Raw genomic sequence first — 55826 nt, forward strand, 5'->3', positions numbered from 1 at the left:
GCCGATCAGGATCGACCCGGTGGCGCCGATCGGGTGGCCGAGCGCCATCGCGCCGCCGTTGATATTGACCTTTTCGCGGTCGAGATCGAGGTCGCGGATGAACTTCTCGGCGACGACGGCAAAGGCCTCGTTGATTTCCCAGACGTCGATATCGTTCTTCGTCAGTCCGGCCTTTTCGAGCACCTTTTTCGCCGCCGGAACCGGCGCGTTGAGCATCAGCGTCGGATCGTCGCCGACATTGGCATAGGCGACGACGCGGGCGCGTGGTTTCAGCCCGTGCCTGTCGGCATAGTCTTTCGACGTCAGCAGGATCGCCGCGGCCCCGTCGACGACCCCCGAGCTGTTGCCTGCATGATGGATGCCTTCCCATTCGAGGCCCGGATAGACGCGCTGGATCTGCTTGGCGAACGTCACGCCACCGCCAAGGTCGAAATCCTTGAGCGCGCCGAAGCTCGCCTTGAGCCCCGCGAGCCCTTCGGCGGTCGTTTCGGGGCGCGGGAATTCCTCGCGGTCGAGCGCAACGCTGCCGTCGGGATTGAGGACGGGCACCACCGATCTGTCGAAGCGGCCTTCGGCAATCGCGGCGGCGGCGCGCTTCTGGCTTTCGAGCGCCAGGGCATCGACAGCCTCGCGGCTGATGCCCTCGCGAGCGGCGATCGCGTCGGCGCAGACGCCCTGGTGCGACTGGGGATGGATCGCATCGAGCGCGGCATGGCCCGATCCCATGCCGAGCGGCTTGATCCCGGCATTGGCCTCCTCGGCGGCGAGGGTTGCGGTATAGCTCATCATCTCGGTACCGCCGGCGATGACGCAATCTTCCATGCCCGACATGACGGTCGCTGCGGCGAAGTTCACCGAGCTGATGCCGCCGCCGCAGAAGCGGTCGAGCGTCGTTCCCGATGCCTTGGTGTCATAGCCGGCCGAAAGCGCCGCCATGCGGCCGAGATCGCCCCCCTGCTTGCCCTTCTGGGTCGAGGTCGACCAGATGATGTCGTCGACCGTTGCGGTATCGAGATTGTTGCGGTCGCGGATCGCGGCGAGAACGGTTGCCGCGAGATGCTGGGGATGCAGATGCGACAAGGCGCCCTTGCCGGGCTTGCCGATCCCGCGCGGGGTACGGACGGCGTCAATGATATAGGCTTCGGTCATGGCGTGAATCCTTGTGGTCAGGCGGGGATCTGGTTGAAGGGGACGCCCTTGTCGGGGCGATGGTCCTGAGGCAGGCCGAGGATCTTCTCGGCGATGGTGTTCAGCAGCATCTCGTCGGCGCCACCCGCGATGCGGCCTGTGGGGGCATTGATCCAGCTAGAGGTCCAATCCTCCTTTTGCGAGGCATGGTCGTCGAAGGCGAAGCCGTCGCTGCCCCGAAGGTCGATCGCGAGTTCGGAGAGCTTCTGGCGCGACCGCACCGACACCAGCTTGTTGAGCGAGCCCTCGGGGCCAGGGACCATACCCGCCTGCATCATCGCCATCGCGCGCGCGGTGATCGAATTGAGACCGTTCCGCATCGCATAATTGCGCGCGATCTGCTGCCGGATGCGGCCGTCGGCGATCGCGGGTTTGCCGTTGACCAGGATAGCCTTCGCCAGTTCCACGAACAGGTCGAGATGCGGGCCGAAGCCGCCGCTGTCGGTCGCGACATAGCGTTCGATCATCAGCGTCGCCATTGCGACGGCAAAGCCGCCGCCAACGGGCGACATGCGCTGATCGTCGTCGACCTTCACATCGTCGAAGAACACCTCGTTGACGTGGCTGTCGCCACCCGCAAGCCTGATCGGACGCACGGTGACGCCGGGCGCTTTCATGTCGACCCAAAAATAGGTGAGACCCTTGTGTTTTGGTACGTTCGGGTCGGTGCGGACGACGATGACGCCATAATCGCTATACTGTGCCCAACTCGTCCAGACTTTTTGCCCGTTGATTTTCCATCCGTTGCCGTCGGGTTCGGCCTTGGTCCGCAGTCCGGCGAGGTCGGATCCGCCCGCGGGTTCCGAGAAGAGCTGGCACCAGATTTCCTCGCCGCGCAGCGCCTTCAGCACGCGCTCCTTCACAAAGGCCTTGTCTTCGCCGAACTGCATCAGGATCGGCACCGGCATACCGAGCGAGATGCCGAAATAGGCGTTGGGGAAGCCGTGCTTCATTTCCTCGCTGTCGAAGGTCACCTTCTCGAGATGCCCGAGCCCCTGACCGCCATATTCGACCGGCCAGTTGATGCCTGCGTAGCCCGATTCGAACTTTGCAGCCTGATAGCGGCGGGCGAGGGCAAGGTCGTCGGCTTCGGACAGGCCTTTGCGCGCCGCTTTGCCGAACGCCGGCACCATCGATTCGAGCCAGGCGGCAGCCCTGGCGCGATAGGCTTCGAGATTGCTCATGCCGCTTCTCCCGTCAGGCAGTCGACCAATATATCTTCCCAGAACAGCCCGTTGCCCTGCTCGATCGCGAGGCTGCGCGCGCGGCGCATGTGGAGGTGGAGACCCGCCTCCCAGGTTACGCCGATGCCGCCGTGGATCTGGATGCCGTCGCGTGCGGCGGTGTCATAGGCCTCGGTCGCCGACAGGCGCGCCGATGCCGCCGCGACGATGAAATCGGGAGCACCCTCGCGCGATGCGGCATGGATGCAGTTCGCGCGCGCAAGTTCGACCAAACCGTAAAGTTCGGCGATGCGATGCTTGACTGACTGGAAGGCACCGATGACCTGACCGAAGGCGCGGCGCGTGAGCGCATAGTCGCGCGCGATTTCCATCATCGCCTCGGCGCCGCCCGTCTGCTCGTGCGCGGTAATGACCGCTTGGAGCGCGAGGATGTGGAGCGCGGCTTCGCGCGCTGCGCCGTCGATGGCCAGCGGCTGCGCCGGTATATCGGTGAAACCAAGGTGGGCGTAGCAGCGGCTGTTGTCGAAACTGCCGATGGCGCTGCGCTCGACATCGGAAAGTTCGGCCACGACGAGAAGGGGGCCCAGCGCCCCCATGGCGTAGACCACCGCGATGTCGGCGACGAGGCCGCCGGTAACCCCGGCCGCCCGCCCGCTGATCCGGCCATCGGCAAAGCGGATTGCCGGATAGGCGGGCAGCGGATCGGAGCCCGACGCAAAGGCGACGGCGCCGACGATTTCGCCGCTGGCAAGCCCTGGCAGCCAGCGCGCCTTCTGTTCGTCCGACCCGTAAAGCTCGATGGCTTTGGCGCAGCCGAAACCCGAAGTCAGGAAAGGTGCGCCGCTCAGGGTGCGGCCCGCCTGATGCGCGATCAGGCCGAGTTCAACGAGGCCCAGTGCAAGCCCGCCATATTGCTCCGGCAGGGCGAGGGCGGTCCAGCCCTGTTCCTTGGCAGTGTTCCAGAACCCCTCATGATAGCGGCCGGTCATCTCGAGCAGCGGCAACAGCTCGTCCTTGCTCACCCGCGCCTCGAGCACGCGGCGCGATTCGGTTGCGATCGCCTGCTGGCCTTCGTCATACAAAATCGACATGCCCGTCCAATCTTTCGCTTTTTTTCGGTCTATTCCTCGGTCCGACGCGACGCTTCCGCTAGCGGATCGTAAATTTCTTGGCCTTGTCGGCCATCAGCGCCGCGCGGTTCACCTGCGGCACGCCGACCGGATTGCCGATCTGGCAATATTTGAGGCCCTGCTGGAGTGCGACGCTGCGCGGCAGATCGAGCGATTCCCAAATCGCCTTGACCGAACCGGCGGTCGCTGCCGGGGGTTTCGCCGCGATCGCCGTCGCCAGTTCGTGCGCGCGCGGCCACAGCTCGTCCAGCGTCGTGATTTCGCTCACCAGTCCGATGCGAAGCGCGGTCCCGGCGCCGATGCGCTCGTCATTGCCGAGCAATACCATACGCAGCACGTCGTGCAGCGGCATGTGATACGTCATGCCGATCGGTTCGAGCGCGCTCGTCATGCCATAGGTGACGTGCGGGTCGAAGAAGGTCGCTTCCTCGGAACAGATGATGATGTCGCTCTCGTTGAGCCAGTAAAAGGCGCCGCCCGCGGCCATGCCGTGCACCGCGGCGATCACCGGCTTCCAGCAGTTCATCGACTTGGGCCCTAGGTAATTGCCGGGGTCTTCGCAGTGCCAGATGTTGGCGAGGTCGACGACGGTCCCACCGGGCTTTTGCGATTCCTTGACGTCGACCCCGGTGCACCACGCCTTGCCCGGGGCGGCGCGGAGCACGCAGCAATGGACATCGTCCTCGCGCGCGATCCACTTCCACAGATGTTCGAATTCGTCCATCATCTGCTTGGTGAAGCTGTTCATCGCCTCGGGCCGGTTGAGGGTGATCGTAGCGATATGATCGGCGACATCGACCAGAATGGTTTCATACTGCATGGGCGGGGCTTCCTCTCCGACCGTTCCTGTTCGGCGTTCTCATGGTTGACCTAGTTATACAACTCGCTATGACATAGTCCACAACAAGAGGGCAAGGCCTGCGATGAATTTCGACCTTAGCGATGAACAGAAAATGCTTGGCGAGCAAGCGCGGTCGCTTCTGGCCGATATGTCGTCGTTCGACCGTCTGCGAACACTGATCGATTCGGGCGCCGAATGGGACGAGCCGCTGTGGCGCGCGCTCGCCGGCATGGGCTTCCTCGGTGCTGCGATTCCCGAGGAGCATGGCGGGCTCGGCCTTGGCGCGCTCGACCTTGGCGTGATCATGGAAGCGCTCGGCGCCGCGAATGCTTCGGTGCCGTTCATGAGTTCGATCATCCTGGGAGCCGAGGCGATCCGGCTGGCTGGCAGCGAGGCGCAGAAGGCGGCGTGGCTTCCCAAACTGGCGAGTGGCGAGGCGGTCGCGACCTTCGCCTATACCGAAGGTCCGGGGCCGGTGTTCGCGACGGGCGCATCGCTCGCGGGCGGGCGCCTTTCGGGAAGCAAGTCTCCGGTCGCCGACGCCGGCATTGCCGATATCGCGGTCGTTCTCGTCGCGGGAGGCAGTTTTGCGCTGGTCGAATTGGATCAGCCCGGCGTGACGCGGACGAAGCTCGACAGCTTTGACCAGCTCCGCCCGCACTACCGCCTCGATTTTGCCGGTGCCGTGGCGGAGGCAATGCCGGGAGCAGGCAAACTCGACCGGCTGATCGACCATGCGGCGGTGCTTGCGGCGTTCGAAGCCGTGGGGGCGTCCGAAGCCTGCCTTCGCATGGCGCGCGACTATGCGATGGAACGCCAGATGTTCGGACGTCCGCTCGCGGGGTATCAGGCGATCAAACACAAGCTCGCCGATGTCGCGGTGGCGACCGAACTCGCGCGCTCCAATGCCTATTATGGCGGTTGGGCAGCCGAGTCTTCGCCCGACGATCTGCCGGCAGCGGCGGCGGCAGCGCGCCTGTCGGGCATCAAATGCTTTGAACTCGCGGCGCGCGAGAATCTGCAGGTGCACGGCGGCATCGGCTATACGTTCGAGGCGAACTGCCATTTCTATTACCGGCGCGAACGTATGCTCGCCGTGCATCTCGGCAACCGGGGTTTCTGGGCCGACCGGTTGCTGAATGCGCAGCCGGGCAGCCAGGTGAAGGCGGCGTAAGATGGATTTCAACGACAGCTCCGAAGAAGCCGCCTTCCGCTCGCAAGCGCGCGATTGGCTCGCTGCGCATGCCCCAGCGCACGAGCTGACGCCGGGCGAAAAAATATCCGACACCGAAGAGGCCGATCGTAGCCGGGCGTGGATGCGCGCGCTTTACGAGGGCGGCTGGTCGGGGCTGACCTTCCCCAAGGCGCTCGGCGGGCGCGGGCTGTCGGGCGCGGAGGCGGTGATCTTCGCCGAGGAAGAGGGCAAATATCACCTGCCCAAGGGGCCCTTCACTTCGATCGGCACCGGCATGGCGCTGCCCGTGATCGCGAAACACGGCACCGACGCACAGCGCGCACGCTTTATCGAAGCGACGCTGAAGGGCGACCTGACGTGGTGCCAGCTCTTCTCCGAGCCTGCCGCGGGGTCCGACCTCGCGGCGCTGCGCACCAAGGCGGTGCGTGCCGATGACGGCAGCGGCGACTGGATCGTCAACGGCCAGAAAGTCTGGTCGAGCTGGGCGCATTTGACGGACTGGGGTATTCTGGTCGTGCGGACCGACCCAACCTTGCCCAAGCATAAGGGGCTGACCTTCTTCGTCGTCGACATGAAGACGCCGGGAATCGAGACGCGCCCGATCCGCCAGATTTCGGGTGCGAGCGAGTTCAACGAAACCTTTCTCACCGACGTCCGCATTCCCGACGCGAACCGGATCGGGGCAGAGGGCGAGGGCTGGGCCTGCTGCATGACCGTCTTGATGGGAGAACGTCTCGGCTCGGGTGCGCATCGCAGCGGGATCGGGCCTTTGCTCGATTATGCCGCGGCGACCCCCGACGGGCATGGCGGCACCATGCTCGACGACCGTGCGGTGCGCCAGCAACTCGCCGAAGCACTCGCCGAGGAACAGGGCGAACGTTTCTTTCAGGCGCGGCTGCGGACGATGGTCTCCAAAGGTGAAAATCCCGGCGCACTCGCGGGGATGGTCAAGCTTGCCTATGCGGGGCGCTACCAGAAGACCAATGGCCTCGCGCTCGAGCTGCGCGGGCTCGCGGGCATCGCCCCCGAAGCTGGCGACACCGCGACCGGTGACGTTCAGTATGATTATATCTATTCGACCGTGATGCGCATCGCAGGCGGCGCCGACGAGGTGCTGCGCAACCAGATCGCCGAACGCGTTCTGGGGATGCCGGGCGAAGTGCGAATGGACAAGGATGTGCCATTCGAGACGTTGAAGGGGTAATTCGTCTCCCTCTCCTTTAGGGAGAGGACGGGCTAGGCCGCCCGTCGCCGCTCCGCCGCCGCCTTTGCCAGGGGGGCAACCAGATCCTTCTTCAAGATCTTCCCGTTCGGATTGAGCGGCATCATATCCATTACGACAAGCGTGCGCGGAACCTTGTTGTCGCCCAGATGCTCCCTGCAAAAGGCGATGATCTCGTCGCCTGTCGCGGCCTGGCCGGGGCGAAGCGTCACGGCCGCCGCAATATCCTCGCCCAGCACCTCGTGCGGCACGCCAACGACGGCGGCCTGTTGGACCGCCGGGTGCAGATGCAGCACGGTCTCGATCTCGAGCGGCGTGATGTTGTAGCCGCCGCGGATGATCAACTCTTTCGACCGGCCGGCCATGATCAGGTCGCCATCTTCATCCACATAGCCGAGGTCGCCGGTCTTGGTCCAGCCGCCCTTGAAGCTCTCGGCGGTCGCCTCTGCGTCGTTCCAGTAGCGACGCGGGTGCTTCTGCCAGCCGTAGATTTCGCCGACGACATTTGGCTCGGATATGACATTGCCCGCCTCGTCACGAATCTGCATATGCGCCGGCAGCTTGCCGACGCAGCCGGGCTTCAGCACCTGCTCCTGGCTGGTCGTGCCCAGCCCGACCCCGCCTTCGGACATGCCGTAACTGTTGCGGATGCGCAGGTGCGGCCACAGGTCGGCCGCGCGTTTCACCGAATCGTGCGGAAGCGGCGCGGTGCCGGTCATCAGATATTTGACCCCCGCCATATCGTAGTCGGCAACGTCGGGATGATCGAGCACGAGGCGCAGCATCGATGGCACCAAATAGATCAGGTTCGGGCGCTTTTCCTTCGCCAGCTCGAGGAAGCCCTTGGGATCGAACTTCGGCTGGGTGATCGCGGTCGCGCCGCCGCGCGCGGGGAGCATCACGATGCCGATATTGCCGCCGGAGCCGGTGAGCGGCAACGCGTGCAGCGTCGAGCGCGAGCGGTCCTGATTATAGCCGGTGACCCCGGTCATCAGGTCGGGATGCGAGACGACGACGCCCTTGATCTTGCCCGTCGTGCCCGACGTTCCGAGGATTTCGGCATCGGCGTCGGGGTCGAGGCTGGCCTGATCGGGAAGCGCGGACAGGTCGCGCGGCATTGCGTCGACATGCCAGCAGCCGTCGAGTTCCAGATCCTCCACCAACTCGGGGGCGTCGGTCAGACAGAAGCGCGGTTCGCATAGAGCCGCATAGTCGGAAATCTCGCGCGGGTTGAGACGCGTGTTGATCGGGCAGGCGATCCCGCCAGCGCGGAACACCGCAAACACCGCGATCGCCATTTCGACCGCGCGTGCATTGCTGATCGGCAGGAACACGCGGTCGCCGGGAACGAGGCCCGCCGCGGCGAGGCCGCCGCCGATCTCGTCGGCCTCGCGGTCCCATTCGGCGAAGCTGATCTGGCGCCGTGTATCGTCGTGCGCGATCTCGCTCGCCTGATGCTGCGCACGCACCTTCAAAGCATCGCTGATGCGGCGAACTTCCATTACGGCACTATCCCCTTGCTTCGCTATTGGGGATGTATTACCTAGTTATACAACTGGTGACAAGGGAGATATGCGATGGCCGAGGCGAAAAACGACATCAAGGAAAGCGAAGAGTGGCAGAAGGCCGTCGCCTACGAGATTACCGACGCGGACATAGAGCGGCAGCGCAAGCTGCTGGGGTTCGACCAGGCGGCGAAAACGCGCGAATATATCCAGGTCGCGACCGAGGACAATATCCGCAACTTCGCGCACGGTATCGGCGACGACAATCCGCTCTATACCGATCCGCATTATGCGAAGAAGACCCGCTGGGGCAGCGTCATCGCGCCCGGGATGATGGCGGGCGTCATCAACCGGCCGATGCTGGGCGACCCCGTTCCCGACGAGATCAAGGCGCTCCGCAAGAGTCTGTTCAAGGGCATCCACGTCTTCGTGTCGGGCTCGCAATGGGATTTTTACCGCCCGATCTATCCGGGCGATACAATCTACAGCTTCAACGGCGACGAGACCTGCGAGGTCAAGCAGTCCGAATTCGCAGGGCGTTCGGTGATCGGCGTGCGCCGCGACGTGAAAATCAACCAGCGCGGCGAGGTCGTCGCGGTCTATCGCATCCTGCGCGTACTGACCGAGCGCAAGACCGCCGCCAAGAAGGGCAAATATTCGTCGATCGAGCCCGCGACCTACACCGACGAGGAAATGCAGGCGATTGAGGATATTTATGCCGCCGAACGCGTCCAGGGCGCCGAAAAGCGCTGGTTCGAGAGCGTCGAGAAGGGTGACTCGCTGGGGCTGCAGGTCAAGGGGCCGCTGACCGTCACGGACGTGATCTGCTTCCATGCCGGCGGTTACGGCTTTGTGCCCTATGCGCCGACCGCGAACCGCCTCGCGCACAAGAACCGCCAGCGCATCCCGGCCTTCTATGTGAAGAATGAATATGGCATTCCCGACGTCGCGCAGCGGCTGCACTGGGACCCGACCTGGGCGCAGGCGATCGGCAATCCGATGGCCTATGACTATGGAGTGATGCGCGAAAATTACCTGTGGCAATATCTCAGCGACTGGGCCGGCGACGATGCCGTCATCACCCACATTCACGACGAGATCCGCAAGTTCAACTATATGGGCGACGTCCAGCGCGTGACGGGCGAAGTGCTCGCGAAACGGGAGGAGGGCGGCCAGAGCTTCGTCGATGTGGCGGTGAAATTCACCAACCAGCGCGACGAGGAAACCGTGCGCGCGACCGCGACGATCGCATTGCCGAGCAAGTCCCGCCCGCTTCCGCTTTATCCCGCCGTGCCCGACGACCTCGCCGAAAAGGCAGTGCGCATGCTGGCGCGCCACCGCGAACTTGGCGGGGATTGACGACGGCCCCATCCTCCCCACTAGTGGGGAGGTGGCAGCGCGCGGCGCTGACGGAGGGGGTTGGAGTGCGGGAACCGCCGGTCGAATGCCGCCGCCCCCCTCCACCGTTCTGCGAACGGTCCCCCTCCCCGCAAGCGGGGAGGATTTATGAGTGAAGTGCTGATCGACAATGATGCGGGGGTCCGCACCATCACCCTCAACCGGCCCGACCGGCTCAACGCGCTGACAAGCTCGATCATGGCGCCGCTCGCCGACGCCTGCGCCGACGCGGCGCGCGATGCGTCGGTCGGCTGCGTCGTCGTGACCGGCGCGGGCAGGGGGTTCTGCGCCGGTGGCGATCTCAAGGAAGGCGGCGCCGACAAGGCGGTCGTGCCCGCCAATTCCGACGTCGGAAGCCGCAATGAGCAGAGCTTCATACGGCTGCGCGGGTTCATGGAAAGCTCGCGCCTGCTCCACGAAATGCCCAAGCCGACGATCGCGATGGTCAACGGCCCGGTCGCGGGCGCGGGGATCGGCCTCGCCGGGGCGTGCGACCTGCGCTTTGCCGGCAGGAGTGCGAGCTTCCTGACCGCCTTCGACCGCATCGGGGCGGGCGGTGATTTCGGATCGACCTGGTTCTGGACCAAGATTCTCGGCACCGGCGTCGCGCGCGAATTGTTTCTCCTCGGCGAGAAGCTCTCCGCAGAAGAGGCCTTTGCAAAAGGCATCTACACGCGTTTGTTCGACGACGAAGCGCTCCACGACGCGACGATGGCGGCGGCGCGGCGCCTCGTCGACGGTCCGCGCATGGGCTATCGCTATATGAAAGCCAACCTCAACAACGCCGAGGACTGGGCGTTCGAGGCCGCGCTCGATGCCGAAGCGCTGAACATGGGCCTGTCGACCAGCGCGACCGCGATGATCTGGCGCGAGAAGAAGAAGGCCGAGAATCCGGATGGCTGATTTCACGCATATCCGCATCGATCGTCATGAGCAGGGTATTGCGGCGGTGGTCGTCGCGCGGGCCGATATCGGCAACGCGTCGTCGCCCGAAATGCTCGGCGAGATTCGCGATGCCTTTGCCGCGCTATCGGGTGAGCGCGACGTGCGCGCGATCATTTTCGCCGCCGAAGGAAAGCATTTCTCGGTCGGCGCCGATTTCGCGTTTCTGCAACGGCTGAAGGGCATGTCGGCCAGCGAGATCAAGGATACGGTCTACGCGAACTTCCAGGGCGCGGCGCGTGCGATCTATCGCTGTCCCAAACCGACGCTCGCACTGGTGCAGGGGGCTGCGGTGACGGTTGGCTGCGAACTCGCGCTCGCGTGCGATTTCCGTGTCGCTGCCGAAACCGCGATGTTCCAGGAAAGCTGGATCAAGCTCGGCATCATGCCGCCGCTCGGCGGAACCTTTCTGTTGCCCCGCATCGTCGGACTGGGCCGCGCGATGGAGATGTGCCTCCGCGGCAAGCAGGTGCGCGCCGACGAGGCGCTCGCTATGGGACTGGTGAGCGAAGTCGTCGCGCGGGACGATCTGGAAGCGCGCGGCATGGCATTGGCCCGCGAACTCGCGGCTTCGGCGCCGCTCGGCTATGCGACGGTCAAGCAATCGATCCAACGCGCGCTCGAAAGCAGCATGGAAGCCGAGTGGCAGGCGAACCTGCCGAACCAGGCGCTGCTCCTCGGCAGCCAGGACCATCGCGAGGGGTTGGCAGCGGCAACCGAAAAGCGCGCGCCGCAGTTTCGCGGCGAATAGTCTCAATCGCGCGGGCGACCCAGCCCCACGAACACCGTCTGCGTTCCCTTGGCATAGACGCCGCCCTCGTCCGCGAAGATCGTCTGCGCGACGGCGTGGCCGTTGCCCGCACCCTCGGTATGCGCGTCGAGCAGAAACCAGTCGCCGCGCGGCATGCGCAGGAACTGGACCGAAATGTCGAGATTGGCATAGCTCCATTCATGCGCGTGCGTCGCGCTGCCGACGCCATTGCCGAAATCGGCAAAGAGGCATGCCTTCACGAACGGCGACGTCGGAATGCCCGAAACGACCTCGCCATCCATTCGCATCCACGATACGCCGCGGCCGGGTTCACGGACCCGGCCCATGATCGGGCGAGTCTTGATCGCCCCCGCCATGCTGGCGCCAACGAGAAAATTATCCTCGGGCACGTCCGCGGGTGCCGGGTGCGGTTGGGGCGGCGGGAATTCCGGGGTGTCGAGGTGCCGCGCGCGAAGGACATGCGCCTGCGCGACGAGCTTGCCCCCCGCGACAAGTTCGATGCGGTGAAGCTGCGCCTGCCGCCCCTGCCGTACCGGCACGATGCGGGGTACCAGCAGCGTCCGCGGGACAATTCCCAAAATATCGATCGTCAGGCGGCAGATCTCGAAATCGGGATCGAAGCCCGCATCCTCGACGATATGCCCGATCAGCGCCGCGATCGGCCCTCCCGCGACTGCCTCGGCGAACCAGGGATTGCGTGCGAGGCCCGAAGGGTCGAAACCTTCGCCATCGGCGGTGAAATAATGCGGAACGGTAATCGTATCGAGGCTCATCAATCCCTCCTAAACAAGCTCGCGCAAGCATACAACATATTTGACGTAGTTATATAACTCGGGCATAGCATTGGCCAGATTCGAGGGAGAGCGTGCGATGGACCTGAGCTATGGCGAGGCCGCCGAAGCCTTTCGCGCGGAGGTCCGCGCCTTTCTGTCGTCGCACTGGCCGCCCGCCGCGGACTTGCGCGGTGCCGATCTCAAGGCCTTCATCCGCGCCTTCCGTGCCGCCGCAACCGAAGCGGGCTATCTCTATCGGGCGGTTCCGAAGCGTTATGGCGGCTCGGAGCAGCCGGTCGACGTCATCAAGGCGCAGGTGATCCGCGAAGAATTCGCCCGCGCCCGCGCGCCGATGGAGGTCGGCGGCAACGGCATGAACATGACGGTGCCAACGCTGCTCGAAAAGGGAACCGACGAGCAGAAGGAATTATTCATCCGGAGGACGGTCGAAGGCGATTATATCTGGGGTCAGGGATATTCCGAGCCCGGATCGGGGTCCGACCTGGCAAGCGTGCGGACCAAGGGCGAATTGTCCGCCGACGGCAGCAAGTGGATCATCAACGGCCAGAAGATCTGGACGTCGCAGGGGATGCAGTCGACGCACATGTTCATGCTCGTGCGCACCGAGCCCGACGCGCCGAAGCATGACGGCATCACCTATCTGCTGATCGACCTGAACCAGCCCGGCGTCACCCGGCGGCCGATCCGCCAGATGACGGGCGAGCAGGGCGATCACACCTTCTGCGAATTCTTCTTCGACAATGCCGAAACGCCGGTGTCGTGGCAGGTCGGCGAACGCGGGCAGGGCTGGTATGTCAGCCGCACGACGCTGAAGCATGAGCGCGCGAGCATCGGCAGCGCCGACGGGCTCGGGCGCCAGTTCGCCAAGCTGGTCGAACTGGCAAAGGAAGTCGATCGTATCGGCGACCCAGTGATCCGCGACAAGCTCGCGCAGATCGAGGGTTTCGTCCTCTCGCACCGCTACACCAGCTTTCGCCTGTTCAGTTGCGCCGCGGCGGGCGAGGATCCGGGGCCGGTGTCGCTGATGATGAAGCTGCTGCTCACCGAGATCGGGCATGAGATGGCACTCCTCGCGCAGGAACTGATCGGCGAACATGCCTTCACTGAACCCGCAGGCGCGGGCGGACGCGGTAACCGCGGGCCGCGCGGCCCCGAAAAATGGCTCGACCAGATCATGGGCAGCCTCGGCAATTCGATCGCCGGCGGCGCATCGAACATCCAGCGCAACATCATCGGCGAACGCGGCCTCGGCCTGCCGCGCGACCTCGCGATGAGCGGGGAACGCTGACCGATGCATTTTCACCTGACCGAAGAACAGAAGGCGATCCAGGAAGCCGTGCGCGGCACGCTCGCCGACAGCTGGCCGATCGAGCGTATCCATGCCTTCGCCGACGGCGACGCCGATTTCGACCGCGCAAGCTGGGATGCGCTGATGGCGCTCGGCCTTGGCGGCATCTTGTTACCCGACAGCGGTATGGGGTTGCTCGATGCCGCGCTGGCCTGCGAGGTCGCGGGCGAGGCGGCGGCGGCAGGGCCGCTAATCGGCCAGCTCCTCGCCGTCGCGGCGGCTGCGGCGAGCGGCAAAGCCAATCCCGATGCCTTGGCGAGTGGCGAAGCCGTCGCGACGCTGGTGCACGGCGGCAGCGCGTTCGTCCCTTGCGCGCGCGCCGCCGATATCTTCCTGGTCGTCGACCGCGCCGCGGGCGTGCGGCTGGTGCCCGCGGGTGACGGCGTGACGATCGAAGCGGTCAGGGCCTCGGATCGCACCCGGCCGGTGTCGAAGGTCGCATTCGCAGACGGCGCGGGCGAAATGCTGTTCGCCGCGGCGGATCCTGTCACCGCGCGCCTTGCCGATGCGGCACTGGTGCTCTGCGCCGCCGACGCGCTCGGCGGCGCGCAGAAGGTCACCGACATGAGCGTTGCCTATGCCAAGGAGCGCGAGCAGTTCGGGCAGCCGGTCGGGCGCTTTCAGGCGCTCAAGCACCAGCTCGCGCATATGGCGCTCGACGTCGAGCCCGCGCGGGCGCTCGTCTGGTATGCCGCCTATGCGTGGGATGCGGAGCTTCCCGACGCGCCCAGGGCTGCAGCGATGGCGAAAGCGCATCTGTGCGACGTCTATGTCCGCGCGACGCGCGCTGCGGTCGCCGCGCATGGCGGTATCGGCTACACATGGGAATATGGCCTCAATTACTGGTTCCGCCGCGCCTTGTTCGACCGTGCCTGGCTCGGCAGCCCGTCGGAGCATCGCGCGCGGGCGGCCGATCTGGCAAGCTGGTAAGCGGTGAACGCGCCGGACAGCCTGCAATTGGCACCGGGGGTGCGGAGGCTGCGCCCCGACGATCATTTCATGATCCTGTCGGAGACCGACGCCTCGCCGATGCACGTCGGCGCGCTGATCATCCTCGACGTGCCGCTTGACGCGCAGGAAGGGCTGGCCGCTGTGCTCCGCCGCCAGCTTGCCGATCGGCTCCCGGCGACGCCGCTGCTCGTGCGCCTGCACGAAGCGCCCGACGGCTATGACAGCGACGTCTGGGCCGACATCGCGCGCGCCGATCTCGAAACGCTCGTTGCCGCCGAACCGCACGACGGCGCCTGGAACGAGGCCGAGCTATACGACGCGGTCGCGTCGCTCAATATGCGGCGGCTCGACCTGTCGGGGCCGCCCTTCGCGGCGCATGTCTTCGAACAACTTACGGCGGGCGGCAGCGCAATCTATCTCAAGGTTCATCACAGCGTCGCCGATGGGATCGGGTTTCAGGCCATCCTCGGCCTGCTCAGCGACGCGGCGCCGCCAGCAACCGCGCGCTTCGCCGATGCGCGACTGCCCGAGCCCGAAAAATGGTGCCAGCGTGCCGAAGCACGCTTTGCGGCCGAGGCCGATTTGCGCGCCGCGCAAGCCGCGCGCCGCAAGGATGCGCTCGCCGCGCTCGAAGCGTTCAAGGACGATCGCGAACCGACGCCGGAGCTCAAAATGTCGGGGCCAACGTCGGACCGGCGCCGCTATGCGACGATCAGCATGCCGCTCGCGCGGGTGAAAGCGGCAGGCGCCAGACTTGACGCGACCGTCAACGACATTTTCCTGACGCTCGCCAGCACCGCGCTGCGCAATTATCTGATCGAGATCGACGATCTCCCCGCAACCCCGCTGGTGATCAATTCGGCGCGTTCGTACCGCCGCGACACGCACGGGATGTTCGGCAACCGCATTGTCGCCCTGCATCCGCACCTCGCGACGCATCTCCCCGATCCGGTCGAGCGGCTTCGCGCGATCCAGGCGTCGATGGCATCCGAAATGCAGCGCACCGGCCATGACGAGGCGCTTCTTGACGCCGCCGAAAAGCCTTTTGGCGCGCGCGATCGCCGCGTCGCCTTCGCCGAGCACATGGCGGGCGGCAAGCGGCTGCTCCCCGGCAATCTGACGCTGTCGAACGTCCCCGGCCCCGCGGAAGCACGCAGCTATGCCGGCTTTCGCCAACTTCATAATTACCCCGTCCCGATCATCGGCTCGGGCCGCTTTCTCAACATCACGTCGCGGCGCAGCGGCGACAATCTCGACATGGGTGTCATCGCCGATGCCGCGAAGATCGCCGACGTCGGCCGCGTCGCCGCGCTCTTCACCGCCGCTCTCGACGAACTGGAGTTTCTTGCATGACCGACGATCTCGCCTTCAAGCCCGAGGACGACCGCTACCACCAGCTGTCCGACGATCCTTACGAGACCGAAACCAACTGGTGGTCGTTCAGCAGCCCCGAACGCAAGATCGGCTGCTGGATCCACGCGCCCTATTATCCCAACCGCAAGAGCGTCACCTGGCGTATCTTCGCGTGGGACGACGAGGGGTATGATCCGGCGCGCATGGCCTATTACCGCAAGGTCGAGGAAGCACCGATGCCCGACGCGCCCGACCTCACCGATATCGTCTTCCCCGGCGACAAGGCGGGCGGGGGCTATTCGCTGAAGATGCTCGAGCCGGGCATGAAATATCATCTGCAGTACGACGATCCCGCGCGTGGCTTCGCCCTCGATTTCACGCACACCGGACTCCATGAACCGCATCGCTTCCCGCCCGGCAAGCCCCCGTTCATGACAACGCCGCATTACGACCAGCTGGGCCATGTCGAAGGCTGGCTGACCTTGCGCGGCGAGCGTATCCGCATCGACGGGATCGGCGTGCGCGATCGCACCTGGGGTCCTCGCGGCGGGCCTTATGCCGCGAGCCCCAAAGTCTATGCCAGCGACATGGAGCGGGTGAAGCACCCCGGCGGCGCGCGCTGGCGCGAGATCGAGCGCGAACGCGGGCGCGGGCGCATCCAATATATCTTCGGCCATCGCCGCGACGGCACCGGCTTCCTCGGCTTCGTGCGCGTACAGGATGGCGGCGCCGACGGCTGGGCGCCGATGAACGCCGGCTGGATCCGCCGCGACGGCACCTTCGGCAGCCTCGATCCCGCCCGATCGCGGATGCGCACCTTCCGCAGCCCCAAAACCGGCTGGAGCACGCACATGCAGGTCGAGCTCGTCGACGAGCTGGGCCGCGAAATGGTCAGCGAGGGTTTCGTCGTCAGCACGATGAGCGAAGCGGGATATGGGGTGAACCAGCTGATGCGCTGGGACATTGACGGCGGGATCGGCTGGGGCGAAGATCAGGATGTGTGGAATCCGCAGCACTTTATGCGCATGCTCGACGCGTTGAAGGCGACCGCTTGACTGCGATGCTGTCCAATCTTGCGCTGCCGCTGATGTGCGCCCCGATGAGCTTCGCTTCGTCGGTACCGCTCGCGGTGGCCTGTTGCCGTGCCGGGGTGACCGGTGGTTGGCAGGGCGGTACAGTCACGTCCTTTGCCGAGTTCGAGGCATATCTTAAGTCGCTGGCCGCCATCGGCGGTGCGCCGCCGATCGTGAACATGCCCGCCCGCTGGGGCACCGATCCGCAGGCCGCTGACCGGCTCGATCTGCTCGAACGCTACCGCGTGCCCCTCGTGCTATCGAGCCTGGGCGATCCCTCGGCGCTTGTCGCGCGCGTGCACGGTTGGGGCGGGCGTGTCGTCCATGACGTGACGACGATGAAGCATGCTGAAAAGGCGATCGCCGCGGGGGCCGACGGGCTGATGCTGACTTGCGCCGGGGCAGGCGGGCATACCGGCTTTCTGACGCCGATGGCGTTTGTCCCCGCGGTGCGACGGATCTTCGACGGGCTGCTGATCGTCGCGGGCGGCATCGCCGACGCGCATGGCATTGCGGCGTCGCTCGCGCTCGGCGGCGACATCGCCTGCATGGGTACCCGCTTCATCGCAACGCCCGAAAGCGGCGTCGTCGAGGGGCATCGCGCGATGATCCCGACAGTGGGCGCCGACGATATCGTCGCATCGGCAGCGATGAATGGCGTCCCGGCGCACTGGATGCGGCAGTCGATCGAAGCGGTCGGTCTCGACGCCAAGGCGCTGCCCGCCGTGCGTTCGCCGATGCCCGAGGGCGTCATGCCGTGGCGCGACATCTGGAGCGCCGGGCAAAGCGCAGGGCTGATCGACTCAATCGAGCCGGTCGCCGATCTGGTCGCGCGCTTGACGAGGGATTTCGACGCGCTGCCTGCGGTGCCCGACTGGCGCGGACGCCTTTCCCGCCTGACCCACGGCTGGGGCTAATCCATCGTCAGCACGATCCGTCCCGCACTTTTTCCCGCCGCCGCATCCGCCATCGCCGCCTGAAAGTCCGCGAGCGCATAGCTTCGCGCAATAGCAGGCCTCAGCTTGCCTTCCGCTGCCAGCCCGAACACCGTATCGCGATTGGCGGCGCTTTTTTCGGGCTCGAAGATTCCGAACTGGCGAATGTCGACTCCGATCAGGCTCGCGCCTTTGAGCAATGGCAGGTTGGTGCGCAGCGACGCGATCCCAGCTGGGAATCCGATCACCAGATGCCGCCCGTTCCACGCCAGCGACCGAAACGCCGGGTCGGTCGCCTCGCCGCCGACCGGATCGAAGACGACATCGACGCCCTGGCCGCCGTTCGCCGCCTTGACCTGATCGCGCCAGTCGCCGCCGCGCGCATCGATCACCACGTCGGCGCCGCCCGCGGCCGCGAGTGCGCGCTTGTGTTCGCTCGACGCCGATCCGATCACGCGTGCGCCCAGATATTTGCCGATCTGCACCGCGGCATAGCCGGTTGCGCCCCCCGCGCCGAGGACGAGGAGCGTCTCGCCCGCCTGGAGCCGCCCGCGGTCGACCAGTGCGTGCCAAGCCGTCGCGTAGCTCACCGGGAACACGGCAGCCTCCTCGAACGACAGTGCCTGCGGCATCCGGCGTACTGTGCGAGCGGGCAGGTTTACAGCGCTGGCGAACATGCCGCCCCAGCCGCTCGCGACAACCCTGTCGCCCACCGCGAAATCGCGCACCTCGTCGCCGGTCGCGTCGACAACCCCAGCGCATTCGCTGCCGGGGATATATGGGACCGGCGGCTTCACCTGATAACCACCGGCGGCGGTCAGCACATCGACGAAGCTGATCCCCGATGCTTTCACGGAAATGCGGACTTGCGTCGGAGAGGGCGGCCCCGGGTCATGATCGACAAGCCGATAGGCATCGGGCGGTCCCAGTTCGTCCGCCATGACGGCGCGGCGAATGGCTGTCGGCAGGATCGGCATGGGACACCTCTTGTCACGCGAATATAAGAAGTATAACTAGGTTAGATAGGTATGGGAAGGGGTAGGCTGATGGGCTTCAAGACGCGGATCACCGAAATGCTGGGGATCGAACATCCGATTGTCCAGGGCGGGATGCAGGCGGTCGGGACCGCCGAGATGGCGAGCGCGGTTTCGAACGCTGGCGGGCTCGGCATCATCACCGCGCTGACCCAACCGAGTCCCCAAGCGCTGCGCGACGAGATCGAGCGTTGCCGATCGCTTACCGACAAGCCGTTCGGCGTCAACCTGACGGTCTTTCCGACGATTAACTCGCCCGACTACAACGCTTATGCCGATGCGGTGGTCGAGAGCGGCGTCAAGATCATGGAGACGGCGGGCACCCCGGCGGTCCGCGAGATCTGGGCACGGGTAAAGCCGCACGGAGTCACCATTCTCCACAAATGCACCGCGGTGCGCCACGCGCTGTCGGCCGAGAAGGGGGGCTGCGACATCATCTCGATCGACGGCTTTGAATGCGCCGGGCATCCGGGAGAAGACGATGTCCCCGGCCTGATCCTGATTCCGGCGGCGGCCGACAAGGTGAAGATCCCGATGCTTGCATCGGGCGGTTTCGGCGACGGCCGCGGTTTGATCGCCGCGCTCAGTCTCGGCGCCGAGGGCATCAACATGGGCACGCGCTTCTGCGCGACCAAAGAAGCGCCCCTGCATGACAATGTGAAGCAGGCCTATCTCGACAACGACGAGCGCGGCAGCTTCCTGATCTTCCGCAATTTCAAGAATACCGCGCGCGTCGGCAAAAGCGAAGTCAGCGAAGAGGTCGTTCGCCGCCTGTCGCAGCCCGGTGCGAAATTCGGCGATGTCCAGGAACTTGTCGCCGGCACAGCGGGACGCGAGTTGTTGCGGACCGGCGATCTCAGCAAGGGTGTCTTCTGGGCGGGCATGGTCCAGGGACTGATCCATGATATCCCGACCTGTCAGGAGCTGATCGACCGCATAATCGCCGAAGCCGAAGCGATCCTCGATCAGCGGCTTGCGGGCTTCCGGCGCTGATGGCCGCCGCTGAGCTGATCGGCTATCGCCCGCAGCACAGCTGGCGCGACCGCGCGCAGCCCTAACGCTGCCCACCGTCGACGCGCAGCAGCGCGCCCGTGGTGTAGGATGAAGCCGGACTCGCGAGCATCAGCGCGGCAGTGACGATCTCGGGCGGATTGCCCGGACGGCCCAGCGCGACAGGCTGCTTCTCGCGCTTCTTCGCGTCCCAGGCGTCGGCGATATCGGTCAGGAACGGCCCTGCCGAAATGGTGTTCACGCGCACTTTCGGGCCATATTCGCGGCTCAGCGACACCGTCATCGCGTTAAGCGCCGCCTTCGCCGCGCCATAAGGGACTACGCCGGGCAACGCCATCAGCGCGCCCGTCGAGCTGATGTTGATGATCGCCCCGCCATCGCCGTCGGCCATGCGCTTGCCGATCTGGCTGGCGAGGCGGAAGGGGCCCTTGAAATTCAGGTTCATCACGCTGTCGAACAGGCTTTCGGGCATGTCGTGGCTCGGCATTGGCGGCGACATGCCGGCGTTGTTCACCAGCACATCGACGCGGCCGAACTCGGCGTAGGCGGCGTCGATCAGGGCGTCGCACTCGGCCCATTTGCCGACATGCGCGGCAAAGGGCAGCGCGCGGCGCCCGAGCGCACGGCACTCGGCGGCGACCGCCTCGCAATTGTCGAGCTTGCGGCTCGCGACGATGATATCGGCGCCGCGCTCCGCAAAGGCCTTGACCATCTGATAGCCGAGCCCGCGCGAACCGCCAGTGACGAGGATGATTTTCCCCGTGAAATCGAACAGCGGATCGGGGGTCATACCGCGCTCCTTTGCTTCAGCGCGGCGAGCCGCGTCGGGATATGCTCGCTCGGGAACAACCCCGCCGCGGGCCTGGCATTCTTCAGATACGCCTTCGCGACTTGCGCCTTGTGCACTTCGGTCGGACCGTCGGCGAGCGCCAGGCTGGGCAGCCCCATCCACATGTCGGCGAGCGGCGTTTCGAGCGTCACCCCCAGGCTGCCGTGCAGCTGGATCGCGCGCTGGACGATGTCGTGATAGACCTTCGCCATCTGCACCTTGCACATCGCGATATGGGTGCGCGCCGCGCCATGCGGTTCATTGTCGATGATCCATGCGGTCTTGAGCACGAGCAGGCGGAACTGCTCGAGCTCGATGATCGAATCGGCGATCGCCCCCTGCACGAACTGGTGTTCGCTCAATTGCCTACCCTGCGTCCGCCGCGACACTGCGCGTTCGAGCATCATGTCGATCGCTCGCTGGCATTTGCCAACGGTGCGCATCGCATGGTGGACGCGCCCGCCGCCGAGCCGCGCCTGCGCGACCTTGAACCCTTCGCCGGGCCCGCCGAGCATTGCGTCGAGCGGAACGCGGACTTTGTTGTAGCGGATATAGGCGTGGGTTCCGTCGTCCGCGCCCTTGCTGTCGCCCATCGTTTGCGAATGGCGAAGGAATTCGATCCCCGGCGTGTCGGTCGGCACGATCAGCATCGACATCCGGCTATGCGGCGGGTTTTCGGGATTGGTCACCACCATGACGATCAGGAAGGCGGCGTAGCGCGCGTTCGAGGAGAACCATTTCTCGCCCTCGATCACCCATTCTTCGCCGTCCTGATACGCACGACAGGTGAATTCCTTGGGATCGGCGCCAGCTTGCGGCTCGGTCATCGAAAAGGTCGAGACGATCGTGCCCGCCATCAAAGGCTCCAGGAAACGGGCCTTCTGCTCGTCGGTGCCGAACATGGCCAGGATTTCGCTGTTTCCGGTGTCGGGCGCGGCGGTGCCGAATATCGTCGGCGCCCAATAGCTGCGCCCGAGGATTTCGTTCATCAACGCGAGCGTCAACTGGCCATGGCCCGGCCCGCCCAAGTCGGCGCCAAGATGGCAAGCCCACAGACCCTGCGCTTTCACCTGCTCCTGCAGCGGCGCCATATAGGCGCGCGATTCCTTGTTCGCGACGTCATAGGGCGCCCCATGGCCGGGAAATAGGATATCCATCGGCTCGCATTCTTCGCGGACAAAGCGTGCCATCCAGTCGAGCTTCGCCTGCAATTCGGGTTCGATACGGAAATCGATCATGGACTGTCCCCGGTTAGCCGATCAGGCGGATGAGTTTTTCGGCTTCGGCGAAATTGCCGCGCACCAGCCGGTCGAAGAAGCGGCCGGTTTCGGCGCTCAAAATGCCCTTGGCCGCCTGCGCGACCTTATATTCGAGGATGCAGCCGCCCTTGAACATCGCGAGCACGAGATAATAATCGAAGCTGGCCATACTGCGCCCGGTGCCCCCGGCATAATGCGCCATCAATTCCTGCCGCGTCGGCCAGTCGCCGACATTGTAGAGCGCCTTTTCGGGCACATGGCCGGGGAAACGATCGTCGCGAATGCCGTTGCAGAACCAGGCGAGGTCGAGCAGCGGATCGGCGATCGTCGACAGCTCCCAGTCGATCAATGCCGTCAGGCGGCACGGCGGATCGAAGGCGAACAGGGCGTTGGGCGTGCCGACGTCGCCGTGAATGATCCCCGGCCGGAAGTCGTCCGGAACATTGGCGCGCAGCCAGTCTCGGGCGAGCGCATAGCCCGGCAGTTCGCGCCATTCATGGTCGTAGAGCTGTTTGTAGCTCCTGATCTGCCCCTCCCACCGATCGACCTGCCGCTCGAGAAAATTGTCGGGGCGCCCGAAGTCCTCAAGGCCTACCGCCTTGTAATCGACATTGGCGAGCGCAATCAGTCCGTCGACCATCGCGTACGGCACCTCGCGCGCGTGCGGCGGTTTGTCGAAGGGCGGGCGGTCGTGGATTTTCTCGTTGGAGAGGTCGGCGGGCCAGCCCTCGACGAGATCCATGACATAGAAGGGCGCGCCGATCACGCCGGCATCGGCGCAGCTGCCATGGCAATAGGGATGCGGGACATCGGTTCCGCCGAGCGCGGTGAGTACCCGCGCCTCGCGCATCACGCTCTTCTCGCTGCCCGGCGGCGGCACCGCGGGCGGGCGGCGGAGGATCAGCGTATCGCCGCCGCGGTTCAGCGACAGGATGACGTTCGACGTGCCGCCGTGGATTTTCTTTGCCGTCAACGGACCGGTGCCGAGTGACGGAATATGCGCGTCGAGCCACGGCGTCAGCCGTTCGGGATCGGCGAGCGCCGCGATATCGTCCTTCATTCGTCGCGCTCCCGCAAATAGGCTTCGATGCCGACGCGGATCGCGTGCAGCTGGCTCGCCGCCGCCGCGAAGGTCGCGCTGTCGATCCGCGCCAGCAATGCGTTGGTGACGGCCTGCGCACGCTGATGGTCGACCGCCTTGAGCGTGCGGCCGACATCGGTCGCGACGATCAGCGAGGCGCGCTTGTGAACGGGGTTTTCGGCGAAAACGACGAGGCCCAGTTCGGCGAGCCGGTTGGCGGCGCGCTGCACGACCTGCCGCGGGTGGCCGAGGCTGCGGCCGATCTGCGCTACCGTGGGCGCGTCGGCGGCGTTGACCACCGCGGTGAGCACGGTGAGTTCCATTTCGGCAAGTCCGCTTTCGGCGCGGGTATCCGCGTACAGCGCGCGCATCCGGCCGCGCAATCGCGCGACCTCGTCGGCGAATCGTTCGAAATCGGCAAAGCGCTGTGCGGTCATGACACTTTAATGTCGAAATGACACCAAAGTGTCAATATCAATTCAGCGCGTCGTCATCGCCCGGAACAGCGATGTCTCGGCCTGCCAGTCGACCCGGACCCTCCTGTAAGCGAAGCGCCAGCCGCCCTCGGTGCGAACCAGCCGGTCGTCATAGGTGCCGCTGTGGTCGGGCCCGAAGTTGCTGTGCACCGCGAAATAGCTGCGCGCCGTCGCCTGATCGCCGTCGATCGCGATCAGCGGATTGGTGATATGGTGGCGAACGAACGTCAGCCGCGGATCGCGCGTTCCGGACCCGAGCGAGGTAGCGATCGCTTCGGGGCCCGTCGGGCTCGCACCCGGATAGTCCAGCACGCCGTCGTCGGCGAAGCACGCCGCCAGTTCGGCCACGCGCCCGCGGTCGCCGTTATAGGTATAGCGTGCGAGGAGGTCGCGGATCGCGTCGCGGTCGGCGCCAAGATCAGCCATTGTGGTTCAACTTCAGCCCGGGCTCGCCCCAACGCATCTTTGCCAGTCGTCCCGATTTCGACAGGGTGATATAGGCATCGCGCATATCCTCGCCGCCAAAGGCGATATTGGTGACATAGGGTTCGCCCTCGATGGCGAATTTCGAAACCTCGCCGCCGGGCGTGATCGTCGAAATCCCGCCCGCAAACAGCGTCGCCACGCAGACATTGCCCGCCGAGGTGACTGCCAGGCTGTCGAACCCGACCGGCCCCGGCGCGGTTGCAATCCACGTCGGGCGCTGCGCTTCGACCTTGCGATCATAACGCCATAGCCGAGCCTGGTGCGTATCGGCGACATAAACGTGCCTGCCGTCGGGCGAGAGGCCGACGCCGTTATACGACACCGCGTGCCGGTTGATCGCGGCGATCGACGATCCGTCGGGCAGCGCGCTGAACAACCCGCTTGCAGAGCGGATCCCGTCGCGAGTCTTGCCGAGGTCGGTGAACCATATCCGCCCGTCGGCGTCGAAGACGATGTCGTTCGGCGCCTCCAGTGCGATGCCGTCGCAGCTGTCGTAGAGGCGTTCGAACTTGCCGGTCGACAGATTGACGCGCTCCACCCGCCCTTCGTGCCCGGGTCCGCGCGCATTCTGGAATTTGACCGGGTCGAGCCCGCCATTGTTGCAGACATAGAGAGCACCGTCGGGTCCAATCGCCGCGCCGTTCGGTCCGCCGCCGATCTCGCAGACGGCTTCGGTTCGGCCGTCCCAGCAGCGGGTTATGCGTCCGCCCGCCAGTTCGACGACGATCACCGACCCGTCGGTCATGACGACCGGGCCCTCGGGAAAGGCAAGGCCTTCCGCGACGATCTCCATCCGACCCTCTCCTATATAACCTAGTTATGTATGTCTTGACACGTGGCGGGGGAGCGCGCAACCCTCGGCGCCGGGAGAGAGACATTGCCGGTACCGCAGCATCATATCGTGGCGACACCGCCACCGTTCGACCAGCCGCCTTATCCGGCGGACATATTTGCCGGGCAGACCGTGCTCGTCACCGGCGGCGGATCGGGGATGGGGCTCGCCATGGCGAAGGCCTTTGCACAGGGCGGCGCGCAGGTCGCTGTCATGGGGCGCAGCATGGAACGCGCCGAGGAAGGCGCGGCGCAGATCGCGGCGCTGGGCGTTCGGGCCCACGCAATGAGCTGCGATGTCCGCCAGCCCGAGGCGATCGCTGTCGCCTTTGACGAGACCGAGCGCGAATTGGGCCCGATCGGGCTGCTCGCCAATAATGCCGGCGCCAATTTCCCGATCCTTGCCGAGGATATTTCGCCCAACGCATGGAATGCGGTCACGCGGATCGCGATCGACGGCACCTTCCTCTGCTCGGCCGAATTTGCGCGGCGCCGGATCGCCCGCGGCGAGGGCGGGGCGATCGTCAACAACAGCGCGCAATATATCTGGACCGGTTTTCCCGGCGACGCGCACAGCGCGGCAGCGAAGACCGCGCAGGCGACGATGACCAAGAAACTCGCCGCCGACTGGGCGCCCCATGGCATCCGTGTCAACGCGATCGCCGCGGGTTTTTTCCCCCACGACACGTCGACCGCAGGGCGCCGAGAGGGAGGCATCGCACCACTCCAGAACATGATCCCCGCCGGTCGCACCGGCGATATCTGGGAATTCGGGTGGCTGTCGGCGATGACCTGCACCCCGCTGTTCGGCGACATGACCGGGCAGGTGATCGTGCAGGATGGTGGCGAAAGCCTGCGCCGCTCGCTGATCATGCCCGATTTCGTCCCGCCGCGCGAACGCGCCGACGGGCCTTGGGGGTGGCAATGAGCGGCTGGCTGAACGGCAAGCGCGCGCGCATCGAGGGCGAGTGTCCGGCAATCGCGTCGGCATTGGCTGCGCAAGGCGCTTCGCTCGTCGATGTGGGTGACTGCGACATCTGGGTTCACATTGCACCGCCGCCTCCGATCAAGCTTGCGCACGAACTGACGCATGCCGAATGGCGCGCCAGTCTCGACGCCGGGCTCGACCGCCGCTTCCTCGGCGCGAAAGATTTTGCCGGGCAATGCCGCGCGCGCGGTACGGGCGGCGCGATACTTTTCGTCGGCGCCCCCGAACAGGCGCTCGGCGCCGATCAGGCGGCGGCCGTTGGCGCGCTCGGGAACCTGACCAAGACGCTCGGGGTCGAATGGGCGCGCGACGGCATTCGCGTGAACAGCGTCCTGACCCGCGACGCGGGCGACACGCTCGGCAATCTCGCGGCTTATCTGGTCAGCGATTATGCCGCTTATGTCACGGGCGCGGTGATGGGGATCGACCTGGATGACTGATCGCGCGCGCCTCGACGGGCAGGTCGCGTTCGTCACCGGCGGCGGCGGCGGCATCGGGCGCGCCATCGCGCTGCGGCTTGCCGAGGCGGGCGCGGACGTTTCGATTTTCGAGATTTTCCCGGAGCGCGCCGAGGAAGCCGCCGCGCGGGTGCGCGAACAGGGCCGGCAGGCGCTGCCGATTGTCGGCGACGTCATGGACAGCGGCGCGTTGCGCGCCGCGGTCGATGCCGCCGCTGCGGAGTTCGGGCGGCTCGATATTCTGGTCAACAATGCCGGCGGCGTATCGGCGCGCCCGTTCCTCGAGCAGAGCGAGCGCAGCATGCGCAAGCATATCGACATCAATCTGATGTCGATGCTGATCGCGACACAAGCCGCCGCGAAACACATGGTCGACGGCGGGCGTGGCGGCGCGATCATCAATGTCGCGAGTATCGAGGCGAGCCGCGCGGCGCCCAACTTCGCGGTCTATGCGGCGTGCAAGGCCGGGATGCTCAGCTTCACCAAATCGATGGCGGTCGAATTGTCGGGACACGGCATTCGCGTCAACTGCATCGCACCCGACCACACGATCACCCCGGGCAATCAGGGCAATCGCGCCGGGCCCGTCGATCCGGCGACGTGGAAGCGGCGCAGCGACGACGATATCGATGCGATGAACCGGCTGATTCCGTTGGGCCGCGAGGGCGTCGATACGGAATGCGGCGATGCGGCGGTTTTTCTGGCGAGCGCGATGTCGACCTATGTCACCGGCATATTGCTGCCCGTCGATGGCGGCACCTGGGCGTCGTCGGGCTGGGTACGCGGGCGCGACCGCCGGTGGACGTTGAACGAAGGACTGGCTTTTGGCGCTTGAGCGACGGATCGGCGCCCGGCATTGCGAAATTGCGCGGGGCACCATAATGACGCAGCAAGGAAAAACCCCGGTCTGACGGGTTTTGGCAAAGGGGCAGATGCATTGCAGAGCGATAGGGACAACGTGCGAATTCGGGTTCCCAAGACGTCGGAATTGGTAGCGGACCAGATCCGCGCGCAAATCATCCGCGGCGAACTGACCGAAGGCGATTCGCTCCCGCCCGAAGGCGTGCTGATGACGACGCTCGGCGTCTCGCGCCCGACGCTGCGCGAAGCCTTCCGTATCCTCGAAGCCGAAAGCCTGATCAGTGTCGTGCGCGGATCGCGCAGCGGCGCGCGCGTCCATCGCCCCTCGACCGAACTCGTCTCGCGCTACGCCGGCTATGTGCTCGAATCGCAGGGTACGACGATCGCCGACCTTTACGCTGCGCGCCTTGCGATCGAGCCGACGGTCGTTCGATGGCTGGCGACGGCAAAGGGCGAGACGCCAGGCATGCCGAAGCTCAAGACGGTGCTCAAGGAATTGGGCGATATGCTCGCGAACGAACAATATGACGAGTTCATCGATAATATCGCCTATTTCCACCAGGTGCTCGTCGAGGCGACCGGAAACAAGACGCTCAGCTTCATGAATCGCATGCTGCTCAATCTCGCGCGCACCCACCAGAACGACTATCAGCGCCGCCACCCGCGTTCGACCGAGGAACGCATGAAGAGCATCCGCGCCGGTTTCAAATCATACGACAAGCTGATCGGCCTGATCGAAAAGGGCGAGGTCGAGGAAGCGGTCGCGCATTGGCGTCTTCACCTGCGCAACGCCAACGAAACCTGGGCCGTACGCGGCGAGGGCGAGCGGATCGTCGACTCGCTCCACGGATGAGCTTTATCGAGGCGATGACCGCTGCGGCGGCGCGGGCGCCCGATGCGCCGCTCACCGTCGCCTCCGATCTGCGACCCTGCACCACGACATTGGGCGAGGTGGTCGCAGCGGGTCGACGGATGGGCACGCGAATGACGGCAGCGGGCGTCGGCTCCGGCGATATCGTCGCGTGTATGATTCCCAACTGGCGCGAGTGGCTCGTAGTGGCAGTGGCGGCGGCGCAGTCGGGAGCCGTGATGCTGCCGGTCGTCACCATTTATGGTGCCAAAGAGCTTGGCTTCATCCTGCGCCAGTCGGGCGCCAGATGGCTATTTACCCCCGACCGATTCCGCAATGTCGAATATGATCGGCTGGTAGAGGATTGCGGCGACCTTCCTGCGCTCGAACGCCATGTCACCACGGGCCGCGATTTTGACGCGCTTGAGGCTGACGGCCCCATCGGCGGCCCGGTGCCGGTCGACCCCGATGCGCTGGCGCTGCTCGTCTACACGTCGGGTACGACCGCAGATCCGAAGGGCGTGATGCATTCGGCGCGCGGCCTCCTCGCCGAACTGGCGACGATGCAGGCGATGCGCGGCGGCGACGCGAACGATGCCGTGATCTCGCCCTGGCCGCCGGGCCATGTCGCGGGCGCGCTGTCGATGTATCGCTACCTGTGCCAGGGAGCGCCGCTGGTGCTGATGGATCAGTGGGACCCCGCGCTGGCGGCGGAACTGGTCGACCGGCATCGCGTGACCACGTCGTCGGGCACGCCGTTCCACCTGTCGGGCATGATCGCGGCCGCCGATGCCAATGGCAACGACCTGACGTCGCTGCGCCAATATCTCGTTGGCGCCGCGCCGGTGCCGCCATCGCTGATCGAACGATGTCGGGCGCAGGGCCTTGCGGTCTATCATTGTTATGGGTCGAGCGAGCATCCGACCGTCACCTCGGGCGTCATCGACGACCCCCTCGACAAGCAGCTCCACACCGAAGGCCGCGCTATCCCGGGATCGGAGATGCGCTTCGTCAATGACGATGGCGCTGACGTCCCGGCGGGTCAGGATGGCGAAATCTGCACGCGCGGACCTGAATTGTTCATCGGGTATCTCGACCCCAAGCTCAACGACACCGCGTTCCTTCCGGGGGGCTGGTACCGCACGGGCGACATCGGCCGCCTCGACGAGGATGGCTATCTGCTCATCACCGATCGCAAGAAGGATATCATTATCCGGGGGGGCGAGAATATCTCGTCGAAGGAGGTCGAGGCCGTGCTTCTGTCGCACCCGGCGATTGTCGACGCTGCGGCGGTCGCGGCGCCCGATGAGCGGATGGGCGAAGTCGTGCGCGCATGCGTCGTACTCGCCGAGGGCGCGGCGTTGACCTTGGACGATGTACGCAGCCACTTCGCTGGCGCGGGGATTGCCCGTCAGAAGACCCCCGAGCGCCTTACCATCCTGCCTGCGCTTCCGCGAAATGCATCGGGCAAGGTGCTGAAGCACGAACTCCGGCGAAGCGTTTAGTTGCGCATGATGAACCCGCCGTCGACGTTCAGCGCCTGACCCGTAATCCAGTCGCCCGCCGGCGAGCAAAGCAGCAACAGCGCCCCGACCAAGTCCTGCGGCTCGCCGCGCGGCTGCTTGACCACGCGCGCCATCGCCGCTTGCACGAACGGGCTCTCTTCCGGAGTCAGCGCCTTGCCAGCGTCGGACATCGTCATCCCCGGCGCGATCGCGTTGACGTTGACGTTCATCCGGCCCAGCTCGGTGGCGAGCGTCGTCGTCAGCCCGAGCAGCGCGACCTTGCTGATCCCGTAGGTGGTCTGCGCGGGGAATCCCCCTGCCGAAAGCTGATTGACGATCTTGCCGCCTCCGCGCGCCTGGAACAGCGGGACCGCGGCCTTTGAACAGATCAGCGCGCCGGTCAGGTTGACGCGCATCAGCTTCTCGAAATCGGCGATGCTCGTCTGGATAGCAGGGGTCCCGACCGCCTCGACCATCAACGCGGCATTGTTGACGAGAATATCGAGCCCGCCGAACGCCGCCTGCGTCGCCTCCATCATCGCCGCGACTGATGTTTCGTCGGCGATGTCGGCCTGCACCGCGATCGCCTTGCCGCCCGCATCGTTGATCTCGGCGGCCACGCGCTCGGCGCCTTCCTTGTTGAGGTCGGCGACGACGACGCTGGCGCCCGCATTGGCCAAGCCGACTGCATAGGCCCGCCCGATGCTGTTGCCGCGCCCGCCCGCGCCCGTGACGATCGCGACCTTGCCGTCGAGGCGGAACTGGTCGTTGGTGAAATCGGCCACGTTCATGCCTCCTGCTTCGGGAAGATCGGCGCGCCGACGCCGATGGTGACGGTCTTGTAGTGCAGGAACTCGTCGATCCCGGCCTTGCCGCCCTCCTTACCGAACCCCGAAATACCGACGCCGCCGAAGGGGGTGTGCGGATTGATCTGGAACCCGCCATTATTATAGACGCCGCCCGCGTTCAGTCGCTCGGACAGGCGGTGGACGCGCTGCAGGTCGTTTGATTGGATATAGGCCGCGAGCCCATATTCGCTGTTGTTGGCGATCGCGACCGCCTCGTCCTCGTCGTGGAACTTGATCACGACGACGGCGGGCCCGAAGATTTCGACCTGGCTGATTTCATGGTCGGGATCGGCATCGACGATCAGCGTCGGTTCGATGAAATTGCCGCTCGCCAGGTCGCCGCCGCAGCGTCCGCCGCCGAGCAGGAAGGTCGCGGCATTGTCGGCCTTGGCACGGTCGAACATGCCGGTGATGCGGTCGACCGCAGCCTTGTTGATCACGGGCCCGACCGCGACGGTCGGGTCCATGGGATCGCCGACCTTGAACTGGCCGATGATCGCCTTCAACCGCGCTACGAAATCGTCGTAGATGTCGGCGTGGACAAGCTGGCGGGTAGGGAGGGCGCAGCCCTGACCCGACAGGCAGCCAACGGTCCAGAACACGGCGCGTTCGGCTGCCGCCTGAATATCGCAATCGGGGAAGACGAGGCTCGCCGATTTGCCGCCGAGTTCCATCACCGACGGCTTGATCTCTTCGGCGCACGCCGCAAGGATCTTGCGCGCGGTGATCGGCCCGCCGGTGAAGCTGATCTTGCGGATCTTCTTGTGCCGCACGATCGCATCACCCGCTTCGGCGGTGCCGGGCAGAATCGACAGTACGCCGTCGGGCACACCCGCCCTTGCGCACAATTGCGCGAACAGCTCGGGTGCGAAGGGGGTGATTTCGGCGGGCTTGCAGATCACGCAATTGCCCGCGGCGAGCGCGGCGCACACCTTCATGCCCAGCGAGATCAGCGGGCCGTTCCAGGTGATGATGATGCCGACGATGCCGATCGGCTCGGGCACCGTGTAGGACAGCTCGCCGCGCGTATCGAAAGTGCTCAGCAGGTCGCCCGACAATTTGTCGCACCAGCCGGCATAATAGCGCGTCCAGCCCACCGCGGTCTCGACCCCGCGCTCGCCAACCATCAAGGTCGTCCCGCCGTCGAGCGCCGCCGCGCGCGCAAGGTCCGCCTTGTTTTCCTCGAGCAGGTCGGCGAGGCGGTTGAGGATGTTGCGGCGCGTCTCCGGCGGCGTTCGGCGCCATTGCTCGCGCACCGCTTCCGCCTTGGCGACCGCTTCATCGACCTCTTTCGTCCCGGCAAGCGGGATGTCCGCCTGCACCGACTGGGTGACGGGGTGAAGATGCGGATGTGTCCCGCCGCTGCCGCTGCTGCGTTGCTCATGTCCCAAATGCAGGTGAACTGCGGGTGCTGCGCTTGCCATAATGGATCCTCTCTCGTTTCTGTCAGTCGGTTTGGGGCAGGGCGAGCGTCAGGCCGCCGTCGGCGCCCGGTCGCATCGCCGGGCTCCAGACGATTTCCCAGCCATTGCCGTCGGGGTCGGCGAAATAGCCCGAATACAGCCCGCCATCGCGATCGCGGATTGGGCTGGTGATTGTAGCGCCGGCGGCGATAGCCCCGGCAAACTGCGCATCGACGTCGGCCTTCGTCTCGACAAAGATCGCGTTGACCGCGCGCGGCGTCGCCGACAGGTCGATGCCGCTTTCGGCGGCCAGATAATCACGCGGGACGAAGACGATCACCACGGTCCCGGCGCGCAGCATCAAAGACCCCGGCATGTCGGGTCCCCACGTGTGCCAGCCGAGATCGTCGACGTAAAATTTGCGCAGCGCCGCGATGTCGCCCGCGGGCACCATCAGCATATGCAGGGCTTGATCCATCTCTTTAACTCCACGCCAGATGCAGGTGTTCGAGCGCCATCACGCTGCCGCCGCGGCACGTCTCGTCGCCCCTTTCGATCTGCCGGAAATGGCCGATGCGGCAGAACCAGGCGCGATAGAAGACGATCAGCTCCATCCGTGCGAGGTGGAGGCCGAGGCAGGTGTGGATGCCCGATCCGAACGCGGCATGGCGATAGAATTGCCGCTCGACCGATACGGTTTTTGGATCGGGATTGAGCCCTTCATCCCACCCGACGAGCGGTAGCGGGGCGAGGATACAGTCGCCAGCGAAGAGCTTTACGCCCTCCAGCTCGGTATCCGCGACGATGTAGCGCGGCGTCGCGACGAAGGCGTATCGGCGCAGCAATTCCTCTACGAGATCGGGGATCACATCGGGATCGTCGATCGCGCGCTGGCGCAGCGCCTCGTCGTGCGCGAGGTGGCGCATCCCGAAACTCATCGCATTGGTCACGGTGTCGAGCCCCGCGAGAAACATCAGGAAGCCGATCGACATCAGCTCCTCGAACGTCAGCCGGCGCCCATCCACCTCGGCGACGATGATCTTGGAGATCATGTCGTCGCGCGGTTCGGCCAGGCGCTGCTGGATCAGCTCGGCGAGATGGCCGAGGATCGTCTGCGCCAGCGCGTTGCGCTCGTCTGGCGTCGCGCGCGCGTTGAAAAAGCCGACGACCAGATGACGGAACTCGTCGAACTTCTCCATCGGAAAGCCGAACAATTCCATAAACACCGCGACCGGCAGGCGCGACGCGATGCTCGATACGAACTCGCATTCGCCCGTCTCGACGATCTCGCCCAGCAGCTGGTCGGTCCATTCGACCACCCGCGCTTCGAGCGGCGCGATTGCCTTCGATTCAAAAAAGGGCCGCAGCATTTGCCGGTAAGGGCGATGCTCGGGCGGGTCGAGCATCTCGGGGATCATCGTCGGCTGGTTCGGATTGGGCGGGATCGACAGATAGCGGCTCGAATAAATCTCCGGATGCCGGATTACCTGAGACACCGATGACGCGGTGTTGCACATCCAGTGCCCGCCATGCGCATTGGTCCAGAACACCGGCGGCGCGGTCTCCTTCAGTTCCCAATAGCGATCATGGACGTCGGCCAGCAAGCCGGGGTCGGCGATATAGTCGAACTCATAGACCGGCGAACGCGCCGGGGTCTGCGACTCGGTCATGTTCCTCTCCTCTTGCGCTCAAGTAAACGGATGTTTACATCAAGAGTCAACGGGGAGGCAGCATGGCAACGGCAATCAACGAAAAGGCACGCGACGCCGACCGGACGCGACAGGCGATCCTCTATGCTGCGCAGCAAATTTTCGCGGAAAAAGGATTCGCCGAGGCCGGCGTGCGCGACATTACCGCGCGCGCCGGGGTGAACCCGTCGCTGGTAAGCCGCTATTTCGGCGGCAAGCTGAAACTGTTCGAGGCGGCGCTCGATGCGGCGCTCGATGCGCGGATGATGACGGACTTGCCCAAGCAAGGGTTCGGCCGCGCGATCATGGCGCGCTTCGCGGACGAGGGGAAGGGGCGGGTGCAGCCGCTGCCGATCCTGTTCGGCGCGGCGCCCGACAGCGAAGCGCGCGCCATCGCGCTGCGCCTGCTGCACGATCATGTGCTCGCGCCATTGTCCGAATGGTTCGGGGGCGAGACCGGCGAGGTCAAGGCGGCCGCCTTCATGGTCGTTTCGCTCGGCTTCTTCACCTATCGCGACCAGTTGCCGTTGCGGCAATTTGCGGGGCCGGTCGAGCCCGGCCTGCGCCGTTGGCTGGAAGACACGTTTCAGGCCATCGTCGACGACTAGGCCCGACATGTCACAGCGTTGCCATGTCGATCACGAAGCGATATTTGACGTCCGATTTCTCCATCCGTCCGCAGGCCGTGTTGATGTCGGCCATCGCGATGGTTTCCGTCTCGGGCACGATGCCGTGCCGGGCACGGAAATCGAGCATCTCCTGCGTTTCCCTTATCCCGCCAATCGCCGAGCCCGCGACCGATTAGCGGCCGCCGGGCAGCAGCCCCGAGGCGGCATCGGGGGCGGTTGCGCCCCGGGCGGCGACAGCTTGGGTCATGCGGCACCCTCCAGCAACAAGGCGGCGTCGGCGGGGGCGATGAACTGCAGCAGGTGCGCGCGCTTCAGGCAGAGATGCGGCGAGGCCTCGTCGGTCATGCCGATGCCGCCATGGACCTGGATATTGGCGCGGCCGTTGTCGAGCGCGGCCTGGTCGCCGAGCCGCTTGGCGGCGGCGATATGAAAGGCGGCGTCCGTATCGCGCGCGTCGAGCGAACAGGCGGCATAATAGAGCTGCGACCGCGCCACCGCGGCGCGCACCGCCATGTCGGAACAGATATGCTTGAGCGCCTGGAACCAGCCGATCGGCCGTTCGAACTGCTGGCGAAGCCTGGCATAATCGGCCGCCATGTCGCGCGCCGCGTCGGCGCAGCCGACGGCATAGGCTGCGGCCAGGAGTTGCAGGTGCAGCGGCGCGGCGGCGTCCTCCGTCGATACCGACGTCGTCCATTGCTGCCGGCTCTGGTCGGTCGACAGGTCGATCGTGGGCGCGTGTGTCCGGTCGTTCGGCATATCGAACAGGCGCAACCCGCTGGCTGTCCAAATCAGCGCGGCATGCGAACCGTCCGGATCGAGCACGCGCATATCGCTTGGTTCTTCGGCAGGCAGCGCAAGCGCGACCTTGCCGTCAAAACCATCGGCGAACCACCGTCGAGCCACTGTGGTCGAGATCAGTCCGATCGGCGCGAGGACGCGGCCGAGCTCGGAGAAGACAACTGCCTCGGTCGCATGGTCCAGGTCCATTCCGGGTGCGGTCATGCCCGTCCAGCCCATCGCTTCGAGATCGCCCCAAAGACCGGTGGGACGCGACCGCGCTTCCTCCAGCGGCATATGGGCCCGGCACCAGTCGGCGGTCGCGGTCCGCAGCGCTTCCTGCTCGTCGTCCAAAGTCAGATCCATCGCGTCACCTCGACTTGGGCAGGCCGAGCAAGCGCTCGCCGATGATGTCGCGCTGGATCTGCGCCGTGCCGCCCGCGATCGTCGCGGCGAAACCGCGGAGATAATCCTGCACCGCATTGTCGTCGCCATAGGCAAAGTCGATCATGTCCTCGCCCATCAACAGCACGGCCATCCGCTCGAGCCGCTGACCGAGCTCGGAGGTGAACAGCCGGATCACCGACGCTTCGGGCCCCGGTTGCCCGGTGCGCACGACTTCGGAAATATTGCGGTAGGTCATTGCGCGCAGCGCCGCGACCTCGGCGCGCATCTGCGACAACTGGTCGGCGATGCGGTCGTCCTTGATCATTCCGTTCGCGCGCGCAGTCGTGACCAGCTCGGCAATCTCCTGCCCCGCCTTGACCTGTTCGGCGATAAAGCCCGTTCCACGCTCGAAGCTCAGCGTCGACATCGCGACCTTCCACCCGTTGCCGAGCCCGCCGACGACATTGGAAAGCGGAATGCGGACATCGTCGTAAAAGACCTCGGCAAACTCGGTCTGCCCCGACATCTTCTTGATCGGCCGCACTGTGATCCCCGGCGCATGCATGTCGCAGATCGCCCAGCTCAGCCCGGCGTGCCGCTGCGACCCTTCCTCGGTCCGCAGCACCAGTTCCTGCCAGTCGGCGACATGCGCAAAGCTTGTCCAGATCTTCGACCCGTTGACGACCAATTCGTCGCCCTCGATTCGCCCGCGCGTCTTGATGCCGGCGAGGTCGGAGCCCGCGCCCGGCTCCGAAAAGCCCTGGCACCAGATCGCTTCGCCCTTCAGGATGCGGGGCAGGTGATAGGCCTTCTGCTCTTCGCTCGCGTTCAGGATCAGCGTCGGCCCGCCATGGTTGATCCCGACGAAATTGGCGCCGATCCATGGGGCGTGCGCCTTTGCATATTCCTCCAGCCAGATCACCTGCTGGACGATCGACAGTCCGCGGCCGCCATAATCGGCAGGCCAGTTTATCCCCGCCCAGCCGGCGTCGAACAGCCGCCGCTGCCACGCTTTGTCGAAACCGATCGCGTCGGCCGCGTCGAGCGGGCGTTTTTCTGCGGGCACATTGGCGTGTAACCAGTCACGGCACTCCTCGCGAAAGCGCGTCTCTTCGACGGAAAAGCCGATGTCCATCAATCGGCCTTTTTCGCGTTGCCGATCGGCTCGCCCTTCTTGCGCATCGCGGGGTCAAAGCCCGCATTGCGCATCAGTTCGTGGTTCAGCCCCGCGCCGAGCGCCATGCCGTCGGTGTCGTAAACCAGCCGCTTGTTCTCGGCATTGCTGTGGCGGCTGTTGCCGAGGATCAGCGCGGCGAGCTCTGACACCTTGGCATCCAGTTCGTCATCGGCGACGCAGTAGTTGGCGAGCCCCATCGCGGCGGCTTGCTCGCCAGTATAGGGCTGACACGTCAGCATCATCTCCAGCGCCTTCGCCTGACCGACGCGGCGCGGCAGGCGCTGCGACAGGCCCCAGCCCGGAACCAGCCCCCATTTGCCATGCGTATCGGCGAAGCGCGCGCTAGCGTCGCACACGATGAAATCGGCCGAGAGCGCGAATTCCAGCCCGCCGGTGTAGCAACTGCCGCGCACCTTCGCGATCACCGGCTGCGGCAGCTTGGTCAGACGTTCGAGGATCAGCATCTCCTGCCGCAGCCAGCCGAGCGCATCGGCGTGCGGCGCCTGCTTCAGATCATGGCCGGCGCAGAAATGCCCCCCCGCGCCCGTCACGACGATCAGGCCGATCTCGCTGCCATCGGCTTCGATATCGCGGATATGCGCGCGGAATTCGCGAAACAGCTCGCGGTTGATCGCGTTGCGCTGGGCGGGCCGGTTCAGCGTCAATGTGCAGATGCCGCCAGCATCGTGCCGCAGGACGAGCGCTTCGCTCATGCCACGTCTCCCCGCGTTTTGGCGATTGCCGCCGCCGCCGTGCCGCTTTCGCGTGCGCGTTTGCCGAACTGCTCGCGGATCGGCACGAATTCGGGCATCACCAAGGACCGCCGCAGCCAGTTCGCGGCATCGACGACCAGCGTGTGCCCGCTGATATAGGTCGCATAGGGCGAACAGAGGAAGGTCGCTGCCCAACCGAGTTCGCGCACCTCGCCGACGCGCATTCCCGGGATCGTGTTGTCGCCGCGCTCGCCGACGCGGTGGCGCGTCATATGGTCGGGCAGATCTTCATGCGGGAAACGCCCGGGCGCAATGCAATTGACGCGGATGCCGTCGGGTGCCCATTCGACCGCGAGGCTCTGCGTCAGGTTGGCGACGCCCGCCTTCGCCGCCGCCGAATGCGAGGTGCCCGGTCCGCCCGCCCAGCTATAGGTCGCCCCGATATTCAGGATTGCGCCGGGCAGCCCCGCCGCGAGTCTCCGGATCGCAAATTCGCGGCTGCAGTTATAGGTGCCGTTGAGGACGATATCGACGACGGTGCGAAACCCGTTCGGCGTCATTTCTTCCGCCGGCGCGGGGAAATTTCCTGCTGCATTGTTGATCAGCACGTCGACCGGTCCAAGCTTCGCCTCGATCGCGTCGAACGCCGTCGCGACAGCGTCGGGATCGCGCACGTCGCACGCGACGGCGATCGCCTCGGCGCCGACGTCGCGGATCGCCGCGAGCCCGGCTTCGAGATGCTCGGGCTTGCGGCTCAGCACCGCGATCTTGGCGCCCAGCCGGGCAAATTCGACCGCCATGCCCTTGCCCAGCCCGGTGCCGCCGCCGGTCACGGCGACAACCTGTCCGGCATAGGTCCCATCGGGCAGCGCTTTCGCGCCAAGCGGAGGCGGGGCGGGGAGGGCCATCTATTTGCCTTTATACTGCGGCGCGCGCTTCTCGCGGATCGCGGCGCGGGCCTCGTGATAATCGTCGGTCTTGAACAGATAGCTTTGCGCATAAAGCTCGGCGCGCGTGCCGGTGCGGATCGTCGCACCGTGCATCAGGTTGATCATTTCCTTTGCCATCGCGAGGTTGATCGGCGGTTTGGCGGCGATATCGCGCGCGACCGCCAGCGCCCGGGCGTCGAGGTCATCGGGTTCGACGACGAAATCGACCGCGCCCCATTCCAGCGCGGTCGCAGCGTCGATCTTCTGCCCGGTCATCACCATATATTTGGTTCGCGACGGGCCGATCAGCGCGGTCATCATCTGCGTCCCGCCGGTATCGGGGAGTACCCCGTACAGGATCTCGGGCAACGCCATCTTCAGCGTCGTGTCGCTAATCCGAATATCGGCGGCGAGCGCGAGTTCGCACCCGCCGCCGATAGCGCCCCCCTTCAGCGCCGCGATGATCGGCTTGGTCGATTCCTGCATCCGCAGGCGGCCTTCCTGGTGGCGGCGGACGAAATGGAAATCGCTTTCGTCGCGCGCGCGCTGGCCCAGCACATTGGTGTCGCGCCCTGAGCAGAAGCTTTTTCCGGTTGCGCGGATCAGGATTGCGTTCGACGCGGTCTCGTCAAGCGCCTCGCCAACGAGCTGCTGGAACAGCGCCGACATGCTGTCGTCCATCGCATTGTGCCGCTCGGGGCGATTCAGCGTGATGATGCGCAGCGAACCGTCGCGCTCGCTCAAGATCCGATCGGCCATGGCCGTGCTTCTCCCAACAGCATTTCGATATAGGTCTTGCACGAGTTATATAACTAGGTCAATTATGTCGCGACAGGGAGATGGAGAGAAAGCGGATGTTCGAAGGCAAGACCGCGCTGGTCACCGGCGGTTCGCGCGGCATCGGCGCCGCGGTCGTGCGGCGACTCGGCGCCGCGGGCGCGCATGTCGCGATCAACTACGCCGGCAGCAAGGAGGCGGCCGAGACGCTCGCGGCGGAGATCGTCGCGGCGGGCGGCAAGGCGTTCGCGGTGCAGGCCGACGTTTCGACGCTCGCGGGGATCGAGTCGCTGTTCAGGGCGTGCGATGCGCAGTTCGGCGGCCCCCCAAATCTCGATTTTCTGATCAACAATGCCGGCGTCGGCCGCGGCGGGCGCGACGGTACGCTCAAGGGGGCGGGCGAGGAGCTGTACGACGAATTGTTCGCCGTCAATGTGAAGGGTCCGCATTTTGTCACGCAAGCCGCGCTGCCGCGGCTGCGCGACGGCGGGCGGATCGTCAATATCGGGTCGATGTCGGGCAAGGTCGGCCAACCCTTCGCCGCCGCCTATGCGATGACCAAGCGCGCGGTGCAGAGCCTGACCTTCTCTACCGCGCTCGCGGTCGCCAAGCGCCAGATCACCTGCAACTGCATTGCGCCCGGTGCAGTCGCCACCGACTTCATCACCGCGCTGCGCGAAACGCCCGGTTGGGACGAGGCCACTGCGAAACACACGCCGATGGGACGCCTTGGCGAGCCTGACGACATCGCGGGCGCGGTCATGATGCTGCTCGGCGACGATGCGCGCTGGGTCACCGGTCAGATCATCGAGGCGAGCGGAGGCCTTGCGCTCTGATGGCGTTGATGACCGAAAAGCTGCGCGCGATCATGGCGCTCGATCCGGATCGGACCGAGATCGATTTTGAGGGGCACGACTATAGCTGGCGACAAATCGCCGAGACTGTCCGCGCGATCGAGAATGCGCTCGAAACGATGGGACTGCCCGCGGATACGCGCGTTGGCGTGATGCTGCGCAACCGTCCCGGCCATGTCGCCGCGATCGTCGCGGTGCTTTCGACCGACCGCTGCCTCGTTACCCTCAATCCCATCCTGCCCGACGCAAAGCTGTTCGCGGACATCGAAGGGCTCGGGCTTCCCGTCGTCATCGCCGACGCGACCGACCTCGCTCGGCCCGGCGTCGCGGAGGCGCTTGAGCGCGCGGGCTCGGCCGTCGTCGAGATCGGCGCGCGCCTCGACGGCGCGCGAGTCGTCCCGAGCGACAGGCGCGCCGAAGTGCAGACTTCACCCGGCGTCGCGATCGAAATGCTCACCAGCGGCACCACGGGAACGCCGAAACGCGTCCCCTTGAGCCGCGACTCCTTCGATGCGAGCTTTCGCGGTTTCACAAAATATGAGCGCGGCCGCAGCTTCGACGACCCGCCGAGGCTCAACTCGGGTTGTACGATGATCGTCAATCCGCTCACCCATATCGGCGGCATCTATGGCTGCATCGGGGCGCTCGCGGCGGGACGGAAGATCGCGCTCCTGGAAAAATTTACCGTCGAGGCGTGGGTTTCTGCCGTGAAGCGCAACCGTCCTGCGGTCGCGCCCGCAGTCCCTTCGGCGGTGCGGATGCTGCTCGACGCCGATGTCGACCCTGCGGACCTGTCGAGCCTCAAGTCGCTCATCTCGGGCACCGCGCCGCTTTCACCCGATCTCGTCGATGCCTTTCTCGCCAAATATGGCATCCCGATTTGCGGCAATTATGGAGCGACCGAATTCGCCGGTGCGATTGCCGGGTGGACCATCGACGATTTTCGCCGGCTGTGGGCGGAAAAGCGCGGCGCCGTCGGCCGCGTCCACGGCGATATCGAGGCGCGCGTCGTCGATGCGGAAAGCGGCGCGGTCTTGCCCCATGGGACCGAGGGCTTGCTCGAGCTCAAGGGGCGCCAGCTTGACAACGACATGCAATGGCTGCGCACGACCGATCGCGCGGTGCTCGACGCCGATCGTTTTCTTTATATCCGGGGACGCGCCGACAACGCGATCATCCGTGGGGGGTTCAAGATCCATCCGGACGATGTCGTCCGTGCGATCAACGATCATCCCGCCGTGCGCGAAGCCGCGGTGGTCGGCGTACCCGACGCGCGGCTCGGCGCCGTGCCCGCGGCGGCAATCATCCTCAAGGACGGCGCCGCCGAACCGGAGGTCGACGTTCTCAAGACGTGGCTAAGGGAGCGGCTGATCGCGTATCAGGTGCCGGTACACATCCGCTACGTTGCCGACTTTCCGCGCACGCCTTCGATGAAACCATCCGCGCCGGGATTGCAGTCCCTGTTCGAAGGAGCGTCGTGATGGAAGATTTCAGCGGCAAGTCGGTCATCGTCACCGGCGGCGGGCGCGGCGTCGGGCGCGGGATCGCCAAGGCCTTCGCGGCAGCAGGCGCGGAGGTCATGCTCGGCGCGCGAACCATATCCTACGCCGAGGATGTGAAGGCCGAGATCGAAAAGGCAGGCGGCGCCGCCGAATGCTTCGCCGCCGACATCGCGCGTCACGCCAATTGCCGCGCGCTCGTCGAAGCCACGGTGCAAGCCTTCGGCACCGTCGACATCATCGTCCACGCCGCGGCCGACATTCCGCATGGCGGGGTTGGCCATGTCGACGACGAGCGTCTGGAAGCGGGCTTTGCGAGCATCGCGAAAGCCGCCTGGTGGCTGCTCGACGCCGCGCGGCCCCATCTCGCCGACGCGAAGGACGGCGGGCGATTCATTGCGATCGGTTCGATCAACGGCACCTTCAACGTCGTTCCCAACATGACCGCTTATGGCATGGCGAAGGCTGCGCTCGACGCTTTCATTCGCGCCGCTGCCGGCGACGTCGTGGGCGAGGGGATCACGGTCAACGCGATCAATCCGGGCCTCGTCGCCAGCGACCGCGCCAAAGCCGTGCTCGGCGACAAGGGCCTCGCCGCTTATGGTGCTACCGTGCCCGTCGGCCGCGCGGGTACGCCGGCCGATATCGCGCACGCCTGCCTGTTCCTCGCCTCGGCAAAGTCCGACTATATCACCGGCACGACGATCAAGATGGACGGCGGCTCGACGGTCGCGGCGTCGTCGGGTCGCAACGGCATCTTGCAGGAACGACTCAAGCTCCAGCAGGGAAAGGCGCCCTGATGGACCTCGGGATTGCCGGAAAGGTTGCGCTCGTCTTCGGGGGATCGAAGGGTATCGGGCTCGGTTGCGCGCACGAGTTCGCACGCGAAGGCTGCAAGACCGTGATCGCCGCGCGGACGCAGGCGACGATCGATACTGCGGTTGCCGAGGTGCGAGCGGCAGGCGGACAGGTCGCCGGCATCTCCGCTGATTGCACGACCAGGGACGGGATAGCATCGGCGGTCAGCGCATCGACCGGTGCGTTCGGGGCACCCGACATTTTGATCTTCAACGTCGACTCCGGCCCCAAAGGGGCTTTCCTCGACGTCGACGACGAGACTTTTTTCGCCGCGAACAACAACAATGTCATGGCGTTCCGCTGGGCCGTGCAGGCGGTGTTTCCGCATATGCGCGAGCAGGGCTGGGGCCGCATCCTGACCATCGGCACCAATTCGGTCAAGGCGCCGCACCGCAAGCTCCCGCGCGCGGCGCAGAACACCTACCGCGTCGGCGCGCTGGCGCTCTCGAAGACGTTGTCGGCCGAACTCGGTCCCTTCGGCATTACCGTTAACACGCTGGGCACCGGTGCGATCGCGACGCCGCAATTCCGCGAGGTGTTTACGAAGATCGCCGAGGCCCAAGGCCAGACCTACGAAGACCATATCGCCGCGCGCGTCAGCGCGTGGCCCGTCCAGCGAATGGGCACGCCCGAGGATATGGCGGCCGCCGCGGCGTTCCTCTGTTCGGATCGTGCCGGGTTCATCACCGGTCAGGTGCTGATCGTCGATGGCGGCAATCTTGAAGTTTTGCAATAATCTGAAAGCAAGGAAGCAAGGGCATGAAACTCGACAAGAATTTGGCTGCAGTCGTCACTGGTGGCGCCTCGGGCCTTGGCCGCGCCAGTGCCGAAGCGCTCGCGGCCGCGGGACTGAAAGTCGCGATCTTCGACGTCAATGAAGAGGGCGGCAAGGCGGTCGCCGACGCGATCGGGGGGATTTTCTGCAAGGTCGATATCATCAGCGAGGACAGTGTCGTCGCGGGGTACGAGGCCGCGCGCGCCGCACACGGCCAGGAGCGGGTGCTCGTCCACTGCGCGCAAATATCGAAGGGCGGAAAGACCGTCCGTTACGACAAGGCGACGGGCGGCTATGTCCGCTACTCGACCGAAGACTACGCCTTCTCCGCACAGGGCATCCTGATCGCCAGCTACCGGCTGGCATCGCTGTCGGCGCTCGGCATGGCGAATGCCGAGCCGCTGAACGACGATGGCGAGCGCGGCGCGATCATCCTCACGGCCTCGGCCGCGGCACAGGATGCGCAGATTGGGCAGGTCGGCTACGGCTCGCTCAAGGCCGGGGTCAACGGGCTCGTCCTGCCGCTGGCGCGCGATCTGATGGACCTTGGCATCCGCGTCAATTCGATCATGCCCGGCATCTTCGCAACACCGCCGATGCTCGCGGTCAAGGATCGCGCCCCGGCGATTTTCGAGGGGCTGTCGGCATCCGTGCCGTTCCCCAAGCGTCTGGGTCATCCCGAAGAGTTCGGTTCGCTGGTGCTGGAGCTTGTCCGCAACGGCTATTTCAACGGTCAGAGTCTGCGGCTCGATGGCGCCATCCGTATGCCGCCCAAATAGGATCAAGGTCTTGAACGCTCCCCAGCAATTTCCCTTTGCACGGCAGTCGGCGGGCCCGGCGCCGGAGCGTCGTCCGGGCTCGATCCGGCGCACGACTTCGATCGACTCCGACTGGCCCGATGGCTTCGGCCAGGCATGGGTCATGGCCGGGCGCGCTCGCGATCTACTGACCTCTTTCACGGGCGAAGCAGTGGAACTCGCCCGCGGCGACTTTCGCATCCGGACGTCACCGATCCGCGAGATACTCGAAATATCGGCGACGCCCGATCACCCGCGGCTTCAGGACATGGTCGGGGTGCGCGCGGGCGGGGCCAGCCGCCACGCGCTCGCCGCGACCTTGGGCGACATCCGCGGTACGCCGACCTTTCAACTCCTCGACGATTTCGCGGGCGCCAGCCTCGTCGCCGGTTGGATATGGTCGCGCTGGATCGACGACTGGCAGGCGGCGATGCGGAGCAAGGGCACGCAATCGACCGCTGGCAACAAGGGACGGATGCTCAACATTTGCACCGGCTTTACCGAAGGCGCGAGTTCGCTGACGGAAGGTGGCGGCGTCGACCATGCGCATCAATCATCGACCGAGGTCGGTCCGCTCGTCAACCCGAACGATCCGGTCGGCTGGCACACCATGGCTGAACAGGGCACCCGCCCCCAGGCAAGGCGCGCGCGTCGCATCGACATCTGGCGCGCGGAAGGCGTGCTAAAGGTCGACGCGGGCTTTCAGGACAGCGGGCCCAATCCGCAAGGGACGCGGACCGCGATCCACGAGTATCGGGTCTATGCGGAGATCGACGAGGCGAGCGAAACCCTGCTTTCGCTTCAGGCCCTGCCGCTGATCCTGCCGTTCCGCGAATGCCCCGGTGCCTCGATGAAAGCGGCGCGGATGGTCGGCCAGAATGTCGCGGATTTTAGGCAGGCAGTTCTCGATACGCTCGCCGGCACGCTCGGCTGCACCCATCTCAATGATGTCCTGCGCGCCCTTGCCGACGCGCCCGCCCTCGCACGATTATTACCCAAAGCGCCGGATTGAAGCGCGAAATCGCACGCGTTCCGCAACGGAAAGCGCAATTCACTTGTCTATCTTGTTAGACCTAGTTATATAACTGACGTAGCGAGGACGTATGAAGCCTCGCGGGGAGGATGTTGACCATGAATTTCAAGCAGAAGCGCGATTCGTTCCGGATGCTCACCGCGGTCTCGCTGACGGCGATTGCCTTGTCATCGGCACCCGCATTCGCGCAAGCCGCCCCTCCGCCGCCAGCCGAGAACGAAACCATCGGTCTCGAAGACATCATTGTCCAGGCGCGCAAGGTGAATGAAAATCTGCAGGATGTTCCCGTTGCGGTGACCGCCTTTACCGGCGAGAGCCTGGAAGCTCAGGGCGCTATCCGTGTCCAGGATATCGCGAACTTCACCCCGGGACTTTATATCCGCTCGGGGTCGAACAGCCCCGCCGGCATCACCGTTGCGCTCCGCGGCCAGTTTCAGAACGACACGCTTGCGACGCTCGACCCCTCGGTCGGCACCTATGTCGACGGCGTTTACTGGGCGCGCGCTTACGGCCTCAACACAACCCTGCTCGATATCAGCTCGGTCCAGGTGCTCAAGGGGCCGCAAGGTACCTTGTTCGGGCGCAACACGACCGGCGGCGCGATGCTGATCAACTCCAACGACCCGCGGCTCGGCGAATTCAGCGGCAAACTGTCGGCAACCTACGGGCGCTTCAACGAGTTCGAGCCGACGGCGGTCGTCAACATCCCGATTGGCGACAAGGTCGCGATCCGTCTTGCGGGCAAGCGATTCAGCCGCGACGGCTATACGACGAACAGCGTTCCGGCAAATACGGCCAGCGCGGTGACTGCGGTCACCACCGCCGTCGCGCGGCGCCCGGTCGGCGGCAATCTCGACGGTCTCAAGCTCGACAACCGCGACCGCTGGCAGGCGCGCGGCAAGCTGCTTATCCAGCCGACCGATAACCTCAGCCTTCTGTTTTCGGGCGAATATTTCAAGATGGACGAGGCTGCGCCGAGCCGCAATCTCGTTTATACGACGCGGGCGTTCAGCGGCGCCAATTCGACCTACAATACCGCCGCCACCAGCGGAACATTCGTCGGCATATTGAACGGCAATCCGCCGGCCAGCGCGACGGCGCCCGGCCTTGCGATTCTCGCGACGGAAGCGGCGCGGCTTGCGGCGGGGGGGCGGATCACCGCCAACAACGAGATCCCCTATGTCTACGCCAAGACGCAGACCTACAATTTTACGGGTGCGCTCGACACCAGCTTCGGTCAGGCGAAACTGATCGCTAGCTATCGCAAGGTCAGCGCCAACGCCGGCTTCGATCTCGACGGTTCGGCCTACCCGATCCACTTCACCGAAAGCCAGCAGGAGCTGAAGCAGCAATCGGCGGAACTCCAGTTCACCGGCAAGATGTTCGGCGACGCCGTCGACTTTGCAGCGGGCGCGTTCGTCTTCCATGAAAACGGCTTTGACCAGTCGATCTCGATCACGGTACCGGCCCTCAATCCGGTGACGTCGCATTTCTGGGGCTATATCGATAACGACAGCATCGGCGTGTATGGCCAGGCGACCTGGCATCTCAACGACAAGCTGTCATTGACCGGCGGCCTGCGCTATTCGGTCGACGACAAGGGGCTCGAAACGCGCAGCAACAATTTCAACCGCACCAGTGGGTTGACGACATGCGCGGTGGTTGCCGGCGTTCCGGCATTCAGTGCCGGCGAGATCGTCGATCCGATCCAGTGCGCCTTCAAGCGCCGCGACAGCTTCGGCGGATGGTCCTATACGGCCAGCGTCGATTACAAGCTCAACGACGATATCCTTGTCTATGCCAAGACCGCCAAAGGTTTCCGGTCGGGGGGACAGAATCTCCGTGCGCCGAACACGGCTTCGTTCATCCCCTTCGCACCCGAAGTCGCCTACTCTTACGAAGTCGGTTTCAAGGGCGAGTTTCTCGACAATCGCGTGCGGTTGAACGTTGCGGCCTATACGAGCGACGTGAACGGCATTCAGCGTTCGACGCTGGTGTCCGTCCCACCCGTACCCCCGGCGACCGTCCCCGGCACCGCGACGCTGCTCGGCAACGCGGGCAAGGCTCGGATTCGCGGCCTCGAGGCCGAACTGACCGCCGTGCTGTTCGAAGGCTTCACCGTCCAGGCGTCCGGCGCGCTGGTCGATCCGAAATATGTCCGCTATTCGGATTTGACCGGCGACCGCTCGTTCGAACGGTTCAGCGGTGTGTTCAAGAAGCAATATTCGCTCGCCGCGGACTATACCACGCCCGTCGGAAACAGCGCGCGGATCAACCTTCACGTCGATTATTCGTGGCGCAGCAAGGTGCCGCTCGACATCTACAACTATGCGCCCAATCCCGAGAATAACGCGATCGTCGCTGCGACCACCGGGCCGGCGCTCGGCCTGCTCGGAGCGCGCGCCTCGGTCGAGTTTCTCGACCGGTTCGAGATCGGCGTGTTTGCGCGCAATATCACCAACGAGCGCGAATATGTTCAAAACCAGCTGGTTGCGCCGGTCGGATATATCTCGGCGACCTACAACGAACCGCGCACATATGGCGTGACCGCCAGCGTCGAATTCTAGGGACCACAGGGCGCTCCTCGGAGCAATGGGGAGGGGACGGCCTGGCCGGACCCTCCCTCTTTTTTTCCGGGAAAGGAACAACATGACGTCGGAAGCTTCCAGTCGCCGTGGTCTGACGCTTGGCCTGCTCGTGATCGTTGCGATCCTGAGCTATGTCGATCGCCAGGTCTTCACGCTCTTCCAGGACGACATCAAGCTCGAGCTCGGTCTCGATGACGGCCAGCTCGGCTTGCTCACCGGCATAGCCTTTGCCGCCTTTTACGCGATCGCCGCCTTTCCGATCGCGCGCTACGCCGACCGCGGCGACCGGCGGCTCGTGATCGCGGTTTGCGTGTCGATCTGGAGCCTCGCGACTGCGTTGTCCGGCTTCGCCCATAGTTTCTGGCAGATGCTCCTCGCGCGCATCGGTCTCGCCGCGGCGGAGGCGGGCGCTGGCCCCGCCGGCATGTCGCTGCTCACCGATATCTTCCCCAAGGATCGCCGCACGACGGTCATCTCGGTCATGCTTGCCGCCAACGCCGTCGGCCTCTCGGGTGGGCTCGCGCTCGCGGGATGGCTTTCGCAATGGTATGATTGGCGCACGGTCTTCCTGATCGTCGGTCTGCCCGGCGTCGGCCTCGGCCTGCTGGTCTATCTGCTCGCCGCCGAACCGCGCCGCCGCGGTATCGTGGGGCCTGCACTGCCGCCGCAGACGACCCTTGGCGAAGTACTGCGCACGATGGCGTCGAACCCGTCGCTGCGCTGGGTCGGGCTACTTCTCTGCATGGTCCCGCTCACCGGTTTCGCCTTCATCTTGTGGGGCGCGTCCTTCTTTCAGCGCGTACACGGGCTGGATAAGACCGAGACCGGCTTCTGGCTCGGTGGCGCGATGGCCGCGGGGCTGGTGATTGGCAATCTCGTGGCGGGCTGGGTCAGCGACAGATATGGCCAGGCGAATCCTCGCTTCAACGGCTGGTTTGCCGGGATCGGCCTGCTCCTCTCTTTTCCCTTCGGCGTCGGTTTCGCGCTGACCAGCAACGCCTGGCTGGCGCTCGCCTGCTTCGTTGTGGTGAAGTTCATGATGACGCTGCACCTCGGGCCGATCATCGCGCTCTGCTTTGCGCAGGTGCCGGTTCAGATGCGCGCCATGATGTCGGCGACGATCAACATGTTCATCGGGCTTGCCGGGGTCGGCCTCGGCGGTACGGTGGCTGGCTATGTCAGCAAGGCGTTCACGCCGGCTTACGGCGATCTGTCGTTGCAACCGTCGCTGGCGATTCTGTCGGGGTGCCTGCTGGTCGGCGGAGTTGCGGCGATCATGGCGGGCAGGACGGCGAGGCCGCTGGTCGAATAAGAATCCTCCCCGTCGCGAAGCGATGGGGGAGTCGCAGACGGCGCGCAGCGCTAGCGGGACCGCTCGCGCAGCGAGTGGTGGAGGGGGCCAGCGACGCCGCGCCAACGCCCGTTCGTCAGCCCTGCGGGCTGCCACCTTGTATCTCTCCATGGCTGCGCCACAGGGAGGATCTGGCTCTATTTCTGGCTTTCCAGATACAGGATCAGCGCCTTGCGATCGGATGCGTCGATGACGCCCGCGAACGCCATGCGCGTGCCCGGGGCGTATTTCATCGGGCTTTCAAGGAACTGGTCGAGGTGCGCGGCATCCCAGGTTCCGCCTTTCGCCTTCAGGGCCGAGGAGTAGGAGAAGCCTTCATGCGCCGCGACCGCGCGGCCCACGACGCCGTGGAGGTTGGGACCAATGCCGTTGGCGCCGCCCTTGTCGATCGTGTGGCACGCGACGCAGCGCTTGAAGACCTGCTCGCCCATCGCGGCGGTCGGCTCGACCGCGGGAGCGGCGGTTTCGGCAGAAGCCGCGTCGGCGCTCGACGTGTCGGCCGACGGTTCGCTCCTGGCGCATCCGGCAAGCAGCAACGCGCCCGCCAGCAGGACGGGCGCGATGCGCATTACTTCTTCGCTTCGGCCGGAGCAGCGGGCGCGGCGGCCGCGCCTTCGGCACCCTTGGCGGCGTCGGCAGGGGCAGCGGCCGCGTCGGCAGCCGGAGCGGCTTCGGCCGCGGGCAGCGGCAGGTTCGAGCCCTGCGCGTTGAGATAGACGATCAGGTTGGCGCGGTCTTCGGGGTTCGACAGGCCCGCGAACGACATCTTGGTGCCGTTGGCGAACTTGCGCGGGCTGGTCAGCCAATGGTCCATCTTTTCGAAGTCCCAGGTGCCCCCGACATTCTTGAGCGCGTCGGAAAAGGCGAAGCCTCCCTTGCCCTGGCCGATCGGTTCACCCATCGTCGCATAGAGGTTGGGGCCGATGCCGTTGGCGCCGCCCTGATTGATCGTGTGGCACGCCGCGCATTTGGCGAACACCGCCTCGCCCTTGGCGACATCGGCTGCGGCCAGCAGGTTGGGTAGCGGAACAGCCGACGCGCCGCCGCCTTCGCCGCCCTCGGCATCCTCGATCGGATAGCCGGGCTTGTGGGGATCGTGGCTGGCGAACACCATGCCCGAGCCGATCGTCAGGCCCAGTGCGCAAATGCCGGCGAACAATACCCAGCCGGCAATTGTGTTGTTGCGATTGTCCATGCTTGCAGCCCCGTTCGCTTGCCGCCCGCCCTCGGGCGCGTGATATGATTTGGTCGCTCCCTTACTGGGGCATGGTGCGCGGCGCAAGGGGATGAAATCGCACGCAGCGCCGGTTGCGCGCGCTCGCATGCCTCGCTATGCGCCGCGGCGCAGTTGGGAAGGGCGGTCATGGGCAGTTACACGGCGTCGGCGCAGCATCTGGTGGACGAAATGAAGGCGGCCGCGCTCGCCGATCCGGCGCGCGGGCTGGCCTTTCAGGGTGCCCCCGGTGCGAACAGCGACCTCGCCGCGCGCGAATATGACCCCGCTTCGCTGCCGCTGCCCTGCTATTCGTTCGAGGACGCGATCGATGCGGTGCGGGATGCCAGGGTCGACCGCGCGATCATCCCGATCGAGAACAGCCTGCACGGCCGCGTCGCCGACATCCATTTCCTGCTCCCCGAATCCGGCCTGCACATCGTCGGCGAGCATTTCCTGCCGATCCGCTATGGTCTGATGAGCCGCAATCTCGGTCCCGTGACCCGCGCGATGAGCCACGAGCAGGCGCTTGGACAGTGCCGAAAATGGCTGCGCGCGAATAATATCTCCCCGATCGCGCACAGCGATACCGCGGGCGCCGCCGCGTGGGTCGCCGACAGCGACGAAGTCGGGCTCGCCGCTCTGGCGCCGCCGCACGCCGCCGAACTGTACGGGCTGACGTTGCACGGAACGGGGATGGAGGATGCGGATCACAATATGACGCGCTTCGTCGTTCTGGCGCGCGAGCCGCTGGCCGAGCCGCCGGCGGGCGTGCCGCTGATGACGACCTTCGTCTTCGAGGTGAAGAATATTCCCGCCGCGCTCTACAAGGCGCTCGGCGGTTTCGCGACCAACGGCGTCAATATGACCAAGCTCGAAAGCTATCAGGTCGGCGGCAGCTTCGCGGCGACCAAATTTTATGCCGATATCGTCGGCGCGCCGGGCGACGAACGCATCGACCGCGCGCTCGAGGAGCTCGACTTCCAGACAAAATCGCTGCGCCTGCTCGGTTCTTATCCCCAAGCGCGCCTGCGGCCCTAGGGCTTTCTAGACGCCGCGTTTGCGGAGCATGTTTGCGGTCGCCAGGCTCTGGACGACGAACAGCGTCACGAGGATGCTCGCGACGACCAGCGCGAACAGGTCGAAGGCCGAAAAGCTGCTGCCAAGAACTTTGTGCCCCCCGACAAGCGGCATCGCGACCGTCATCGCCATCAGCATCAGCCGCAATTCGGTCGGCCCCCCGGCCATGTAGGACAGGCGGAATTCGCCAACGACCTTCGCGGCGAGGAAGGTGTGGATCGACAGCAGGAAATAGCCGATCACCGCCATCAGCGCGACGTCGAACCGCATATAGGGGCTCGCGCCGATCGCGCCGATCATCAGCAGCGTGCCGACCGCGTCGACGCTGTGGTCGAGGAAATAGCCATAGGAGGGCCGCTCGATTCGCCGCCAGCGCGCAAGGCTGCCATCGAGCGAATCGCCGAACCAGTTGACGACATATCCGACCAGCGAAAGCGCGAGCCATTCGCTCTCGATCCAGCTCAACATATAGCCGGCCGCGACGAGCACCGCGCCCGCGAAACCGAGCGCAGTGAGCTGGTCGGGCGTGACCCAATGGGGCAGGCGGGGACAGATCCAGTTGAGCAGGCGGCGTTCGCTGCGCGCGAGGATATTCTGCTGGATGCGGGTCGGCACGGTGGCCGCCGGGGTCGTCGTCATGAAAGCCTTTCGTCGCCGCTGTCGCAAAAATGCCAGCGGGATGTCATTGCGCTGTCATAGTTGGTGCGGGGCAAGTGGGAAAGAGGCTGCGGGTCTCTTTGACGGAATAGCGGGCCGTTTGCCGCCAATTCGGGGCGGTTGGGCGATTGGCACCCGTCCGCGCGGTCGATAGACTGGCGCGAAAGCGGGGGTCGGATATGGCGGATTTTTCTGTTGGACGGATTTCGCAGCGCGGGTTTGGGAGGCTTTTCAGCGCACGCGGCCGCGACGGCCGGTTGGATTTCTGGATCTTCGTCGCCCTGGTCTTCGGCCCGTTGATCGTCCTGCAGTTCGCGATGCAGATCGTGCTGGTCCTTCCCTCGACGGATGTTCTCGCGGCGAACGCGCCGGGCGATGCGGCGGCGAGCCGGAAGATGTTGGAGAGCCAGATGAAGGGCATGGCCAGCGCGGCCTACGCCAGTATCGGCATCGTCCTGATCGGCGCGCTGCTGCTGCTCTCGGCGACGGCGCGCCGGTTGCACGATCGGGGACGCGCGGGCTGGTGGGCGCTGATCCTGCCGCTCGGCCTGTTCGCGACAGGGCTGGGGCAGGCGCGCCGCACGGCCGAGGCGGTCGAGCGGATGCCGGCGCTGATGGAAAAAATGCAACGCCAGCCCGGTAATCCGGCGTCGATGATCGATTGGATGACGCAGGCGAATGCGTCGGCGCACGGCCCCGATTGGCCGGCGATCGTCGCCGGACTGCTGCTTGTCTGGCTGGCGATCGAGCTGGGGCGCGCCGGGACCGACGGTCCCAATCGCTTCGGCCCGGCGCCTGGATGAAGCCCGGCTAATCCTGCCAGGGGCCGATTTCGCCGATGTCCCCGATCGTGCGATAACGGACGGCGCCATCGACCCAGGCGACCTCCCACATCGGCGCGGGGCGGGCCCATTCGCCGATCACGAACAGCGGCAGCCGGTTGGCGACGACGAAGGCGAGGTCATCGGCGGTCGGGCCGGGGACGACGGTTTCCGACCGCTGGTGCAGGCGGATGACGGCGAGAGTTCCTTCGGGCGGCGGCCGCAGCGGCTGCTTGACGGGAAGGCCGAAGCTGCCAGCGATCGATGGATAGCCCTTTGCGTCGCGGGCGATCAGCAACACCTTGTCGGCGGTCGGATAGGGGCCGCCGACCGGCCGCCCGGCGACCTTGCGCCCCGCAACCGCAGCATATTCGCGGATGTCGGTGTCGGCGATCGCGGGGGAAGCCGTTCGGACAGACGGCTCGCCGACGCCGGATGACGTCGTGTCCTCAATGCCGGCACCGGAAAGGGCGGCGACGAGAAGGGCGGACAATATTGCGAACACAAGACGGGCTCCGGACCAGGCGCTCTACAGGAAGGCGGGCAGAATCTTGCCTGCCTCCATGGCAGGAATTTCGGTCAACAGCTCGTAGAAACTGCCAATCGTGCGGCAAATATCGGCTTCGGACGCGCTCCGGCCGCTCAGGACGTCGCGAACCCGTTGCTCGGGCACGCCCGATCGCTTGATCAATTTTCCGATCACATCGCCCGGAATCGTCGCCTGCTTGTGGACCAAAGGCCACTCGCGATCATCATATTCATCATGGACCACCGAGAACATCCGGTAACGGTAATCGGGCGAAATATTGTCGATGTTCCGGCTCTGTCGCAGAAATATCCTCGGATTGCGGATGAAGTCCGCGCAGGCTTGCGGCTGCTCCCGCAATCGCCCGATCTCCGCCGCACGAAATCGCGCGTCGGCGACTTGTGCTTCATACGGCAGGTTATCGATGACCAGATAATAGGTGTCCGCAATGTCGCGCATCATCGCGCGGCCAGCTTCCTCGGTCAGCGATTCGGGCATGTTGGCGGACCGCTGCAGCGTCGAAAAACTCTTGGGGCTCCTGGCGCGGAGCGTTTCGAGCGAGCGGCCGTCGGCGGCCGCTTTCGGGAAGCTGGCGATGAAGCTTGCGATATGCTTGTCGGCGTTCGCCGCTTCCAGAGCCGCGAGCGCGGCGGGGTTGTGATCGATCCCCGGCTGGTCGTCGCCGACGATCTGCGACAGCATCGAAAGCGCGAAGATGGCAAGCCCGATCCAGGTCCAGACACCGGGGCCCTTGACGTTGCCGCCCGCCGCTTTCTTTTCCCAGCGGGCGACGAGTCCGGGTTGCCAATGCTCCTGCTCGAGCCAGGGATAGTCGCGGCGAATCGTCGCGATGAGGTTCCCCATGCGCGACTTGTCGACCACGCGCGTCCACAGCATTCCCTGCGGCTTGCCCTTGGCGAGTTCGATCCATTCGCGATGGTAGGCGTGGCCGGGGGTGTTCAGTTCGCGCACCACGCGCAGGCCGTCATGGGCGTTGAAGAGCCAGGGGATGGCTGGATGGATGCCGAGTTCGTGGACGCGGTCCTCCCAGTTGAAATAGGCCGATATGCGGGGGAACAGATCGGCGCCGCGCGGATAGCGCTCGGCCAGCAATTGCGCAAGCCAGGCTTCGACCCGGGCATAGTGACCCAGATCGCCCATCCGGTCGTCGGCAAAGAGTATGTCGAGATGCTGACGAAGCTCGAGCGATTCCTCGCGCGTCAGATCGTTTTCGGCGACGAACAGGTCCACGATGCGCTGAAAGCGTTTGTCGTCGTCCTCGCTGTATTCGACGGTAAACACCGGCTTGGCTTCGGGTTCGGCGGGCGGCGCTTCGTCGGCCGGAATGGCCCCTTCGGGCAGGGGATCGCCAAGACCGAAATCGTCCGGTTCCCCGTCCGCAAAGGCCTCTGGCGGGTGGAGGAATTCGCCCGACAGCGCCGCATCGCGGGCATGGCGCAAGTCCATATAGGCCTCGGTTTCCGCCTCGTGATCGAGCGCCTTCAGCAGGCGTGAATAGGCCTCGCGGATCGCCTTGCGATCCTCGGTGGGCGCGATCTGGAGGATGGTCCACGGCCAATGGGTCGTGCTCACAGCCGCTGGTCCTGTTCGATTTCCTGCAGCGCGGTCGTCATCGCTCCGCGCGCCTCCTCGATCGCGCGCGGATCCTGGGTTTCGAGCACGCCCTCGAAATGGAGCAGCATCCGCCCGATATGCTCGCGCCGCTCGTCGATGAATTCTTCGTAGAGGCGCGCCGCCCATCCGACGACATACTGGTTTTCCGCGACGTCGCGGGGGTGCGTCTTGAGCGCCGCGAGTTGTTCGCGCCGCTCTTCGATCTGTTCGGCCGTCAACGTCTCGCTGTCGTCGGCGATCAGCATCGATCGCGTCTCGCCGGTTTCGGGAATCGTGACGTCGACGTCGAGAAGTCCCGAACTGTCGTAGGTGAAACGGCAATCGATCGATACCTGGCCCGCCGGCTTTTTCGGGATCGGAAACTCCATCGTTCCGAGCAGGATGTTGTTCGCGACCTCTCGCGATTCGCCCTGGTAGATGTTCAGCTTGATGTGCGTCTGGTTGTCCGACATCGACGAATAGCTGTTCGTGCGGCTGATCGGCGTCGGGCTGTTCCGGCTGATTATGGGCGAGAAGAGGCCGGCGCGCAGCCGGCCATGGCTGTCATGTTCGGTGACCTCGATGCCGAGCGTGAAGGGGCAGATGTCGGTAAGCCGCACTTCGTCGAGCGCGGCGTTGCGTGCGACGAGCCCCGCCTGAATCGCCGCGCCGATAGCCACCGCATGGTCGGGATGGACGAGGTGGTTCGGAAAGCGCCCGAACATCTTGGTGATCGCCTTGCGGATGATCGGCATCCGCGTCGCTCCGCCGACGAGGACAATGTCGCTCAAGGCCTCGATGCGCAGGTTGCTGTCGCGCAGCGAACGAAGGATCGGATCGCGCAGGCGCGCGAGCAGCGACGTGGAGAGACCTTCGAATTCGTCGGCGCTGATCGACAGGTCGAACTGCCGTTCGGGAAGCGTCAGCCTGACGCTGGCTTCGGCATGGTCGGTCAGTATCCGCCGCGCCATGTCGGCGACCTGGAACAGCCGTGCATCGAGCAGGTTCCGCCGGACATCGGAAGGGAAGTCGTGTTTTTGAGTCCAGTGCGCGACGATTGCGTTGGTGAAATCGTCGCCGCCAAGCCGGTTGTCGCCCGACGAGGCGCGCACCTCGACGATCGCGTCGAACATCTCGACGATCGACACGTCGAAAGTGCCGCCGCCGAGGTCGAAGACCAGAAAGGGTTCGCGATCCTCCTTGTCGGCGATGCCGAAGGCGAGCGCGGCCGCGGTCGGCTCGTTGAGCAACCGCGCGACCTTCAGACCGGCGAGCTCGCCGGCGCGGCGCGTCGCCTTGCGCTGCTTGTCGTTGAAATAGGCGGGAACG

General features: G+C 65.3%; 55 protein-coding genes and 1 pseudogene (1 of these 56 running past the window's edge). 27 read left to right on the plus strand and 29 right to left on the minus strand.

Annotated elements, in window-relative coordinates; translation table 11 throughout:
• The 4 genes from J1N50_RS00775 to J1N50_RS00790 all read right to left on the minus strand — a co-directional run.
• A partial coding sequence (locus J1N50_RS00775; RefSeq protein WP_215349183.1) for an acetyl-CoA C-acetyltransferase occupies positions 1–1149 on the minus strand: 1149 nt, incomplete at its 3' end.
• A gap of 17 nt (positions 1150–1166) precedes the next feature.
• Positions 1167–2372, minus strand: a complete 1206-nt coding sequence (locus tag J1N50_RS00780; RefSeq protein ID WP_215349186.1) for an acyl-CoA dehydrogenase family protein — start codon at positions 2370–2372, stop codon at positions 1167–1169.
• The gene (locus J1N50_RS00785; RefSeq protein ID WP_215349191.1) at positions 2369–3463 is read right to left on the minus strand and encodes an acyl-CoA dehydrogenase family protein; all 1095 of its coding nucleotides are present in this window, start codon (positions 3461–3463) and stop codon (positions 2369–2371) included. The genes J1N50_RS00780 and J1N50_RS00785 overlap by 4 nt, the downstream gene beginning before the upstream one ends.
• 58 nt (positions 3464–3521) lie before the next feature.
• Entirely contained in the window at positions 3522–4322 is an 801-nt protein-coding gene (locus tag J1N50_RS00790) for an enoyl-CoA hydratase/isomerase family protein (RefSeq protein ID WP_215349194.1), read from the minus strand.
• Positions 4323–4425: 103 nt separating this feature from the next.
• Here J1N50_RS00790 and J1N50_RS00795 point away from each other — a divergent pair, with 103 nt between their 5' ends.
• Both J1N50_RS00795 and J1N50_RS00800 read left to right on the plus strand, forming a co-directional pair.
• Positions 4426–5517: an acyl-CoA dehydrogenase family protein gene (locus J1N50_RS00795; protein ID WP_215349197.1), complete on the plus strand. Its 1092-nt coding sequence runs from the start codon at positions 4426–4428 to the stop codon at positions 5515–5517.
• Position 5518: 1 nt separating this feature from the next.
• Positions 5519–6742: an acyl-CoA dehydrogenase family protein gene (locus J1N50_RS00800; protein WP_215349199.1), complete on the plus strand. Its 1224-nt coding sequence runs from the start codon at positions 5519–5521 to the stop codon at positions 6740–6742.
• A 32-nt stretch (positions 6743–6774) separates the two neighbouring features.
• Here J1N50_RS00800 and J1N50_RS00805 read toward each other — a convergent pair whose 3' ends face one another.
• Positions 6775–8262: a class I adenylate-forming enzyme family protein gene (locus J1N50_RS00805; protein WP_215349202.1), complete on the minus strand. Its 1488-nt coding sequence runs from the start codon at positions 8260–8262 to the stop codon at positions 6775–6777.
• A 75-nt stretch (positions 8263–8337) separates the two neighbouring features.
• Here J1N50_RS00805 and J1N50_RS00810 point away from each other — a divergent pair, with 75 nt between their 5' ends.
• From J1N50_RS00810 to J1N50_RS00820, 3 genes are all read left to right on the plus strand, one after another.
• Entirely contained in the window at positions 8338–9624 is a 1287-nt protein-coding gene (locus tag J1N50_RS00810; protein ID WP_215349206.1) for an FAS1-like dehydratase domain-containing protein, read from the plus strand.
• A 147-nt stretch (positions 9625–9771) separates the two neighbouring features.
• Positions 9772–10566 carry an enoyl-CoA hydratase-related protein gene (locus J1N50_RS00815; protein ID WP_215349209.1) on the plus strand — a complete coding sequence of 265 codons (795 nt, stop codon included), beginning with the start codon at positions 9772–9774 and terminating at the stop codon, positions 10564–10566.
• On the plus strand, positions 10559–11356 hold the full coding sequence (locus tag J1N50_RS00820) for an enoyl-CoA hydratase/isomerase family protein (protein WP_215349212.1): 798 nt from the start codon (positions 10559–10561) through the stop codon (positions 11354–11356). Before J1N50_RS00815 ends, J1N50_RS00820 begins: the two co-directional genes overlap by 8 nt.
• A gap of 2 nt (positions 11357–11358) precedes the next feature.
• On the opposite strand, the gene J1N50_RS00825 is transcribed toward J1N50_RS00820, so the two are convergent.
• Entirely contained in the window at positions 11359–12150 is a 792-nt protein-coding gene (locus J1N50_RS00825) for an acyl-CoA thioesterase domain-containing protein (RefSeq protein ID WP_215349215.1), read from the minus strand.
• Between the two features lie 97 nt (positions 12151–12247).
• On the opposite strand from J1N50_RS00825, the gene J1N50_RS00830 reads away from it, so the two are divergent.
• Genes J1N50_RS00830 through J1N50_RS00850 form a run of 5 tightly spaced genes read left to right on the plus strand, consistent with a single transcriptional unit; the run spans position 12248 to position 17813 of the window.
• Positions 12248–13459 carry an acyl-CoA dehydrogenase family protein gene (locus tag J1N50_RS00830; protein WP_215349218.1) on the plus strand — a complete coding sequence of 404 codons (1212 nt, stop codon included), beginning with the start codon at positions 12248–12250 and terminating at the stop codon, positions 13457–13459.
• A 3-nt stretch (positions 13460–13462) separates the two neighbouring features.
• Entirely contained in the window at positions 13463–14449 is a 987-nt protein-coding gene (locus J1N50_RS00835; RefSeq protein WP_215349221.1) for an acyl-CoA dehydrogenase family protein, read from the plus strand.
• A 3-nt stretch (positions 14450–14452) separates the two neighbouring features.
• Positions 14453–15823: a wax ester/triacylglycerol synthase domain-containing protein gene (locus J1N50_RS00840; protein ID WP_215349224.1), complete on the plus strand. Its 1371-nt coding sequence runs from the start codon at positions 14453–14455 to the stop codon at positions 15821–15823.
• Positions 15820–16878: a DUF7065 domain-containing protein gene (locus J1N50_RS00845; RefSeq protein WP_215349228.1), complete on the plus strand. Its 1059-nt coding sequence runs from the start codon at positions 15820–15822 to the stop codon at positions 16876–16878. Before J1N50_RS00840 ends, J1N50_RS00845 begins: the two co-directional genes overlap by 4 nt.
• A 5-nt stretch (positions 16879–16883) precedes the next feature.
• Positions 16884–17813 (plus strand): NAD(P)H-dependent flavin oxidoreductase, encoded by a 930-nt coding sequence (locus tag J1N50_RS00850; protein WP_246552890.1) that lies wholly within the window; start codon positions 16884–16886, stop codon positions 17811–17813.
• Here the strand turns inward: J1N50_RS00850 and J1N50_RS00855 are convergent.
• Positions 17810–18808, minus strand: a complete 999-nt coding sequence (locus tag J1N50_RS00855; protein WP_246552871.1) for an NADPH:quinone oxidoreductase family protein — start codon at positions 18806–18808, stop codon at positions 17810–17812. The genes J1N50_RS00850 and J1N50_RS00855 overlap by 4 nt on opposite strands.
• A 69-nt stretch (positions 18809–18877) precedes the next feature.
• On the opposite strand from J1N50_RS00855, the gene J1N50_RS00860 reads away from it, so the two are divergent.
• A complete protein-coding gene (locus J1N50_RS00860; RefSeq protein WP_215349233.1) occupies positions 18878–19858 on the plus strand; it encodes an NAD(P)H-dependent flavin oxidoreductase in 981 nt (326 codons plus the stop codon).
• A 61-nt stretch (positions 19859–19919) separates the two neighbouring features.
• On the opposite strand, the gene J1N50_RS00865 is transcribed toward J1N50_RS00860, so the two are convergent.
• The 6 genes from J1N50_RS00865 to J1N50_RS00890 are packed head-to-tail and all read right to left on the minus strand — an operon-like array spanning position 19920 to position 24800.
• Positions 19920–20666 (minus strand): SDR family NAD(P)-dependent oxidoreductase, encoded by a 747-nt coding sequence (locus J1N50_RS00865; RefSeq protein WP_215349236.1) that lies wholly within the window; start codon positions 20664–20666, stop codon positions 19920–19922.
• On the minus strand, positions 20663–21943 hold the full coding sequence (locus tag J1N50_RS00870; RefSeq protein ID WP_215349239.1) for an acyl-CoA dehydrogenase family protein: 1281 nt from the start codon (positions 21941–21943) through the stop codon (positions 20663–20665). Before J1N50_RS00870 ends, J1N50_RS00865 begins: the two co-directional genes overlap by 4 nt.
• A 13-nt stretch (positions 21944–21956) precedes the next feature.
• Entirely contained in the window at positions 21957–23024 is a 1068-nt protein-coding gene (locus tag J1N50_RS00875; protein ID WP_215349242.1) for a phosphotransferase family protein, read from the minus strand.
• Complete coding sequence (locus J1N50_RS00880; RefSeq protein WP_215349245.1) at positions 23021–23482, minus strand: MarR family winged helix-turn-helix transcriptional regulator; 462 nt, start codon at positions 23480–23482, stop codon at positions 23021–23023. Before J1N50_RS00880 ends, J1N50_RS00875 begins: the two co-directional genes overlap by 4 nt.
• 42 nt (positions 23483–23524) lie before the next feature.
• Entirely contained in the window at positions 23525–23947 is a 423-nt protein-coding gene (locus J1N50_RS00885) for a nuclear transport factor 2 family protein (RefSeq protein WP_215349248.1), read from the minus strand.
• Positions 23940–24800, minus strand: a complete 861-nt coding sequence (locus J1N50_RS00890; protein WP_215349251.1) for an SMP-30/gluconolactonase/LRE family protein — start codon at positions 24798–24800, stop codon at positions 23940–23942. Before J1N50_RS00890 ends, J1N50_RS00885 begins: the two co-directional genes overlap by 8 nt.
• 108 nt (positions 24801–24908) lie before the next feature.
• Here J1N50_RS00890 and J1N50_RS00895 point away from each other — a divergent pair, with 108 nt between their 5' ends.
• The 5 genes from J1N50_RS00895 (at position 24909) to J1N50_RS00915 (ending at position 29500) form a co-directional block, all read left to right on the plus strand.
• Positions 24909–25766 carry an SDR family oxidoreductase gene (locus J1N50_RS00895; RefSeq protein WP_343227820.1) on the plus strand — a complete coding sequence of 286 codons (858 nt, stop codon included), beginning with the start codon at positions 24909–24911 and terminating at the stop codon, positions 25764–25766.
• Positions 25763–26266: a Rossmann-fold NAD(P)-binding domain-containing protein gene (locus tag J1N50_RS00900; RefSeq protein ID WP_215349258.1), complete on the plus strand. Its 504-nt coding sequence runs from the start codon at positions 25763–25765 to the stop codon at positions 26264–26266. Before J1N50_RS00895 ends, J1N50_RS00900 begins: the two co-directional genes overlap by 4 nt.
• On the plus strand, positions 26259–27119 hold the full coding sequence (locus J1N50_RS00905) for an SDR family NAD(P)-dependent oxidoreductase (protein ID WP_215349262.1): 861 nt from the start codon (positions 26259–26261) through the stop codon (positions 27117–27119). The genes J1N50_RS00900 and J1N50_RS00905 overlap by 8 nt, the downstream gene beginning before the upstream one ends.
• Positions 27120–27242: 123 nt before the next feature.
• Positions 27243–27998 (plus strand): FadR/GntR family transcriptional regulator, encoded by a 756-nt coding sequence (locus J1N50_RS00910; protein WP_215349265.1) that lies wholly within the window; start codon positions 27243–27245, stop codon positions 27996–27998.
• Entirely contained in the window at positions 27995–29500 is a 1506-nt protein-coding gene (locus J1N50_RS00915; protein ID WP_215349268.1) for an AMP-binding protein, read from the plus strand. The genes J1N50_RS00910 and J1N50_RS00915 overlap by 4 nt, the downstream gene beginning before the upstream one ends.
• Here J1N50_RS00915 and J1N50_RS00920 read toward each other — a convergent pair.
• Genes J1N50_RS00920 through J1N50_RS00935 form a run of 4 tightly spaced genes read right to left on the minus strand, consistent with a single transcriptional unit; the run spans position 29497 to position 33421 of the window.
• Positions 29497–30285 (minus strand): SDR family oxidoreductase, encoded by a 789-nt coding sequence (locus tag J1N50_RS00920; protein WP_283404276.1) that lies wholly within the window; start codon positions 30283–30285, stop codon positions 29497–29499. The two genes, J1N50_RS00915 and J1N50_RS00920, sit on opposite strands and share 4 nt — an antisense overlap.
• Positions 30286–30287: 2 nt before the next feature.
• Positions 30288–31772, minus strand: coding sequence for an aldehyde dehydrogenase family protein (locus tag J1N50_RS00925; protein ID WP_215349273.1), 1485 nt, complete (start codon positions 31770–31772; stop codon positions 30288–30290).
• A gap of 22 nt (positions 31773–31794) precedes the next feature.
• Positions 31795–32229: a VOC family protein gene (locus J1N50_RS00930; protein ID WP_215349275.1), complete on the minus strand. Its 435-nt coding sequence runs from the start codon at positions 32227–32229 to the stop codon at positions 31795–31797.
• 4 nt (positions 32230–32233) lie between these two features.
• Complete coding sequence (locus tag J1N50_RS00935; RefSeq protein WP_215349278.1) at positions 32234–33421, minus strand: cytochrome P450; 1188 nt, start codon at positions 33419–33421, stop codon at positions 32234–32236.
• A 62-nt stretch (positions 33422–33483) separates the two neighbouring features.
• On the opposite strand from J1N50_RS00935, the gene J1N50_RS00940 reads away from it, so the two are divergent.
• Complete coding sequence (locus tag J1N50_RS00940; protein ID WP_215349281.1) at positions 33484–34047, plus strand: TetR/AcrR family transcriptional regulator; 564 nt, start codon at positions 33484–33486, stop codon at positions 34045–34047.
• 10 nt (positions 34048–34057) lie between these two features.
• Here J1N50_RS00940 and J1N50_RS00945 read toward each other — a convergent pair.
• The 6 genes and pseudogenes from J1N50_RS00945 to J1N50_RS00970 all read right to left on the minus strand — a co-directional run.
• Positions 34058–34240 (minus strand): annotated as a pseudogene (locus J1N50_RS00945) (NAD(P)-dependent alcohol dehydrogenase); the annotation flags it as partial.
• A gap of 71 nt (positions 34241–34311) precedes the next feature.
• Positions 34312–35214 carry an acyl-CoA dehydrogenase family protein gene (locus J1N50_RS00950; protein WP_215349284.1) on the minus strand — a complete coding sequence of 301 codons (903 nt, stop codon included), beginning with the start codon at positions 35212–35214 and terminating at the stop codon, positions 34312–34314.
• A gap of 4 nt (positions 35215–35218) precedes the next feature.
• Complete coding sequence (locus tag J1N50_RS00955) at positions 35219–36370, minus strand: acyl-CoA dehydrogenase family protein (protein WP_215349286.1); 1152 nt, start codon at positions 36368–36370, stop codon at positions 35219–35221.
• On the minus strand, positions 36370–37125 hold the full coding sequence (locus J1N50_RS00960; RefSeq protein WP_215349289.1) for an enoyl-CoA hydratase/isomerase family protein: 756 nt from the start codon (positions 37123–37125) through the stop codon (positions 36370–36372). Before J1N50_RS00960 ends, J1N50_RS00955 begins: the two co-directional genes overlap by 1 nt.
• On the minus strand, positions 37122–38033 hold the full coding sequence (locus J1N50_RS00965; protein WP_215349292.1) for an SDR family oxidoreductase: 912 nt from the start codon (positions 38031–38033) through the stop codon (positions 37122–37124). The genes J1N50_RS00960 and J1N50_RS00965 overlap by 4 nt, the downstream gene beginning before the upstream one ends.
• On the minus strand, positions 38034–38813 hold the full coding sequence (locus J1N50_RS00970; RefSeq protein ID WP_215349297.1) for an enoyl-CoA hydratase/isomerase family protein: 780 nt from the start codon (positions 38811–38813) through the stop codon (positions 38034–38036).
• A gap of 95 nt (positions 38814–38908) precedes the next feature.
• Between J1N50_RS00970 and J1N50_RS00975 the strand changes: the two genes are divergently transcribed.
• The 8 genes from J1N50_RS00975 (at position 38909) to J1N50_RS01010 (ending at position 48547) form a co-directional block, all read left to right on the plus strand.
• Positions 38909–39667 carry an SDR family NAD(P)-dependent oxidoreductase gene (locus tag J1N50_RS00975; RefSeq protein WP_215349299.1) on the plus strand — a complete coding sequence of 253 codons (759 nt, stop codon included), beginning with the start codon at positions 38909–38911 and terminating at the stop codon, positions 39665–39667.
• Positions 39668–39675: 8 nt separating this feature from the next.
• Positions 39676–41166, plus strand: coding sequence for a class I adenylate-forming enzyme family protein (locus tag J1N50_RS00980; protein WP_215349303.1), 1491 nt, complete (start codon positions 39676–39678; stop codon positions 41164–41166).
• The gene (locus J1N50_RS00985) at positions 41166–41984 is read left to right on the plus strand and encodes an SDR family NAD(P)-dependent oxidoreductase (RefSeq protein WP_215349306.1); all 819 of its coding nucleotides are present in this window, start codon (positions 41166–41168) and stop codon (positions 41982–41984) included. Before J1N50_RS00980 ends, J1N50_RS00985 begins: the two co-directional genes overlap by 1 nt.
• Positions 41984–42778 carry an SDR family oxidoreductase gene (locus tag J1N50_RS00990; protein WP_215349308.1) on the plus strand — a complete coding sequence of 265 codons (795 nt, stop codon included), beginning with the start codon at positions 41984–41986 and terminating at the stop codon, positions 42776–42778. Before J1N50_RS00985 ends, J1N50_RS00990 begins: the two co-directional genes overlap by 1 nt.
• Positions 42779–42801: 23 nt before the next feature.
• Entirely contained in the window at positions 42802–43596 is a 795-nt protein-coding gene (locus J1N50_RS00995) for an SDR family oxidoreductase (protein WP_215349310.1), read from the plus strand.
• A 10-nt stretch (positions 43597–43606) separates the two neighbouring features.
• A complete protein-coding gene (locus J1N50_RS01000) occupies positions 43607–44626 on the plus strand; it encodes a DUF2889 domain-containing protein (protein ID WP_215349312.1) in 1020 nt (339 codons plus the stop codon).
• 119 nt (positions 44627–44745) lie between these two features.
• Entirely contained in the window at positions 44746–47214 is a 2469-nt protein-coding gene (locus J1N50_RS01005; RefSeq protein ID WP_215349314.1) for a TonB-dependent receptor, read from the plus strand.
• A gap of 82 nt (positions 47215–47296) precedes the next feature.
• Positions 47297–48547 carry an MFS transporter gene (locus J1N50_RS01010; RefSeq protein WP_215349316.1) on the plus strand — a complete coding sequence of 417 codons (1251 nt, stop codon included), beginning with the start codon at positions 47297–47299 and terminating at the stop codon, positions 48545–48547.
• Positions 48548–48723: 176 nt separating this feature from the next.
• Here the strand turns inward: J1N50_RS01010 and J1N50_RS01015 are convergent, their stop codons facing one another.
• Together J1N50_RS01015 and J1N50_RS01020 are read right to left on the minus strand one after the other, a co-directional pair.
• Positions 48724–49155, minus strand: coding sequence for a c-type cytochrome (locus tag J1N50_RS01015; protein ID WP_215349318.1), 432 nt, complete (start codon positions 49153–49155; stop codon positions 48724–48726).
• The gene (locus tag J1N50_RS01020; RefSeq protein WP_215349320.1) at positions 49155–49781 is read right to left on the minus strand and encodes a c-type cytochrome; all 627 of its coding nucleotides are present in this window, start codon (positions 49779–49781) and stop codon (positions 49155–49157) included. Before J1N50_RS01020 ends, J1N50_RS01015 begins: the two co-directional genes overlap by 1 nt.
• Positions 49782–49949: 168 nt before the next feature.
• Here J1N50_RS01020 and J1N50_RS01025 point away from each other — a divergent pair, with 168 nt between their 5' ends.
• Positions 49950–50840: a prephenate dehydratase gene (locus J1N50_RS01025; RefSeq protein WP_215349322.1), complete on the plus strand. Its 891-nt coding sequence runs from the start codon at positions 49950–49952 to the stop codon at positions 50838–50840.
• Between the two features lie 6 nt (positions 50841–50846).
• On the opposite strand, the gene J1N50_RS01030 is transcribed toward J1N50_RS01025, so the two are convergent.
• A complete protein-coding gene (locus J1N50_RS01030) occupies positions 50847–51518 on the minus strand; it encodes a CDP-alcohol phosphatidyltransferase family protein (RefSeq protein WP_215349324.1) in 672 nt (223 codons plus the stop codon).
• Between the two features lie 197 nt (positions 51519–51715).
• Between J1N50_RS01030 and J1N50_RS01035 the strand changes: the two genes are divergently transcribed.
• Positions 51716–52339 carry a DUF805 domain-containing protein gene (locus J1N50_RS01035; protein WP_281414793.1) on the plus strand — a complete coding sequence of 208 codons (624 nt, stop codon included), beginning with the start codon at positions 51716–51718 and terminating at the stop codon, positions 52337–52339.
• Between the two features lie 7 nt (positions 52340–52346).
• Here J1N50_RS01035 and J1N50_RS01040 read toward each other — a convergent pair whose 3' ends face one another.
• The 3 genes in view from J1N50_RS01040 to J1N50_RS01050 are tightly spaced (at most 24 nt apart) and all read right to left on the minus strand, a layout consistent with a single transcriptional unit that may run on beyond the window.
• Positions 52347–52862, minus strand: coding sequence for a hypothetical protein (locus tag J1N50_RS01040; protein WP_343227821.1), 516 nt, complete (start codon positions 52860–52862; stop codon positions 52347–52349).
• A gap of 24 nt (positions 52863–52886) precedes the next feature.
• Positions 52887–54476, minus strand: a complete 1590-nt coding sequence (locus tag J1N50_RS01045) for a hypothetical protein (RefSeq protein ID WP_215349331.1) — start codon at positions 54474–54476, stop codon at positions 52887–52889.
• Positions 54473–55826, minus strand: the 3' portion of a protein-coding gene (locus tag J1N50_RS01050; protein ID WP_215349334.1) for an Hsp70 family protein. 344 nt of this gene lie beyond the right edge of the window; 1354 of the gene's 1698 nt are visible here — the last part of the coding sequence; the start codon falls outside the window, past its right edge — the gene reads right to left on this strand; it ends in the stop codon at positions 54473–54475. Before J1N50_RS01050 ends, J1N50_RS01045 begins: the two co-directional genes overlap by 4 nt.

Source organism: Sphingopyxis soli, from assembly GCF_018682675.1.
Classification (GTDB): Bacteria; Pseudomonadota; Alphaproteobacteria; order Sphingomonadales; family Sphingomonadaceae; genus Sphingopyxis; species Sphingopyxis soli.

Coding starts and splice junctions, on each gene's coding strand:
- J1N50_RS00780 (WP_215349186.1), bottom strand. CDS start 2,372: ATGAGCAATCTCGAAGCCTATCGCGCCAGGGCTGCCGCCTGGCTCGAA.
- J1N50_RS00785 (WP_215349191.1), bottom strand. CDS start 3,463: ATGTCGATTTTGTATGACGAAGGCCAGCAGGCGATCGCAACCGAATCG.
- J1N50_RS00790 (WP_215349194.1), bottom strand. CDS start 4,322: ATGCAGTATGAAACCATTCTGGTCGATGTCGCCGATCATATCGCTACG.
- J1N50_RS00795 (WP_215349197.1), top strand. CDS start 4,426: ATGAATTTCGACCTTAGCGATGAACAGAAAATGCTTGGCGAGCAAGCG.
- J1N50_RS00800 (WP_215349199.1), top strand. CDS start 5,519: ATGGATTTCAACGACAGCTCCGAAGAAGCCGCCTTCCGCTCGCAAGCG.
- J1N50_RS00805 (WP_215349202.1), bottom strand. CDS start 8,262: ATGGAAGTTCGCCGCATCAGCGATGCTTTGAAGGTGCGTGCGCAGCAT.
- J1N50_RS00810 (WP_215349206.1), top strand. CDS start 8,338: ATGGCCGAGGCGAAAAACGACATCAAGGAAAGCGAAGAGTGGCAGAAG.
- J1N50_RS00815 (WP_215349209.1), top strand. CDS start 9,772: ATGAGTGAAGTGCTGATCGACAATGATGCGGGGGTCCGCACCATCACC.
- J1N50_RS00820 (WP_215349212.1), top strand. CDS start 10,559: ATGGCTGATTTCACGCATATCCGCATCGATCGTCATGAGCAGGGTATT.
- J1N50_RS00825 (WP_215349215.1), bottom strand. CDS start 12,150: ATGAGCCTCGATACGATTACCGTTCCGCATTATTTCACCGCCGATGGC.
- J1N50_RS00830 (WP_215349218.1), top strand. CDS start 12,248: ATGGACCTGAGCTATGGCGAGGCCGCCGAAGCCTTTCGCGCGGAGGTC.
- J1N50_RS00835 (WP_215349221.1), top strand. CDS start 13,463: ATGCATTTTCACCTGACCGAAGAACAGAAGGCGATCCAGGAAGCCGTG.
- J1N50_RS00845 (WP_215349228.1), top strand. CDS start 15,820: ATGACCGACGATCTCGCCTTCAAGCCCGAGGACGACCGCTACCACCAG.
- J1N50_RS00850 (WP_246552890.1), top strand. CDS start 16,884: ATGCTGTCCAATCTTGCGCTGCCGCTGATGTGCGCCCCGATGAGCTTC.
- J1N50_RS00855 (WP_246552871.1), bottom strand. CDS start 18,808: ATGCCGATCCTGCCGACAGCCATTCGCCGCGCCGTCATGGCGGACGAA.
- J1N50_RS00860 (WP_215349233.1), top strand. CDS start 18,878: ATGGGCTTCAAGACGCGGATCACCGAAATGCTGGGGATCGAACATCCG.
- J1N50_RS00865 (WP_215349236.1), bottom strand. CDS start 20,666: ATGACCCCCGATCCGCTGTTCGATTTCACGGGGAAAATCATCCTCGTC.
- J1N50_RS00870 (WP_215349239.1), bottom strand. CDS start 21,943: ATGATCGATTTCCGTATCGAACCCGAATTGCAGGCGAAGCTCGACTGG.
- J1N50_RS00875 (WP_215349242.1), bottom strand. CDS start 23,024: ATGAAGGACGATATCGCGGCGCTCGCCGATCCCGAACGGCTGACGCCG.
- J1N50_RS00880 (WP_215349245.1), bottom strand. CDS start 23,482: ATGACCGCACAGCGCTTTGCCGATTTCGAACGATTCGCCGACGAGGTC.
- J1N50_RS00885 (WP_215349248.1), bottom strand. CDS start 23,947: ATGGCTGATCTTGGCGCCGACCGCGACGCGATCCGCGACCTCCTCGCA.
- J1N50_RS00890 (WP_215349251.1), bottom strand. CDS start 24,800: ATGGAGATCGTCGCGGAAGGCCTTGCCTTTCCCGAGGGCCCGGTCGTC.
- J1N50_RS00900 (WP_215349258.1), top strand. CDS start 25,763: ATGAGCGGCTGGCTGAACGGCAAGCGCGCGCGCATCGAGGGCGAGTGT.
- J1N50_RS00905 (WP_215349262.1), top strand. CDS start 26,259: ATGACTGATCGCGCGCGCCTCGACGGGCAGGTCGCGTTCGTCACCGGC.
- J1N50_RS00915 (WP_215349268.1), top strand. CDS start 27,995: ATGAGCTTTATCGAGGCGATGACCGCTGCGGCGGCGCGGGCGCCCGAT.
- J1N50_RS00925 (WP_215349273.1), bottom strand. CDS start 31,772: ATGGCAAGCGCAGCACCCGCAGTTCACCTGCATTTGGGACATGAGCAA.
- J1N50_RS00930 (WP_215349275.1), bottom strand. CDS start 32,229: ATGGATCAAGCCCTGCATATGCTGATGGTGCCCGCGGGCGACATCGCG.
- J1N50_RS00935 (WP_215349278.1), bottom strand. CDS start 33,421: ATGACCGAGTCGCAGACCCCGGCGCGTTCGCCGGTCTATGAGTTCGAC.
- J1N50_RS00940 (WP_215349281.1), top strand. CDS start 33,484: ATGGCAACGGCAATCAACGAAAAGGCACGCGACGCCGACCGGACGCGA.
- J1N50_RS00950 (WP_215349284.1), bottom strand. CDS start 35,214: ATGGATCTGACTTTGGACGACGAGCAGGAAGCGCTGCGGACCGCGACC.
- J1N50_RS00955 (WP_215349286.1), bottom strand. CDS start 36,370: ATGGACATCGGCTTTTCCGTCGAAGAGACGCGCTTTCGCGAGGAGTGC.
- J1N50_RS00960 (WP_215349289.1), bottom strand. CDS start 37,125: ATGAGCGAAGCGCTCGTCCTGCGGCACGATGCTGGCGGCATCTGCACA.
- J1N50_RS00965 (WP_215349292.1), bottom strand. CDS start 38,033: ATGGCCCTCCCCGCCCCGCCTCCGCTTGGCGCGAAAGCGCTGCCCGAT.
- J1N50_RS00970 (WP_215349297.1), bottom strand. CDS start 38,813: ATGGCCGATCGGATCTTGAGCGAGCGCGACGGTTCGCTGCGCATCATC.
- J1N50_RS00975 (WP_215349299.1), top strand. CDS start 38,909: ATGTTCGAAGGCAAGACCGCGCTGGTCACCGGCGGTTCGCGCGGCATC.
- J1N50_RS00980 (WP_215349303.1), top strand. CDS start 39,676: ATGACCGAAAAGCTGCGCGCGATCATGGCGCTCGATCCGGATCGGACC.
- J1N50_RS00985 (WP_215349306.1), top strand. CDS start 41,166: ATGGAAGATTTCAGCGGCAAGTCGGTCATCGTCACCGGCGGCGGGCGC.
- J1N50_RS00990 (WP_215349308.1), top strand. CDS start 41,984: ATGGACCTCGGGATTGCCGGAAAGGTTGCGCTCGTCTTCGGGGGATCG.
- J1N50_RS00995 (WP_215349310.1), top strand. CDS start 42,802: ATGAAACTCGACAAGAATTTGGCTGCAGTCGTCACTGGTGGCGCCTCG.
- J1N50_RS01005 (WP_215349314.1), top strand. CDS start 44,746: ATGAATTTCAAGCAGAAGCGCGATTCGTTCCGGATGCTCACCGCGGTC.
- J1N50_RS01010 (WP_215349316.1), top strand. CDS start 47,297: ATGACGTCGGAAGCTTCCAGTCGCCGTGGTCTGACGCTTGGCCTGCTC.
- J1N50_RS01015 (WP_215349318.1), bottom strand. CDS start 49,155: ATGCGCATCGCGCCCGTCCTGCTGGCGGGCGCGTTGCTGCTTGCCGGA.
- J1N50_RS01020 (WP_215349320.1), bottom strand. CDS start 49,781: ATGGACAATCGCAACAACACAATTGCCGGCTGGGTATTGTTCGCCGGC.
- J1N50_RS01025 (WP_215349322.1), top strand. CDS start 49,950: ATGGGCAGTTACACGGCGTCGGCGCAGCATCTGGTGGACGAAATGAAG.
- J1N50_RS01030 (WP_215349324.1), bottom strand. CDS start 51,518: ATGACGACGACCCCGGCGGCCACCGTGCCGACCCGCATCCAGCAGAAT.
- J1N50_RS01035 (WP_281414793.1), top strand. CDS start 51,716: ATGGCGGATTTTTCTGTTGGACGGATTTCGCAGCGCGGGTTTGGGAGG.